Source organism: Leucobacter sp. (assembly GCF_053528595.1).
Window position 1 is genome coordinate 1 of record NZ_JAIVPF010000052.1, and the last position, 56,190, is coordinate 56,190.

Consider the following 56,190-nt stretch of genomic DNA (forward strand, 5'->3'; position numbering starts at 1 on the left):
GGATCGCGAAGCCGTGCGACACAACTCCGAGATCTACCTCGAGTACACGCGGCACCACCGGGACGCGACGCGCGGCTGAACCGCCGATGTGCGAACGGGCGCCGCTCATGCACTATGATCGGTGAGGTGCCACGGCACACCCGAGCTGTTCGCAGCGCGGGGCTGTAGCTCAATGGTAGAGCCCCAGTCTTCCAAACTGGTTACGCGGGTTCGATTCCCGTCAGCCCCTCCACTTCGACAGGCCCCGGCTTCGCCCGGGGCCTGTTCTCGTTCCGGGGCATCCGGCTCTACTCTGCGAGCAGGCGCGCGACCTCGTCGTCTTGCACCTGGGTGAAGTCGTCGTAGAACTGGCCGACGGCCATGAAGCCGGGTGGCGCCGCGAGGCAGACGACCTCGTCGGCCGCCTCGAACGCGGCCAGCACGTCCGGCGCCGCGACGGGAACCGCCAGGACCACCCGCTCCGCGCCGCCGGCCCGGGCGATCCGGCACCCCACGGCGGCGGTCGCGCCGGTCGCCATCCCGTCGTCGACGACGATCGCCGTGCGCCCGGCGAGCGCCACCGGCGGGCGTCCCGCCCGGAACCGCGCGACGCGCTGCGCGACCTCGGCGCGCTCCCTCGCCTCGCTGCGGCGCAGCTCCCGTTCGGGAATGCGGGCCGACGCGATGACGTCCCGGTTCAGCACGATGGCGTCGCCCTCCCCGACGGCGCCCATCGCCACCTCCTCGTGCCCGGGCACCCCGAGCTTGCGCACCACCAGCACGTCGAGCGGCGCGCCGATGGCGCGCGCGACCTGCGAGGCCACGGGAACGCCGCCGCGGGGGAGTCCGAGCACCACGGGCCGGTCGAACGGAGGCGCGCCCGCCAGGCGCTCGCCCAGCAGCCGGCCCGCCTCGACTCTGTTCTGAAAGCTCCGCATCATTCTTCCGCCTCTCCTTCCCGGTCTAGCCGCCCGGGGGCGCCTCGTCAAGGGGTGCGGCGCCCGTCTCCACCCGCCTCAGTCCGCGCGCTCGGATCCGATCCGCTTCCGGGCGCTGCGTCCGGGCCGCGCTCTCGCGCTCTGCTTCCGTATTCTGCTTCCGCCACGCGCTTCGCGCTCTGCTTCCGCCATGCGCTTCCGCCCGGCCGCGCCCCGTGGGATCATCGAGGCCGGAACTCCATGCACGGGACCGGGATCGGAGGACGACGATGGGATCGTTGATCTACTCCATGCTGCTGTCCGCGGACGGCTACGCCGTCGACGCGGAGGGCGACTTCAGCTGGGGCGCCGTGGACGAGGAGCTGCACCGCTTCGCGGCCGAGCTCGGAGAATCGGTCGGCACCTATCTCTACGGCCGACGGATGTACGAGACCATGGTCTACTGGGAGACCGCCGACGCGGAGCCCGGGCAGCCGGAGTTCATCGCCGACTACGCCCGCGAGTGGCGCGAACGCGACAAGATCGTCTTCTCGACGACGCTGGATCGCCCGCGGAGCGCACGCACGACGATCCGGCGCGCGTTCGATCCGGACGAGATACTCGCCCTGAAGCGCGACCTCGATCACGATCTCACCGTGGACGGCCCGACCCTGGCCTCCCAGGCCCTGCGCGCCGGGCTGGTCGACGAGATCCATCTGCTGATGGCGCCGGTGATCGTGGGCGGCGGCCTGCGGTTCTTCCCCGACGGACTCCGAGCCGAGCTCGAGCTGCTCGAGCAGCGCGCCTTCGGCGGCGGAACCGCCTTCCTCCGCTACCGCGTCGGGGGCCGCCCGGGCTGAGCCGTGCCCGGGGAGGGGCGCCGCGCGGGTGCATCTTTCCGGGGAGTTTCGGCTAGACTTGCTCGGGTTGCGCGCTTCCGCGCGCGCCGACTGCGAAACCTGCGGGTTCCGGGGCGTAGCTCAGCTTGGCTAGAGCGCCCGCTTTGGGAGCGGGAGGTCGCAGGTTCGAATCCTGTCGCCCCGACCAGGGCCATCCGGTCCGATACGCAGCACGACACTCCGACGATGAGAGGCCAAATTGCCCAAGACGACCGCTGAGAAGCTCACTCCGACCCGCGCCAAGCTGAGCGTCGAGGTCACGCTCGACGAACTGGAGCCCTACCTCAAGCAGGCGTACCAGACGATCGCCGATCAGGTCTCGATCCCCGGCTTCCGCAAGGGCAAGGTCCCGGCCCCGATCATCGACCAGAGGATCGGCCGCGAGGCCGTCATCCAGGAGGCGGTCAACGCCTCGCTCGACGACTTCTACCAGTCGGCGCTCGAAGAGGCCGAGGAGCGCCCGATGGGCCGCCCGACCGCCGATGTCGAGCAGTGGCCCGACGCCAAGGATCCGAAGAGCGCCCTCGTGCTGGCCTTCGAGGTCGAGGTGCGCCCCGAGTTCGAGCTGCCCAAGTACGACGGGCTCAAGCTCACCGTCGACAACGTGCAGATCGACGAGGACGCGGTCGAGGCCGAGCTCACCAAGCTGCGCGAGCGCTTCGGCACCCTGGTGACCGTCGAGCGCCCCGCCAAGCACGGCGACTTCGTCGAGCTCGACCTCGTCGCCAAGATCGATGGCAACGAGGTGGATCAGGCCAGCGGCGTCTCCTACGAGATCGGCGCGGGCAACCTGCTCGAGGGCACCGACGAGGCGATCGAGACCCTCACCGCCGGTGAGTCGACCACCTTCACCTCGCAGCTGCTCGGCGGCGAGCACGAGGGTCAGGACGCGGAGGTCGAGGTCACCCTCACCGCGGTCAAGGAGCGCGAGCTGCCCGAGGCGGACGACGAGTTCGCCCAGCTGGCCAGCGAGTTCGACACCATCGCGGAGCTGCGCGACAGCCTCAAGGATCAGGTCGCCCGCGCCTCGGTCTTCGCCCAGGGCCAGCAGGCCCGGGATCTCTTCACCGAGACCCTCATCGAGCAGGCCGGCATTCCCGTCTCGGAGGAGCTCGTCGAGGACGAGGTGCACCGGCACCTCGAGGGCGAGGGGCGCCTCGAGGACGACGAGCACCGCGCCGAGGTGCGCAAGTCGGCCGAGCAGCAGATCCAGCTGCAGCTGCTCCTCGACGCGATCGTCGAGGCCGAGGGCGTGACCCCGACCCAGAACGAGCTCTCGCAGTACATCTTCCAGTCGGCCCAGCAGTACGGCATGGAGCCCACGCAGTTCCTCCAGGCGATCAGCCAGGGCAACCAGATGGGCGTCATCCTGGGTGAGGTCACCCGCAACAAGGCGCTCGCGATCGCGCTCGCCAAGGCCGAGGTGGTGGACCAGGACGGCAACTCGGTCGACCTGAGCGAGTTCACCGCGGTCGACAGCGAGGACGAGGCGGAGGCCGAGGTCGTCGAGGAGGCCGAGGAGATCGTCGAGGAGGCCGAGGCCGCAGAGGCAGCCGAGACGTCCGCCGAGGATGCCGAGGCCGCGAAGAAGGCCGCCCGCTCCGCCGCCGCGAAGAAGGCCGCCGCGACCCGCGCCGCCAAGAAGGCCGAGGCCGAGGCCCGGTCCGCCGAGTAGTCGCGCCGCCGCAGGCACGCGCGGCGTCTCCCGCGAGGATCCCCCCGCCCCGAGTCGATCGGGCCGGGGGGATCCTGCTGTCCGCGCCCCGCTCCGCTGCAACGCCGTGGGCGAACACGGCGGTTTCGGGACCGGCGAGTCGATACCCTCGAATCAAGCAACAACGAATGGAGCGCCGAATGGCAGAACAGACGCCACCGAACAGCGTGTTCGATCGCCTGCTGAAGGACCGGATCATCTGGCTCGGTTCCGAGGTGCGCGACGAGAACGCGAACGAGATCTGCGCGAAGATCCTGCTGCTCGCAGCCGAGGATCCCGAGGCCGATATCTACCTCTACATCAACTCGCCCGGCGGCTCGATCACCGCGGGCATGGCCATCTACGACACCATGTCGTTCGTGCCCAACGACATCGTCACGGTGGGCATCGGCATGGCGGCGTCGATGGGGCAGTTCCTGCTCACCGCCGGCACCCGGGGCAAGCGCTACATCACCCCGAACGCCCGCGTGCTGCTGCACCAGCCGCACGGCGGCTTCGGCGGCACCGCGAGCGACATCCAGACGCAGGCCGAGCTCATCGTCTCGATGAAGAACCGCCTCGCCGAGATCACGGCGGCGCAGACCGGCAAGACGGTCGAGCAGATCAACGAGGACGGCGACCGCGACCGGTGGTTCTCGGCCGAGGAGGCGCTCGAGTACGGATTCGTCGACTTCATCCGCGACTCCGCGAGCGACGTGGTCGGCGGCGGCGGTACGAGCAAGTAGGCGAGAGAGAGTGGATCGAGTTCCGATGAACATTGCAATGCCCAGCGCCCGTTACGTGCTGCCCTCCTTCGAGGAGCGCACCGCGTACGGCTACAAGCGCCAGGATCCCTACGCCAAGCTCTTCGAGGATCGCATCATCTTCCTCGGCGTGCAGGTGGACGACGCCTCGGCCGACGACGTGATGGCCCAGCTGCTGGTGCTCGAGAGCCAGGATCCCGAGCGCGACATCACCATGTACATCAATTCGCCGGGCGGCTCGTTCACCGCGATGACGGCGATCTACGACACGATGCAGTACATCCGCCCGCACGTGCAGACGGTGTGCCTCGGGCAGGCGGCGTCCGCCGCTGCCGTGCTGCTGGCCGGCGGCACCCCGGGCAAGCGCCTCGCGCTGCCGAACGCGCGCGTGCTGATCCACCAGCCCTCCACGGGGCAGGCCGGGCACGGGCAGGCGTCCGACATCGAGATCCAGGCCCGCGAGATCCTGCGCATGCGCGAGTGGCTCGAGGAGACGCTCTCGAAGCACTCCAAGCGCACGGTCGAGGAGGTCAACCGCGACATCGATCGCGACAAGATCCTCAGCGCGCAGGAGGCCCTCGAGTACGGTCTCGTCGACCAGGTGCTGACCAGCCGCAAGAACCCCCAGCCGGTGCTGCCGCAGTAGCGCATCGGGCCCCGACGGTACGCCGTCGGGGCCCGCGGCGTGCCGCCGGTGATTGTCAGTGGCGCCCGCTAGTCTCGTAGAGAGTCGTATTCCGTACGAGTGTGAAGGAGCCTCCGCATGGCGAAGATCGGCGAAAGCAGCGAGCTGCTCAAGTGCTCCTTCTGCGGCAAGTCGCAGAAGCAGGTGCAGCAGCTCATCGCCGGCCCTCAGATCTACATCTGCGACGAGTGCGTGGCGCTCTGCAACGAGATCATCGAGGAGCGCCTGTCCGAGCATCAGACCAGCGAGTCATCGGACTTCACCCTGCACAAGCCTCGCGAGATCGCCGATTTCCTCGACCAGTACGTGATCGGTCAGGATCGAGCCAAGCAGTCGCTCGCGGTCGCCGTGTACAACCACTACAAGCGGGTGCGGGCCGCATCCGTCCTCACCAGCGCCGATGTCGCGTCGGAGCAGGTGGAGATCGCCAAGTCCAACATCCTGCTCATCGGTCCCACCGGTTGCGGCAAGACCTATCTGGCGCAGTCCCTCGCCCGTCAGCTCGGCGTGCCCTTCGCGGTCGCCGACGCCACGGCCCTCACCGAGGCCGGCTACGTGGGCGAGGACGTCGAGAACATCCTGCTCAAGCTGCTGCAGGCCGCCGACTTCGATGTGCAGCGCGCCGAGACCGGCATCATCTACATCGACGAGATCGACAAGATCTCCCGGAAGGCCGAGAACCCCTCGATCACCCGCGATGTCTCGGGCGAGGGCGTGCAGCAGGCGCTGCTCAAGATCCTCGAGGGCACCGTGGCGTCGATCCCGCCCCAGGGCGGCCGGAAGCACCCGAACCAGGAGTTCATCCAGCTCGACACCACCAACATCCTCTTCATCGTCGCCGGCGCATTCGCGGGCCTCGAGGAGATCATCGGATCCCGCCTGGGCAAGGGCGGGATCGGCTTCGGCTCGCCGGTCGCGAGCAAGCGCAACGACGAGGAGCTGTTCGCCGCGGTGCAGCCCGAGGATCTGCACAAGTTCGGTCTCATCCCCGAGTTCATCGGCCGGCTCCCGGTGGTCGCGACGGTCGACCCCCTCGACGTCGAAGCGCTGACGCGCATCCTCACCGAGCCGCGCAACGCGCTCGTCAAGCAGTACCAGCGCATGTTCGAGCTCGACGGCGTCGGCCTCGAGTTCGAGGCGGCGGCGCTCGAGGCGATCGCGGAGCAGGCGGTGGCACGGAAGACGGGCGCCCGCGGCCTGCGCGCGATCCTCGAGAACCTGCTCGGCCCCGTCATGTTCGAGGTGCCCTCGGCCGGTGACGTCGCGAAGGTCGTGGTCACCCGCGAGTCGGTGCTGGGGGAGTCGGCCCCGCTCGTGCTCGAGTCGCGTCGCGGGGAGCGCGAGAGCGCCTGACGGGCTCGGGCGGATGAGCCCGCGCACCAATCTTTGCTCGAGGTGGCGAAAGGAGATAAGCTTTTCAGGGGTGGGATTTACATGGGTTAAGCAGAACCTGTGAAGTTCACATCTTTTTTAGTCATCTCGCTTGTTTCAGTATTCTCATTTCTGCCAGCGAGCACCTCGCAAACTCTCGCTCCCCAAATATGGCCTTCCGGGGACGCTCATGTGGTGACTGTGATCGGGAGCGAGACTATTGACGTCTCTCGGAAGCAGGCCGGAGCTCCCTCGCTCGTTGTACCTTATCTCAGCACCGAAAGCCATATGCAGTGCATGGTATGGGGAACTCGAAATGGAAACTTGCGACCTATAAGGTCAAGGACCATGGCGCATTCAGCGGCAACGTGAAGCTTCTTTGCGGTACGAGTAAGGGGTCAGGCTATCGTCACATCAACTACCGTCACAAGAAGGACTGGTTCAAGAAACTCAACTGGAAGAAGAACGAGACTGAGGCCAACTGGGATCTGTTCATGAAGAGTTCTGTGAAGGCCATCCTGAGGGCCCCTCTGAGCGTCTACACGCAGAAGGACAGCAAGCGTTGCTATCAGTCGACGGTCACGCAGAAGTACATCAAGAAGGGAAAGTGGTGGATCAGCGCACCTGGAAGGCTGCCGTAGTGCTTTCCAAGAACCACAAGACAATCATTACTGCGTACCCGGGGAGTTGTGGCCGATGAGCGACTCACCCGCAGAGCGCACTGCCGCCATCACCTTCGCATCCGACTACGGAGCTTTCCCGCTGTGGTGCTATGACAGCGATGGCGACGTCGTAGATTTCGATGAGCGGCTAGTCACAGGAGAACTTCTTCAGCGAATCAACGCCTGGAACGATGTCTTTCAGACTCAGTACGACCCGGAGCAGGGATGGTCGGGTGTTGAGAGATGCCGCCAGCAGTACGTGTCGGGGTCGGAGATATTCAGCGCATTGCAGGAAGAAGTGGCGCCCCATGTCTCGGTGAGCTACGACTTCTGGGAAACAGCGGTCAACGGCACGGACTATGATCTAGAGGCAATCGCAGGGAAGAAGGACAGCTAGCCCGTCCGCTCGATGTCGTAGCTGAGCAGCACGCTGCCGTCGGACTGCGGCAGCGTCAGCGCGTCGACCACGAGGCGCTGATTGCTCAGCGTCGCCGACACCCCGCCCTCGGGGGTGGCGGCCGAGTCCGCGACGCTGAAGCCGTTCGAGCTGATCACGGTCTGCCACCGGGTATCGGCCTCGCGCGCGTCGGCGGCGCGCAGCACGAGGAACCAGCCGCCCGAGGCCCGCTCGCCGACGTCGTCGATCACGGCTCCCGAGCCGATGACGAAGTCCCCGCTCGGGAACGACGACGGGATCTCGGTGTGCTTGGGAGTGCCGCCCTCCGGCTCCCGCTCCGGCCAGCTGTCCTCACCCGTCGCGTCGCTCGCCGCGCGCGGCTTCCCCTCGCCCGAGGCCGAAGCGCCCGCACCGCTCTCGCTGCTCCCGGTTCCGTCGGCGCCCGCCGAGCTCGCCGAATCGGCGCCGGCCGCCGTGGAGGAGCCGTTCTGGGACGTCGGGGTCGGAGTCGCGTCGCCCCCGCCATCGGTCTCGGGCGCGCACCCGGTCGCGCCGAGCGCGCATCCCAGCAGCAGTGCCGCGCCGATGGCCGCCCGCTGCGCGGCTCGCTCGCCGAATCGGATCCCGTGCGCCATATCGTCCCCTTCGAATCGCCGCGGTCAGCTCAGCCAGTCGTCCTCATCGGTATCGTCCTCGTCGGTAGCGGGATCTCCGGTACCGGGATCCCCGTCCGCCGGGATGGCCTCGACCACCACACTACCCGTCCCGTCCGCGGTCACGAGCGCGACGGGCTCGAGACCCGCTCCGCCGAGCAGGCAGCGCGGCCGGCCCTCCAGCCAGGTGAGCGTCCAGGAGTCCGCCTCCGGGTGAGCGGCCTCCTGCGCGGCGATCGCCGGGTGCAGCTCCGGGGGCACGCCGCGGTGCGGGGGAGTCCCCGCCGCCCAGCGCGCCCCCAGCTGCATCTCAGGCCTCCGTCTGCTCGAGACGGATCTCGGCGACGGTCACCGCGTCGACGTCGGCGGCCTCGATGCGCAGTTCGGCGATGCGGCCCACGGCCGCGAGGTCGTCGGCCGCCAGGGCGATCCGGTCGCGCACCGCGGCGGGCGCGTGCACCACGGCCAGCTCGACCGGGGTGCGCTGCGACGCCTTGGCGGCCGTCTTCGCGCCGCGCACGCCGATGAGGGCGCCGCCGACGAGACCCAGCAGGCCCGCGTCGGCCTCGGCGCCGGCGAGATCCGCCGCCTCGGCGGCCACCGGCCACGCGGCGCGGTGCACCGAGCCTTCGCCGAACCACGACCACACCTCTTCGGTCGCGTAGGGCAGGAACGGCGCGAGCAGCCGCACGAAGGCCGAGAGCGCGGTGCGCAGGGCCGTCACGGCGGAGGCCTGCGGCTGCCCCGCGGCATTGTGCGCGCGCTCCTTCACGAGCTCCAGGTAGTCGTCGCAGAAGGTCCAGAAGAACGACTCGGTGATCTCGAGTGCACGCTGGTGGTCGTAGGCGTCGAAGGCGCGCGTGGCGTCCTCGATCACCTGCGCGAGCGAGGCGAGCATCGAGCGGTCGAGCGCCTCGGTCACGGCGCCGGCGCCCGAGGCGTCGAACGACAGCGTGAACTTGGCGGCGTTGAGCAGCTTGATGGCCAGGCGCCGGCCGATCTTGATCTGCGTCGGGTTCTGCGGGTCGAAGGCCGCGTCGGTGCCGAGCTTGGCGGAGGCAGCCCAGTAGCGCACCGCATCGGAGCCGTGCTGCGCGAGGAGGCCCGCGGGGGTGACGACGTTGCCCTTCGACTTCGACATCTTCTTCCGGTCGGGGTCGAGGATCCAGCCCGAGATGCCCGCATTCCGCCACGGCAGTCGACCGGACTCGAGCTCGGAGCGCAGCAGCGTCGAGAACAGCCAGGTGCGGATGATGTCCTGCCCCTGCGGGCGCAGGCTGTACGGGTAGACCAGATCGAAGAGCTCGGGATCGCGCTCCCAGCCGCCCGCGAGCTGGGGGGTGAGCGACGAGGTGGCCCAGGTGTCCATCACGTCGACCTCGCCCTGGAAGCCGCCGGGCACGCCGCGCTGATCCTCGACGTAGCCCGCGGGCACGTCGCTCGACGGGTCGACGGGCAGCTGGTCCTCGGCGGGGAGGATCGGCCGGTCGAACACCGGGTTGCCCTCGGCGTCGAGCGGATACCAGACGGGGATCGGCACGCCGAAGAAGCGCTGGCGCGAGATGAGCCAGTCGCCCGAGAGCCCCTCGACCCAGTTCTCGTAGCGCACCCGCATGAAGTCGGGATGCCAGTCGAGCTCGCGACCGTGCGCGAGGAGGCGCTCGCGCAGCTCCTCATCCCGTGCGCCGTTCGTGATGTACCACTGACGGGTCGAGACGATCTCGAGCGGCTTGTCGCCCTTCTCGAAGAACTTCACGGGGTGACTGATCTTGCGGATCTCGCCCACGAGCTCGCCCGAGGCCTGCAGAGCCTCGACCACGGTCTGCTTCGCGCTGAACACCGTCTTGCCGGCGATCTGCGCGTACGCGTCGCGGCCCCGCTCGGAGACGATCGCCTCGGGGGACTCGGCGATGACGCGACCGTCGAAGCCGAGGATCGCGCGGTTGGGGAGGTCGAGCTCGCGCCACCAGATCACGTCGGTGACGTCGCCGAAGGTGCAGATCATCGCGATGCCGGTGCCCTTGTCCTGCTGCGCGAGGTGGTGGGCCACGATCGGCACCTCCACGTCGAAGAGGGGGGTGCGCACGGTGGTGCCGAAGAGCGGCCGGTAGCGCTCGTCGTCCGGATGCGCGACGAGCGCCACGCACGCCGCGAGCAGTTCGGGGCGGGTGGTGTCGATGAGGATGTCGCCCGAGCCGTCGCTCTTGTGGAAGGCGAGGGTGTGATATGCGCTGGGCTGCTCGCGGTCCTCGAGCTCGGCCTGGGCCACCGCGGTGCGGAAGGTCACGTCCCACAGCGTGGGGGCCTGCGCCTGGTACGCCTCGCCGCGCTCGACGTTGCGGATGAACGCGAGCTGCGAGGCGCGCAGCGACTCCTCGCCGATCGTGCGGTAGGTCTGCTTCCAGTCGACCGAGAGTCCCAGCGTGCGCCACAGATCCTCGAACTGCTTCTCGTCCTCGACCGTCAGGCGCTCGCACAGCTCGATGAAGTTGCGGCGCGAGATGGGCTGCTGGTCCGCGGCCTTGATGCTCTTGCCGTCACCGCCCTCGTGCGGGGGCACGAAGCCGTCGACGTAGGGGAGCGAGGGATCGCAGCGCACACCGTAGTAGTTCTGCACGCGGCGCTCGGTGGGCAGCCCGTTGTCGTCCCAGCCCATGGGGTAGAAGACCCGCTTGCCCCGCATGCGCTGATAGCGGGCCACGGTGTCGGTGTGCGTGTAGGAGAAGACGTGGCCCACGTGCAGCGATCCCGAGGCCGTGGGTGGCGGGGTGTCGATGCTGTAGACCTCGTCGGCCGTCGCGCCCTCACGCGGGAAGGCGTAGGTGCCCGTCTCCTCCCAGATCGCTCCCCACTTCGCTTCGAGACCCTCGAGGGCCGGCTTGTCGGGGATCGCGCTCATGGTGGGACTCCGTTTTCGCTATGGGCGGCACCGCGTGGTCGAGCCTGCGGGACTCTGCCGAGCCCGCGGGGTTCTGGTGCCTGATGGTCAACCCGCCCAGTCTATCGTCCTTCCCGCTCCGCCCCCTCCGGCAGCACGACCGTTTCCCAGCCCGCGAGATCGCGCAGCATGCCGCGGTCGTGCGTGGACACGACGACCGCGGCGGGCGAGTGGACGAGCGCCTCCGTGAGCTCGTCGATCAGGGGGATCGAGAGGTGGTTGGTGGGCTCGTCGAGGATGAGCACGTCCGGCTGCGCGAGCAGCGCGAGAGCGAGATCCAGCCTCCGCTGCTGTCCGATCGAGAGCTCCCGCACCGGTCTCGCGCGCTCCGCGGCGTCGAGCAGGCCGAGCGAGGAGAGCGGGGCGATGCGCGACTCCCGCAGCTCGCCGCGCGCGACGAGCCGGTCGGCCCGCCTGCGATAGAGGCCCGCGGCGGTGGCGGACCCGGAATCCCGGAAGCCCGACTCCTGGGCGAGCGCCGCGATCCGCGCCCCGTCCCGGCGCAGCACACGGCCCGCGGACGGCTCCAGCGCGCCCGAGAGGACGCCCAGCAGCGTGGACTTGCCCGCGCCGTTCGGGCCCCGCACCAGCAGGCGATCGCCCGCTCCGAGCGCGCAGCCGACGGAGATGATCAGCCGAGGTGCGAGCGAGACGCGCTCCGCCGCGAGCAGCACGCCCCGCAGCGCGACCCGGTACTCGGGCGCCGCGAGCCGCAGCGGCGGCTCCGGCACCTCGAGGGCGTGCGCCTCGAGGTCGGCCTGGCGGCGCTTCACGCTCTGCACCGCGCTCGGGGCCCGGGTCGCCCGCTGGTGCTTCCCCGTACCCTTGGGAGGCCTCCAGCCGCTCACCAGTCGCTGCTGCTGCGCGAGGAGATCGTCGCGCAGGCGGGCCTCCGTGTCGCGCTGCTCGGCGAAGGCCTGCTCCCAGCGCGCCCGATCGGCGCGCTTGCCCGAGACCCAGCCGTCGTACCCGCCGCCGTGCACGCGCGGCGAGCCGTCGATGCTCGGGTCGAGGTCGACGAAGGTCTCGGCGATGTCCCGCAGCAGTCCGCGGTCGTGGCTCACCAGGGCGAAGCCGCCGGGACGGCCGCGCAGTCCGGCGGTGAGGAAGTCGAGGGCCGCCGCGTCGAGGTGATTGGTCGGCTCGTCGAGCAGCAGCAGCTCGGCGTCGCCCCCGAGCAGGCAGGCGAGGCGCACGCGGTAGCGCTGGCCGACGGAGAGCTCGCGCAGCGGCCGGGCACGATCGGTCTCGGCGTCGAGCGCCTCGAGGGCGACGGTGATGCGGCGCTCTGCGTCCCACGCGTCGAGGCGGGTGGCGACGTCGAGCACGGTCGCGTAGGCGTGCTCGGCCTGTGCGGCCTGCGCGGCGCCTCCGCCGGCCGCCAGCGCGATGGCGGCGGCGTCGAGCGCCGCCAGCGCGTCGAGCGAGTCCCGGATGGCGAAGGCGACGGCCTCGCCGACCGTGCGCTCGTCGTCGGCGGGCATCTCCTGCTCGGCGACCTCGATCCGGCCGTGCCGGGTCAGGGCCCCGGCCGAGGGTCCGAGGAGGCCGGCGAGCGCGGCGAGCAGCGTGGACTTGCCGCGTCCGTTCTCGCCCACGACGGCGATGCGCGATCCCTCGCGCACGGTCAGGTTCAGGTCGCGGATCACGGGGCGACCGCCCCGTTCGATGGTCAGGTCGCGCGCGGTGATCTGGGCGCGCGGGTGTCGCGAGGACGAGTGGTGCATGACGTTCTCTCTGCATCTGGCACCGGGTGCGGCGGATCGCCGCACGGCAGCGGTGCGTTGAACGGGTCTCGGGTCGAGGGCCGTTCTCAGATGTAGAAGTAATGCGTATGCACGCCTTCACGATACCAGGTCGCGGGGGCCTGGCCGGGGAGACGGCGAGGCCCCCGCCGAGTCGGCGGGGGCCTCGCGTGGGGCGCGGAGCGGAGGACCGGGCGTCAGGCGGTCAGCGACGCGACGTACTCCTGGTTCTCGGCGGCCCACTCGGCGACGATCTCCTCGTACTTCGAGGGGTCGGTGTTCTCGTTGAACATCTCGTTCTCCAGCGAGTGCAGCAGCTCCGAGTCCATCGTGAACGCCTGCAGCCACGCGGCGACCTCGGGGAAGTCCTCCGCGAAGGTCGCGCTGCCGTAGCTGTAGAGGCTCTCGGCGTCCCCCAGCGTGCCCTCCGGATCCTCGAGGTCCTTGATGGGGAAGGCGTCGTAGGCCCAGTGCGGGCGCCACAGGGTGACCGCGACGTTCTCGCCCGCCTCGGTCGCCGCCTGCAGCTCGGCGAGCATGGCGGGGGTCGAGGAGGTCGTGTACTCCAGGCCCTCGAGGCCGTAGGCGGGGATCACGGCCTCGGTCGTGGCCTCGGTGAGGCCCGCCCCCGGCTCGATGCCGACGAGCCGGTCGCCGAACAGGTCCGCTTTGTCGGCGAGCTCGTCCAGCGAGTCGATCGGCGCGTCCTCGTTCACCGCGATGGTGAGCTTCGCCTCGTCGTTCCAGGCCCCGAGCTCGGTGATGCGGTCGCCGAACTCCTCGAGGTAGGAGCGGTGGGTGAGCGGCAGCCACACGTCGAAGGTCACGTCGTAGTCGCCCTCGGCGACCCCGAGGAAGACGGCGCCCGGATCGGCCTCGTTGAGATTGACCTCGTACCCCTCATCCTCGAGCACGTGCTTCCACAGGTGGCTGACGGCGATGGCCTCGTCCCAGTTGAAGAGGCCGACCTCGATCGTCCCCTTCGAGTCGGGGGCATCGCCCGAGGTGCAACCCGTCAGTGCCAGGGCCGCGGCCGCTCCGGCGGCGATGGCGCCGGTCAGAAAGCGCTTGTTCATGGTGTTCCCTTCCTCGTGTTTCTCTACTGGGTCTTCTGCGGGCTCTTCGCCCGGGTCCTCTGCGGGCGCTTCGCCGTCCCCGGCCTCCGCGCCTTGCCGAAGGCGCCGGTCACGCGGTCCAGGATCATGGCGAGGATCACGACCGAGAGGCCCGCCTCGAAACCGAGGCCGACGTTGATCGTCTGCAGGCTCTTCACGACGTCCCCGCCGAGGCCGCCGGCCCCGACCATGCCGGCGATGACCACCATCGACAGCGAGAGCATGATGACCTGGTTGACGCCCGCCATGATGCTCGGCATCGCGAGCGGGAGCTGGATCTGGCGCAGGATCCGGCCCGGCTTCGCGCCGAAGGCCTGGCCCGCCTCGATCACCTCGCGATCCACGCCGCGGATCCCGAGCTCCGTGAGGCGCACGCCCGGGGCGAGCGCGAACAGGATGGTCGCGACGATGCCGGGGGCGACCCCGAGGCGGAACAGCATGAGCGCGGGGATCAGGTAGACGAAGGCGGGCATGGTCTGCAGGAAGTCGAGGACCGGGCGGATGATCTTCGAGGCGGTGTCGTTGCGGGCCGCGAGGATGCCCAGCGGGATCGCGATCGCGAGCGCGATGAGCGTCGCGAGGATCACGAGCGCGAGGCTGTCCATGGCGTTCTCCCACTGGTTCACGCCGAAGATCACGAGCAGGCCGAGGGCGCTGCCGACGGCGAGCCTCCAGCCCTTCGCGAACCAGGCGATCACGGCGATGACGACGATGACGGCCCAGAACGGCGGGGCGCCGAGCACGAGATCGAGGGCCTCGTACATGCCGCGCAGGATCGCGCGCAGCACCGAGAACAGGCCGGAGAACGAGGAGGTGAGCCAGTCGACGAAGACGTCGGTCCACTGCCCCAGGGGGATGCGGAAGTCGTTCATGCGCGCGCCTCCTCGGACTCGGCGAGCATCGCCGTGATCGTGGCCGCCGGCACCGTGGGCGTGGGCTCGATGACCGGGATCTCGGTGGTCGCGGCGGGCAGGTCCGTGAGCGCGGCGAGCAGTGTGACGCGGGGGACGACCCCGATGAGGCGATCCTGCGCGTCCACCACGGCGACCGGCAGCGGGCTCTCGACGGCGAGCTCGAAGAGCTCGGAGATGTACTGGTCGGGTGTGACGATCGACGGGGTCGGGCGCAGCAGCTGCGTGAGGTCCGTGCCGCCCTCGCGCACCTGGCGCAGCACGTCGCGATCGCGCACCACTCCGAGCAGGCGGCGGGCACCGGTGGTGACGAAGCACGCGGAGGTCTGCAGGTCGCGCATCGTGCGCAGGGCGGTGCGGGGGCCCGCCGACGCCGGCACGACGGCGCGCGGCGGTTCCATGACGTCGCCGGCGGTGAGCACCCGGGCCCGGTCGACGTCCTGCACGAACTGGGCGACGTAGTCGTTGGCGGGGTCGGTGAGGATGTCGTTGGGGGTGCCGACCTGCACGATGCGGCCGTCGCGCATCACGGCGATGCGGTCGCCCAGGAACATGGCCTCGTTGAGGTCGTGCGTGATGAACACGATGGTCTTGTGCAGCTCCTGCTGCAGCTCGATCAGCTGCTCCTGCATCTCCCGCCGGATGAGGGGGTCGAGCGCGGAGAACGCCTCGTCCATGAGCAGCACGTCGGTGTCGGCGGCGAAGGCGCGCGCGATCCCGACCCGCTGCTGCATGCCGCCGGAGAGCTCGCTCGGCAGCCGATCCTCCCAGCCGCCGAGTCCGACGCGTTCGAGCCAGTGCCGAGCCCGCTCGCGGCGTTCGTCGGGCGCGACGCCCTGGATCTCGAGCCCGTAGGCCACGTTGTCGAGCACCGTGCGGTGGGGGAGCAGCGCGAAGTGCTGGAACACCATCGACATGCGGTCCCGGCGCAGGGCGCGCAGCTCGGCGGCGCCGAGACCCGCGACCTCGGTGCCGAAGACGCTGATCGAGCCGTCGGTGGTGTCGTTCAAGCCGTTGAGCATGCGGATCAGGGTCGACTTGCCCGAGCCGCTGAGCCCCATCACGACGAAGATCTCTCCGCTGCGGACCGCGAAGCTCGCGTCGATCACCGCGGCCGTGCCGTGCGACCGCACCTCGTCTCGCGACGCGCCGGCCTTGAGCTGCTTCACCACCTCCCGCGGGCGACGCCCGAAGACCTTGTACGCGCGGCGCACCTCGATGGCGGGCGCGCCGGTGGCGGGGATCCCGGTCGGATCCCCGTCGGACTGTTCAGTTGTTCTGCTCAATTCTCAACTCCTCTGGCGTCGGGAGCGCGGGTTCCGGGCATGCCGAATCGACGCCGCGCGGCCCGTGCGGGCGCGGCCGTCCCCCGCGGCCCCGACGGGCCGGACATCGTATTGCGGAGCCGGTACCGGTCGTCGGTCGTCGCACCCGCGCCCGGCTCACCGGATCTCAGTGATTTCGTTCCGAGCGGCGCGACGAGCGACACGGTGGATATGCGCTCAACGCTTCTTCGACGCTAACAACGTCGTCGAGCGACGTGCAAAGCGAGGGGAGTGGTTTCCCGAGCGATATCTGCCGAATCTCTTGCCCTGACCAGGGGTTTCACAAAAGGGGTATCGTTACCCGGTCGTTATACTCGGCCGGATTCGAATCCCGATCCGAGAGAGCCGAGGCCTCAGCCTCCCGCTCGGCGGGTGCGATAGACTGATGCGCAACGACCGCGAACCGGCCATCACCGGGGAGTCTTCGGAAGAACGGCGGGAGCCGCTCGGCAACGAGACGGATCCCGGCTCAGTAGAACCGAACGGGTACGGCCCGTCACAGCCGAACGAAGTGGCCGTGCACCCCGCCGAAGGCGGAGCGCGCGGCAAGCGGGGTGGTACCGCGGGACCGGGATCCTGGATCTCCGATCTCGTCCCGGCACGAGAGCGATCACGACGGCGACCGTGAATGTCGGCGGTCGTCGGCAACATGGATCGCAGCACGTCAGTAGCCGGAATCGAGAAGGATCCCATGCCGTACCCCCAGCAGCACACCCCGGGCGCCCCGTCGTCCGCGGACGGGCCGTCGCAGGCCGCCGGAGTCAGCCCCTCGCCGAAGTTCCCGGAGATCGAGCAGCGCGTGCTCGCGTTCTGGCGGCAGGACGACACCTTCCGCGAATCGATCCGCAGCCGCGAGGGCGCCGAGGAGTGGGTCTTCAACGACGGCCCCCCGTTCGCCAACGGCCTGCCGCACTACGGGCATCTGCTGACCGGCTACGCCAAGGACGTGTTCCCCCGGTTCCAGACCATGCGCGGGCGCAGGGTCGAGCGCCGCTTCGGCTGGGACACCCACGGCCTTCCCGCCGAGCTCGAGGCGATGAAGCAGCTCGGAATCACGGAGAAGTCCGAGATCGAGGAGATGGGCGTCGCGACGTTCAACGAGAAGGCCCGCGCCTCGGTGCTCCAGTACACCCGCGAGTGGGAGGACTACGTCACCCGCCAGGCGCGATGGGTCGACTTCGAGAACGACTACAAGACGCTCAACCTGGGCTACATGGAGAGCGTCATCTGGGCCTTCAAGCAGCTCTACGACAAGGGCCTCGCCTACGAGGGATCCCGCATCCTGCCCTACTGCTGGCGCGACGAGACCCCGCTCTCGAACCACGAGCTGCGCATGGACGACGACGTCTACCAGATGCGGCAGGACCCCTCGGTGACCGTCACCTTCCCGCTGACAGGCGCCCGCGCGTCCGAGCTCGGGCTCGAGGATGTGCGCGCGCTCGCGTGGACGACGACGCCCTGGACCCTGCCCACCAACCTCGCGCTCGCGGTCGGCCCCGGCATCTCCTACGCGGTCGTTCCCGCCGGTCCGGAGGGCGCAGCGGACGGAGCCGCGGCGGGGGAGCGCAGCTACCTGCTCGCGTCCGAGCTGGTCGCGAACCACGCGAAGGAGCTCGGCTACGAGTCCGCCGACGCGGCCCGGACGGCCGTCGAGCGCACGGTGCTCGGCTCCGAGCTCTCGGGGGTGCGCTACGAGCGGCTCTTCGACTACTACGCCGATGCCGAGGCCTGGGGCACGGAGCACGCCTGGCAGATCCTCGTCGACGACTACGTCTCGACGGCCGACGGCACGGGCATCGTGCACCAGGCGCCGGCGTACGGCGAGGACGACATGCGCATCTGCGCCGTCGCGAACATCCCCGTCATCGTGAGCGTGGACGACAGCGGCCGCTTCCTGAAGTCCGTGCCCGACGTCGCGGGCGAGCTCTGGGCCGACGCGAACCGCCCGCTCATCCGTATGCTCAAGCAGCGGGGCCGACTGCTGCGCGAGGCGAGCTACGAGCACTCCTACCCGCACTGCTGGCGCTGCCGCAATCCGCTCATCTACAAGGCCGTCTCGAGCTGGTTCGTGCGGGTCACCGAGATCAAGGACCGCATGCTCGAGGTCAACGAGCAGATCACCTGGGTGCCCGAGAACGTCAAGCACGGCCAGTTCGGCAAGTGGCTCGAGGGCGCCCGCGACTGGTCGATCAGCCGCAACCGCTACTGGGGATCGCCCATCCCCGTCTGGAAGAGCGACGACCCCGATCACCCGCGCGTCGACGTCTACGGCTCCGTGGCCGAGCTCGAGGCCGACTTCGGCGAGCTGCCGCGCAACGCGGCCGGCGAGATCGATCTGCACCGGCCCTACATCGACGAGCTGACCCGCCCGAACCCCGACGATCCGACCGGGCGCTCCACGATGCGCCGCATCGAGGACGTCATGGACGTGTGGTTCGACTCGGGTTCGATGCCGTTCGCCCAGGCGCACTACCCGTTCGAGAACCAGGAGTGGTTCGACACGCACCAGCCGGCCGACTTCATCGTCGAGTACATCGGCCAGACGCGCGGCTGGTTCTACGTGCAGCACGTGCTCGCCACCGCGCTCTTCGACCGCCCCGCCTTCACGAACGTCATCAGCCACGGCATCGTGCTCGGCAGCGACGGCAACAAGATGTCGAAGTCGCTGCGCAACTACCCCGACGTCAACGAGGTCTTCGACCGCGACGGCTCGGACGCGATGCGGTGGTTCCTCATGGCGTCGCCCGTGGTGCGCGGAGGCAACCTCGTCGTCACCGAGGAGGGCATCCGCGAGGGCGTGCGGCAGTTCATCCTGCCGCTGTGGAACAGCTGGTACTTCTTCAGCCTCTACGCCAACGCGGACGGCGTCGAGGCCGTGCGCCGCACCGACTCGAGCGATCCGCTCGACCGGTACATCCTCGCGAAGACCGGCCAGCTGATCCGCGACGTCGAGGGGCACCTCGAGGGACTCGACACGACCTCCGCAGCCGAGGCGCTGCGGGGCTACGCCGAGGTACTCACCAACTGGTACGTGCGGCGCTCGCGCGATCGCTTCTGGGAGGGGACAGCCGGCCAGAACGGCAAGGCGGAGAACCGCCGGGCGTTCGACACGCTGTACACGGTGCTCGAGACCGTGGCGCGCGTCGCCGCGCCCCTGGCGCCGCTCGTGACGGAGGAGCTGTGGCGCGGCCTCGGCTACACGGCGGGGCGCAGCGCCGGCCGCTCGGTGCATCTCGAGGACTGGCCGGACGCAGCCGAGTTCCCCGACGATCCCGAACTCGTCGCCGCGATGGACGAGGTGCGGCAGATCACCTCGCAGGCGCTCGCGCTGCGCAAGGCGCGCCGCCTCCGCGTGCGGCTCCCGCTCGCCGAGCTCACCGTCGTCACCTCGCGTCCGCAGGCGCTCGAGCCCTTCGCGGGCATCCTGCGCGAGGAGCTCAACGTGAAGTCGGTGCGTCTCGTGCAGCAGACCGAGTCGAGCGCCGAGGAGCACGGCGTCGTGCAGACGCTCGCGGTGAACGCGCGCGCGGCCGGGCCGCGCCTCGGCAAGCAGGTGCAGCAGGCCATCAAGGCGGCGAAGTCGGGCGATTGGAGCGAGCAGGACGGCGTCGTGGTGGCGGGCGGCATCCCGCTCGAGCCGCAGGAGTACGAGCTCACCCTGCGCGCCGGTGCGGCCGACGGGTCCGACGAGGGCCCGGCCCTCGCGCTGATCCCCGGCGGCGGCTTCGTGCTGCTCGCCACGGAGACGACGCCCGAGCTCGAGTCCGAGGGCGTCGCGCGCGACGCGATCCGCGCGGTGCAGGAGGCGCGCAAGAACGCGGGGCTCGACGTGAGCGACCGCATCGTGCTCGCGCTGAACGCCGCACCGGAGCACGCCGAGGCGCTCGAGGCGCACGGTGCGCTGATCGCGGCGGAGACGCTGGCCGTCGGCTTCGCGGCCCAGGCGCTGCCCGCCGAGGAGTTCACCGGCCTGCTGCAGCGGCTGCCCGAGACCGGGCCGGGCGTGTTCATGTCGAGCGCGCAGGCCCTCGGCTCCGCCAAGGACCCGCTGGTCGTCACCATCGACGCCACCGATCACTGGAAGACGGGGGCCGCGGAGTGAGCGCCGCAGCGGACCGCGTCTACGCCGAGCTGCTCGAGCGTGTCGGCGAGGCGAACCCGCGCCCCCGCATCGAGCCGGTGCGGCGCCTCGCGGAACTCGCGGGGTCGCCGCAGCTCTCCTACCCGGTGCTCCAGGTCGCGGGCACGAACGGCAAGACCTCTACCAGCCGGGCCATCGAGTCGCTCCTGCGCGCGCACGGGCTCCGCACGGGGCTGTTCACCAGCCCCCACCTGGTCGATTTCACCGAGCGCTTCCAGATCGACGGCGCACCGATCGACGGCGCGGTGCTCGCCGCGGCGTGGGAGGAGCTGCGGCTGCCCCTCGAGATCGTCGACGCCGAGCTCCAGGCCGCGCAGCAGGGGCCGATCACGTTCTTCGAGGCGCTCGCGGTGCTCGCCTTCACGGCGTTCGCGGACGCGCCCGTCGAGGCGGCGGTCGTCGAGGTCGGTATGGGCGGGGAGTGGGACGCCACCAACATCGTCGACGCCCGCGTCGCCGTGTTCACCCCGATCGACCTCGATCACACCGCGATCCTCGGCCCCGACATCGAGACGATCGCGCGCACGAAGGCCGGCATCGTGAAGCCGGGCAGCACCGTCGTCACCGCCGAGCAGGATCCGGCGGCCCTCGCGGAGCTCGAGGAGGCGGCCGAGCGCAACGGATCGCGGTTCGTCGTGCAGGGGCGCGACTTCCGCCTGGTGGAGGACCGCCTCGCCGTCGGCGGTCGCCAGATCGACGTCATCGGTCTGACCGGCCGGCCCTACGACCCCGCGTTCGTGCCGCTCTTCGGCCGCCACCAGGCGGAGAACACGGTGCTCGCCATCGCGGCCGTCGAGGCGTTCTTCGGGTCGGAGCGACCGGTGCCCGAGGAGGTGCTCGACGAGGGGCTCGCGCAGCTCACCTCGCCGGGACGCCTGCAGCTCATCGGGACCGATCCGGCCGTCTACGTCGACGCGGCCCACAACCCGCACGGCGCCGAAGCGCTCGTGCGCGCCGTCGCCGAGTCGTTCGTCTTCGAGGAGCTGGCGCTCGTGATCGGGGTGCTCGCGGAGAAGGACGCGTTCGGGGTGCTGGAAGCCCTCGCCCCGATCGCCCACCGGGTCACGCTGACGCCCGTGGACTCGCCGCGCAGCACCGAGGCGGCCGAGCTGCGGGGGATCGCCGAGGACGCGATCCCCGACACCCCGATCGAGGTCGCCGATTCGCTGCCCGAGGCCCTCGACGAGGCCCGGGCCTGGGCCGAGCGCGCCGAGGGGCGCGCCGTGCTCGTGGTGGGATCGGTGCTGCTGGCGGGGGAGGCCATCGCGCACTCCCGCTCCGAGGGATGGGGGATCGCATGAGCCGGGAGCGCACGGGGCCGCTCCCCGAGCCGTCCGAGGGGGGCCAACCGGCCGAGGAGCTGCGGCTCTCGCCGTCCGAGACGATGGCGCACAACTCGGCGATGCGGATCTCCGGCGCTCGCCGGGGCCCGCAATCGACCCAGAAGGCGCTCGCATCGGTGGTGCTCGGCTTCGAGCTCATCATCGTGGTGCTCATCGGCCTCACCATCTTCGGCCTGAGTGTGCTCGAGCCCCGCGAGCTCGGACTCTACATCGGCGGCGGGCTCGCGATCGCGATCATCGCGGGTCTCGCCACGGTGCGCGTCGGCCGCGTCGGCATCGTCATCGGGTGGGCGGTGCACGCGCTCATGCTGGCGACCGCGATCCTGCTGCCCCCGGCGCTGATCGTGGGGCTGCTCTTCACCGCGCTCTGGATCTACTGCATGGTCAAGGGCGCCCAGATCGATCGGGACCGACAGGACTGGCTGGCCGCTCAGGGCGGCTAAGCTGGGGGATCGGGGCGGTTTCCCGCCCCGTCGATTTCCCGTGTGACGAAGGAGCGTGCATGTCCGTAGAAGCAACCCTGATCCTCGTGAAGCCGGACGGCGTGGCGCGCGGCCTGACCGGCGAGATCCTCCGTCGTATCGAGGCCAAGGGCTACCGGCTCGCCGACATCGCGTTCGTGCACGCCGGCCGCGAACTGCTCGCGGCCCACTACGCCGAGCACGAGGGCAAGCCCTTCTACGAGCCGCTCATCGAGTTCATGAGCTCCGGCCCGATCGTCGCGATCCGCGCCGAGGGCGAGCGCGTGATCGAGGGCTTCCGCTCGCTCGCCGGCACGACCGACCCCACGACCGCGGCACCCGGCACCATCCGCGGCGATCTGGGCCGCGACTGGGGTCTCAAGGTGCAGCAGAACCTCGTGCACGGCTCCGATTCGACGGAGTCGGCCGAGCGCGAACTCTCGCTCTGGTTCGGGTAGCCCCGCGGCCTTCCTCCGACTGTCCGCGGCGATGCCGGGTCGGAAGCACGATGTCGGGGGCGGGCGATAGCGTGTTCGCATGACTTCTCCAGCACCGGCCTCGCTGAGCGCCGCCGAGGCGCGCCGCACCGCTCTGGCGGCCCAGGGGTTCGCGAACCGTCCCCGGCTGCGCAAGCGCCGGCCGTTCGATCCCGCGCTCGAGCGTCTGCACGTGCTGCAGATCGACTCGGTCAACGTCTTCGCGCGCAGCCACTACCTGCCGCTCTTCTCCCGGCACGGGGGGTACGATCCGCTCGCGCTCGACCGGTACCTGTGGCAGAGCGGCGAGTACACGGAGTACTGGGCGCACGAGGCCGCCTTCGTGCCGGTGAGCGACCGTGCGCTCTTCGGCTGGCGCATGGAGGAGTACCGCGAACGCTACGCCGCGGACGGCCGGGCCGAGGGGCTGGCGGCCAGTGTGGCGCGGGTGCGCGAGATGCTCGGCGACGGCGAACCGCGGCTCGTGCGGGAGCTGGAGGACGGACCCCGTGAAAGGCGCGGGCCCTGGTGGGACTGGAGCGACACCAAGCGCGCGGTCGAGGTGCTCTTCGCCCAGGGCGACGTGGTCTCGGCGGGTCGGGAGAACTTCCAGCGCCGATACGCGCTCGCCGAGCACGCGCTTCCCGCGGCCGCGCTGCGACCGGTGCCCCGTCGCGAAGCGCAGCGCATCCTCCTGGAGCGCGCCGCCCGGTCCCTGGGCGTCGCCACCCTCGCCGACCTCGCCGACTACCACCGGCTGAAGACGGCGGACGCCCGCACGGCCGCGCAGGATCTGGAGGACGAGGGCCTCCTGCTCCCGGTGCGCGTCGCCGGATGGACGAACGGCTCGGGTGCCCCGGAACGCGCCTGGATGCACCGCGACAGCCGGGTGCCCTCGCGGCTCGCCCCCGACGCGCTGCTCACGCCGTTCGATCCCGTGGTGTGGTTCCGGCCGCGCGCCGAGCGCCTGTTCGACTTCCACTACCGCATCGAGATCTACACCCCGAAGGAGCAGCGGCAGTACGGGTACTACTGCCTTCCGCTCATGGTCGGAGGCCGGCTCGCAGGGCGTATCGATCTCAAAGCGGATCGGGCGGACCGGGCCCTGCTCGTGCAGGCGGCGTGGCAGGAGGAGCGCTCACCGCAGCGCACCGCCGAGGCCGCCGTCGACCTGCTCGCCCGTGCCGCGGCCTGGCAGGGGCTGCAGGAGGTGCGGGTGAGCGGCGTGGGCAACCTCCGGCTGCCCGGCCGCTTCGACGCGGAGTGAGCCGTCGGGCGCTCAGCCCGCGGGCAGCACCTCGAGCAGCGCATCGAAGACGGCTGCGGGAAGATCCGGATCCTCGCCCGTGCCGTTGATGAGGATCCCCGCGACTCGCGCCGACTCCGGGTCGTACATCACGAGGCTCTGGAAGCCGAGGCCATTGCCGGTGTGCCCGATCCACCCGTGCAGCTCGCCCAGCGCGAAGCCGTAGCGATCGTAGCGGGGGCTCGCGTCGTCGTCCGTGATCGGGCCGAGCCGATCGATCCGCTCGCGCTGCGTCGCGTCGTCGAGGAGGCTGCCGTCGCCGAGCGCGCGGCCCCAGGCGGCGAGATCCGCGACATCGCCCGTCAGCCCACCCGCAGCCCCGAACCACCCGGCGGCGACGACGGGCAGCTCCTCGATCACCTCGCCGCGGCTCAGCTGGTGTCCCGCCGCATCGAGCTCCGGGTCTCCGAAGCCGTAGGCCAGCGTGTCGAGCTGCAGCGGGCGGGCGATGCGCTGGTCGACCGCGAGCTGCCACGGGTCGCCGGTCACCCGCTCGATGATCTCGCCGAGCAGCAGCGTGTTCGTGTTCGAGTACTCGTACGCCGCATCCGGCTCGAACTCCGGCGAGGCCGGGTACGCGAGCGCCAGCAGCTCCGAGACCGCGGGCTCTCGCGCGGGATCCGCCGACCGCAGCTCGCCGAGGCCGGGTTGCGCGGAGTAGTTGGCGAGCCCCGAGCGCATCGTGCCGAGCTGTCGGACCGTGATGGCCTCCCCGCCGGGGACCCCGTCGACGTAGTCCGCCACCGGAGCATCGAGATCCACCCGGCCCTCCTCCACGAGCTGCAGGATCACCGTGCCGACGAGCGACTTCGTGATGCTGCGGTAGGCGAAGCGGGTCGGCTCCTCCACGGGCCGGCCCGCCGAGGCGTCGCCGAACGCGACCAGCGTCCGGGCGCCGTCGTCCGAGGTGACGATCACCGCTCCGCCCGGAACACCGGTGCCGTCGAGGGACTCCTCGACGGCACCGCGCAGTTCCGACGCCCCCGGGAGCTGCGCGCCCGCCGGGACCGTCTCGGACATCGATGGACCCGCGCACCCGGCCGCGAGGGCCGCGGCGACGAGGGCGAGGACGGCGGCGGCGCGCTTCGCGACGAGGGGCATGCCCTCATGCTAGCGGGCGCACGGGGTCGTGCGGCGGACGGGGAGCCGAGTGCAATCGCGCGCCGCGATCAGGAGGCTGCGGAAGCTGCGGAAGCTGCGTCCCCGAGGTCGAGCTGCCGGCGCACCGCCTCGAGCAGCCCTCGGGGGGCGTCGGCCCAGAATCGCAGCAGCTCGACCTCGTGGGTGCCGCCCCGGGGCGGGAGACCGGGCAGCCGCACGGGGGCGGGGCCCTCCAGTTCGATCTCGAGGTTGGTCTCCGCGCCGACCCAGATCGCGCACACGCGCCGACCGTCGTGCACGAACACGCGCCCCGGCTTCTCGGTGCTCGTGGGGTCGATGCTCTCGGCGGCCACCGCGTGCAGGCGGATCGAGGCGAAGTCGTCCCACCGCACGGGGATGTCGAGCTCGAGCCCCTCCCGCACCCGGATGCCCTGCGGGCCGACCGTGTGCGGGCGGCTGAGGTACGCGCAGAGCAGTCCGAGCATCCACGTCAGTCCCCAGATCCCGATGACGAGCACGCCGATGCGCACCGGAGTCCAGCGGTGCACGATCAGGTCGAGGATCGGGATCTCGACCGCCGAGAGCACGATGAAGATGATGAGGACGGTGAGCACGGGCCGGTGGTAGCGGAATCCGAGCGCCGCCGGTGCGATCCTCGGGCGGCGCGCGATCACCCGCCACAGGCTCTCGTAGATGCGCAGCTCGACGCGCAGGGCGCGCACCGCGAGGCTGCGCAGTCGCGCGAGGCGCGTCGGGCGGTTCTCCGTCACGCTGCTCGGCGCGGTCACGGCCGCACCTCGGTCGCGGCGCCGCCCGTGCCCCCGGGCTCGACGTCGCCGTAGTGCACCGACTCGTCGCGCACGAGCGCGGTCAGCCGCCAGAAGACGGCGTCGACCCCGCGCGCGAACGCGTCCCGGTCCGCCTCGTCGACGGCGCCGAGCAGATCCGCGGCCAGCTCCCGGTGCTCGTCCTGCATCCGCTCCATCAGCCGTTCCGCCGGGGGCGTCAGCGTCACGAGCACGGCGCGACGGTCCCCGGGGTGCGGGCGGCGCTCGAGGTATCCCGACGACTCGAGCCCGTCCACCAGGGCGGAGACGCTGCGGGGCGTGACGCCGAGCGCCCGGGCGAGCGTCTGCTGCGTCGAGGGTCCCGCGTGCTGCAGCACCCAGAGCGCGTGCACGCGGGACTCCGTGAGCGAGGTGCCCGCGAAGGCGCGGTGCACGTCGCGCTGGAAGAGCGAGCCGATGGCCAGGAGACGGTCGAGGATCGTCGGTTCCATACTGCTTACAGTATCACTTAATTACATATTGTAACTAGTTGTCGAGCGGCCTCCGGTGCGCCGACCGCGAACCGCGGGGCCGAATGTCGGAGGCCCCGAGTAGTCTCGGAAGCATGGAACCCACGCGCAGCGTCCGCCCCTTCGAAGTGGTCAGCGAGTACGAGCCGAGCGGCGATCAGCCGAAGGCGATCGACGAGCTCGCGCGCCGCATCAACGCCGGCGAGACCGACGTCGTGCTGCTCGGCGCGACCGGAACGGGCAAGTCCGCGACCACCGCCTGGCTCATCGAGGCCGTGCAGCGCCCCACGCTCGTCCTGGCCCACAACAAGACCCTCGCGGCCCAGCTGGCGAGCGAGTTCAGGCAGCTCCTGCCCAACAACGCGGTCGAGTACTTCGTCAGCTACTACGACTACTACCAGCCCGAGGCCTACGTGCCGCAGACCGACACCTTCATCGAGAAGGACTCTTCGGTCAACGCCGAGGTGGAGCGGCTGCGCCACTCCACCACCAACGCGCTGCTCTCCCGCCGCGACACGATCGTCGTCTCCACCGTCTCGTGCATCTACGGCCTGGGCAAGCCCGAGGAGTACTACGAGGCCATGGTGCCGCTCGCGGTGGGCGATGTGCTGGATCGGGACGTGCTGCTGCGCCGCTTCGTCGACATGCAGTACCAGCGCAACGACATCGAGTTCGTGCGGGGCAACTTCCGCGTGCGCGGCGACACCGTCGAGATCATCCCCATGTACGAGGAGCTGGCGATCCGAGTCGAGTTCTTCGGAGACGAGATCGAGGCCCTCTACTACCTGCACCCCGTGACGGGAGACGTGATCAAGCAGGTGGAGACCGTGTCGGTGTTCCCAGGCTCGCACTACGTCGCCAGCCGCACCGTGATGAACCGCGCCATGGGCACCATCGCCGAGGAGCTCGACTGGCGCAGCCGGGAGCTGAAGCAGCAGAACAAGCTCGTCGAGGAGCAGCGGCTGCGCATGCGCACCACCTTCGACCTCGAGATGATGGAGCAGATCGGCTTCTGCTCGGGCATCGAGAACTACTCGCGCCACATCGACGGGCGGCAGCCGGGGGAGGCGCCGCACTGCCTGCTCGACTACTTCCCCGACGACTTCCTCGTGGTGATCGACGAGTCGCACGTCACCGTGCCGCAGATCGGTGCGATGTACGAGGGTGACGCATCGCGCAAGCGCACGCTGGTCGACCACGGATTCCGGCTGCCGAGCGCGCTCGACAACCGGCCGCTCAAGTTCGGCGAGTTCAAGGAGCGCGTCGGCCAGACCGTGTACCTCTCGGCCACGCCGGGCAAGTACGAGATGGAGCTGGCGGACGGCGTCGTGGAGCAGATCATCCGCCCCACCGGCCTCGTCGATCCCGAGATCGTGGTGAAGCCGTCGCAGGGCCAGATCGACGACCTCCTCGAGGAGGTGCGCGTGCGCGCCGAGCGCGACGAGCGCGTACTGGTGACCACCCTCACCAAGAAGATGGCGGAGCAGCTGACCACCTTCATGGAGGAGGCGGGGATCCGGGTGCGCTACCTGCACTCCGATGTCGACACGCTGCGCCGCGTCGAGCTCCTCACCGAGCTGCGCGCCGGCGTCTACGACGTGCTCGTCGGCATCAACCTGCTGCGCGAGGGACTCGACCTGCCCGAGGTCTCGCTCGTCTCGATCCTCGACGCCGACAAGGAGGGCTTCCTGCGCTCCTCGACCTCCCTCATCCAGACCATCGGCCGTGCGGCCCGCAACGTCTCGGGCCAGGTGCACATGTACGCCGACACCGTCACGCGCTCCATGCGCGAGGCGATCGACGAGACGAACCGGCGCCGCGAGATCCAGGTCGCCTACAACACCGAGCGCGGCATCGATCCGCAGCCGCTGCGCAAGAAGATCGGCGACATCACCGAGATGCTCGCGCGCGAGGCGGCCGACACCGAGGACGTGCTCTCGCGCACCGGCGCCCACGCGCAGCGCAAGGGCGGTTCGCCCCAGCGCGCGAAGGGCAAGGCCGCGGCGCGCGCCGGGGCGATCGCGAGCGAGGGGGCGGCCAAGCTCGAGGAGCTCATCGCGGACCTCACCGAGCAGATGCTCTCGGCCGCAGAGGAGCTCAAGTTCGAGCTCGCGGCACGGCTGCGCGACGAGGTGGCGGAGCTCAAGCGCGAGCTGCGCAGCATGGACGCGGCGGGGCACCTGTAGGCGACGGATCGGCAGCACCCCGTGTACCGCGAGACCGTCATCCCCGGCCTGGGGACCCTCTGGGTCTCCAGCCCGGGCGGCGCGGCGGCGCGGATCCCGGCCGACGGCTGCGCGGACATCATCCTGCGCGATGACGAGCTGATCGTAGCCGGTCCGTCGACGCGCTGGCTGCTGGCGCGCGGGAGCGCGGAGCTGCCCACCGTGGGTCTGCGGTTCGCGCCGGGTCTGGCCGGCGCGCGGCTCGCCATCGACCCCTCCGCGGCGCGGGACCGCATCGTCCCCGCCCGTGAGCTCCTGGCCCCGGCCGTCGCCGAGCGGGGGCACCGAGCGCTGCGTTCGGTGCTCACGGAACGGTGTCCGGCGCATGCCGAGTCACCCACGGAGCGGACGCTTCGGGAGGCGGCACGCGCGCTTCCGCTCGTGCTCGGCGCCGAGCCCACGCCGGCGGAGCAGCGGTGGAGTGCGACGGTGCGGGCGGCGGCGCGGCGGGAGGAACCGCTCGCCCGGCTCGCCGATCGGCTGGGGTACTCGGAGCGCCAGGTCCGGCGCCGCATGCTCCTGAGCTTCGGCTTCGGGTACGCGGCGCTGCGGCGGGTGCTGCGCGCCGAGGACGCCGGCCGGCTGATCCGCGCGGGAGCCGCACCCGCTGAAGCGGCGGGGCTCGCGGGCTACGCCGACCAGTCGCACCTGACCAGGGAGTTCCAGCGCGTGAGCGGGCTCACGCCGGCTCAGCTGGCCGCCGCCGCGGCCAGCGGCGCGTACAGGTCGATCGAGTTGCCGTCGGGGTCGAGCACGGTGGCGTAGCGCTGGCCCCAGGGCGCGTCCCACGGCTCCGTATGCGCCGCAGCCGGGTACTGCCGCACGATCTCGGCGTAGGCACTGTCCACGCCCGCGGGGCTCTCGGCCCGGAACGCGAATCCGATGCGGTTCTCACCGGTGGGGAGCTCGAAGTCCGGCATGAAGCTCCGGATGGTCGACACGGGATCCCAGGCGAGGGTCATGCCGCCGGGCAGCGTCGCCTCAGCGTGCGGGGCGTCGTCCTGCCCCGGCGGCACGTCCACCCCCAGCGCACGATAGAACGCGAGCGAAGCCCCGAGGTCTCGGGTGACGATGCCGATGAAGTCGAATTGGAGTGCCATGTCCGCCAGCGTAGGGGCAGGCGGGAACGCGCGCTAGAACGAAACGGACGTGCCGGAGTGCTGCGCGCCGCGGTGCGCGACGGCGCCGCACCGCGCACCGCGGTTAGCATGGCGGTGTGAGGGCTTCTTCCGGCGACTCGAGCGCGGTCCGATGGCATCGGATCACCCGGGGCGCGGCCGCGTGGCTCGGGATCCTGCTCGCCATCGGCACCGTGCAGGTCGTCCGCGAGCAGTGGTTCGACGCGCTCGTGTTCGCCGGCGCTGCCCTCGCGCTCGCTCTCGCGGCGGTGCTCGGTCCCGGCGGAGGGGTCGCGGCCCCGGCCTCGAGGGCCGTCGCGCTCTGCGCCGCCGCCCTCGGTCTCGCCGTCGGCCTCGTCCTGCTCCTCGCCCCGCGGTACTCGACGTCCACGCAGCTCGCGGTGTGCGCCGCGGGCGCTCTCGCGATCGTTCTCGCGTGGCCGCAGCGGGCGATGGTCGACGGCGCGCGGACGCCGGGACAACGCCGTCTCGCGGTCGCGTGGGCGATCGTCATCGTCATCGGCTGCCTGTGGGAGCTCGCGCAGTTCATCGTCGGCCGGATGCACCCCGAGCGGCCCGCCTTCGCGCTGAGCGAGCTCCTCGATCCGCTCATGCAGGGGGCTCCGGGTCGGGTGCTGTTCGCCGTGGCCTGGCTGGCGCTCGGAGCGCTGCTCGTGCTCAGGGGGCGGTGCCGATGATCCTCAGCATCACGATCTTCGGACTCTGCGCGATCGCGCTCGTCGTGACCGCGCTGGTGGAGCGCCGCAGGGATCCCGAGGCGACCGCGGGCGACCTGTTCGACCGTCTGCTGGCGGACCGCACCGCGCGACTCGCGATGGTGGTGATCTGGTGGTGGCTCGGCTGGCACTTCCTCGCGGGCCAGACGCTGTGAGCGCGGGCGGCCTCCCGCTCCGGCGCCCCGACGGGCGGCGGCGAGCTAGGCGACGACCGGCTGGCGCAGGATCGTGCGCTGCTTCTCGGGGGCGACCCGGCGGAAGTCGCTGAGATAGATCTCGTGGTGCGCGCCGGCGAGACGCAGCCCGCGCCCGGGGATGATCTCGTGGTGCAGGCGATCGAGCACCGCGGTCTCGTCGTCGAAGGACCCGACGTGCAGCGTCTGCAGGCAGCGCCCCTCGGAGAGCTCGTCGATGCGCACCTCGTCCAAGCGGGGTGCGCCGCCCTTCGCCCGCACCTGCTCGACCGCCGCGGCGAACGCCTCCTCGCCGAGCCACTCGGGCACCATGAGCATGAGGGTCCAGTCCCACGCCGACTTGTCGCGCGCCGAGGTGAACGCCGCCATGTCATCGGCCCACCACAGCCCCTCGAGGGGCGGGACGACGTAGTCGCGGCCGAGCTCCCGCTTGCTGCCGAACTTCATCGCGTAGGCGAGGGGGTAGAGCGACTCGATCGCCTGCGCGAACCCGGGGGAGCTGTTGGGATCGCCGTGCCCGTCGATCATCAGGTATCGCGTCGGGGGCATCTCGATGAGGCGGAACTCGCCCCGCTCAGCGCGGTAGGCGTCGAGCTCCCTCTTGAAATCGACCTTGGTTCCCGCTGCGCCGCTCACGCGGCCAGTGTAGCCGGGAGTACCGCGGAGACGACTCGCCGGCGTCTACAGCAGCAGGTATCCGTACCGCTCGGCGATGGCGTCGATCACCCCGGTGAGCTCCTCGCGATCGAGCCCGAGCAGGGCGAGGGGGTGCCTGGGGAGCGCGTCGGCCGCGGGGGACCACAGCGCCGCGACCCGGGCCGAGGGCACCACCGACGAGGATGCGACCACGCCGTCGAGATCGGGGTAGACCGCGCGGATCGCGCGAGCCCACTCGCGGGACCGCTCGCGGTCGCCCGAGGCGATCGCGGCATTGCCCCCCGCCACCGCGATCCAGTCGCTGTCGCTCAGGTCGAGCAGGCGGAGCGGCCGCTCGACCTCGAACGCGGCGAGGGTCGGCGAACCGGCGCGGCGGCGGATGATGCGGTGCTGCTGGAACACCTCGAGCAGGCACGCCGCGAGAGCCGTCTCGACCGCCGAGCCGTCCTCCGCGCCCGCCCGCGGTCCCTCGAGCACGGTGTACATGACCCCGGAGCCGGGGTGCTCGCCGGTCGGCTCGGGATGCGGATCGAAGCGCGCGTCGAGCGGGCCGAACTCGCGGAACTCGAACCACTCGACCGCGTGGGCCCCGCCCGCGCGGAAGATCCGGGCGAACAGGCTTCCGGCACCGGTCTCCCGCACCCAGTCCGGATCCGCCTCGAGATCGGGGAAGCGCGCCGGGTCGGGCGCGGGCAGCACCTCGCTCACGGCAGGCGGTTGAGCGCGTCGTCGACCGCGGCCGCCGCGGTCGCGGGATCCCCGCCCTGCGCCAGCCACTCGAGCGGGGCGAGCGACTCGTCGTCGACCCGCAGGCGCGGCGCCGGAGAGGTGAGCACCCGCTCCGTCAGCAGCAGCGGCGTGCCCGGCGGGATCGACTGCGCCACCGCGGACCAGCCGTGCGGCTCGCGCCCGTCGGGGAACTGGAAGCGCGGCAGCCGCCAGCCGTCGCTGCGGCGCTGCGCGAGCAGCGTGCCCGCGGCGCAGCGCTGCCGCACCCGGGCCGCCGTCACCCCCAGCATCTCGGCGGCCTCGGAGACGGTGCAGGACTGCTGCTCCGCCTGCCGCTCCCACAGTCGGCCCCGCGTCGTCGCGGGCAGCGCCGTCGGCGCCTGCAGCGCGGCCTCGCCCGCTCCGAGGCGCTCGAGCACGGACACCTCGGCGCCCGTGAGGCCGCGGGTATCGGCGCGCTGATGCGCCACGATCTCCGCCAGCATCTCCTCGGCCACGTCGAGGCCGTCGCCCTCGATCTGCGTGACGAGCGCGAGCAGGCGGTCTCGGGCGGCCCGGTCCCGGGTGACGCGGGGGGCCCGGCCGCCACCGGCGGGCAGCTGTGCGATCGACATCTCGGCCCCTTTCGACTCCTTGCATCAATAATACCCGAAAGCGCGAATCCCGGGAAGTGCGCCCACCGCGAAATTCATCGTAGATATGTTCGAATACCCGGCCCGTGCGACGTAGGATGGGGGAGTGACTTCCACGCCCGCTCACCCCAGTCCCACCCCCATCCGCTCATCCGCCTCCCACGCGCACATCAGCGTCCGCGGAGCCCGCGTCCACAACCTCCAGGACGTCGATCTGAGCATCCCCCGCGACTCCATGGTGGTGTTCACGGGACTCTCGGGCAGCGGCAAGTCGAGCCTCGCCTTCGACACGATCTTCGCCGAGGGGCAGCGCCGGTACGTGGAGAGCCTGAGCGCCTACGCCCGGCAGTTCCTCGGCCAGGTCGACCGGCCCGACGTCGACTTCATCGAGGGGCTCAGCCCGGCGGTCTCGATCGACCAGAAGTCCACCAACCGCAATCCGCGAAGCACGGTGGGCACGATCACCGAGATCTACGACTACATGCGCCTGCTGTGGGCCCGCGTCGGCATCCCGCACTGCGCCGTGTGCGGGGAGCGCATCGAGTCGCAGACCGTGCAGCAGATCGCCGACCGCCTCATGGAGCTCCCCGAACGCACCCGCTATCAGGTGCTCGCCCCGATCGTGAGCAAGAAGAAGGGCGAGTTCGTCGATCTCTTCCAGGATCTCGCGGCGAGCGGCTACTCGCGCGCGCTCGTGGACGGCGAGATGGTGCAGCTCTCCGACCCCCCGAAGCTCAAGAAGCAGATCAAGCACGACATCTCGGTGGTCGTGGACCGGCTCGTCGCCGGGCCCGACGTGCTCGGCCGGCTCACCGACTCGCTGGAGACCGCGCTGCGGCTCGCGGGCGGCATCGTCGGGATCGACTTCGTGGACCTCGACCCGAAGGCGGAGGACCGCACCCGGCTGTTCTCGGAGAACCTGAGCTGTCCCAACCAGCACCCCGTCCAGCTGACCGAGATCGAGCCGCGGACATTCTCCTTCAACGCGCCCTTCGGCGCCTGCCCGACCTGCTCCGGCCTCGGCACGAGCATGTCGGTCGACGAGGATCTCGTGCTCGGCGATCCGGAGCTCTCCATCGCCGAGGGCGTCATCGTGCCCTGGACCAGCCAGGGCAAGAGCCTCTACCAGTACTACGAGAAGCTGCTCACCGGCCTCGCGAACGACCTCGACTTCTCGCTCGACACCCCCTGGGAGCGGCTGGCGGAGGACGTGCAGCAGGCCGTGCTGTACGGCAACAACTTCAAGGTCAACGTGCGCTGGAAGAACCGCTTCGGCCGCGAGGTCAAGTACTCCAGCGGCTTCGAGGGCGTGATCCCGTTCATCGAGCGCCAGTACGCCGAGGCCGAGAGCGATGCCAAGCGGGATCGCTGGCAGGAGTTCCTGCGCGAGGTGCCCTGCCACACCTGCCACGGCCGGCGGCTCAAGCCCGAGGTGCTCGCGGTCACCGTGAACGGGGAGTCGATCGCGGGCGTCACCGCGTTCAGCCTCACCGACGCCAAGCGCTTCTTCGACGAGGTCGAGCTCACCGAGCGCGAGGCGAGGATCGCGGCCCAGGTGCTGCGCGAGATCCGCCTGCGCTTCGACTTCCTCATCGAGGTCGGCCTCGGATACCTCACGCTCGCGCGCGCCGCCGGCACGCTGAGCGGTGGCGAGGCGCAGCGGATCCGGCTCGCCACCCAGATCGGATCGGGCCTCACGGGGGTGCTCTACGTGCTCGACGAACCGAGCATCGGCCTGCACCAGCGCGACAACCGGCGTCTGATCGAGACCCTGCTGAAGCTGCGGGATCTCGGCAACACCCTGATCGTCGTGGAGCACGACGAGGAGACGATCGAGGCGGCCGACTGGATCGTCGACATCGGCCCCGGCGCCGGCGTCGAGGGCGGCACCGTCGTGCACTCCGGGGAGTACGGCGGACTGCTCGAGAACCGGCGCTCGATCACCGGGGACTACCTCGCGGGGCGGCGCAGCATCGACACGCCGAAGAAGCGTCGCAAGCGCGATCGCAAGCGAGAACTCAAAGTGGTGGGCGCGCGCTCCAACAACCTCAAGAACGTCGACGCGGTCTTCCCGCTCGGGGTGATGACCGCCGTCACCGGCGTTTCGGGATCGGGCAAGTCCACGCTCGTCAACGACATCCTCTACCGGGTGCTCGCCAACCAGCTCAACGGCGCCCGGCTCGTCCCCGGCAAGCACACCCGCATCACCGGCCTCGAGCACCTCGACAAGGTCGTGCACGTCGACCAGGCGCCGATCGGACGCACGCCCAGGTCGAACCCGGCCACCTATACCGGCGTCTTCGACAAGATCCGCACGCTCTTCGCGGAGACCCCCGAGGCGAAGACCCGCGGCTACCTGCCGGGCCGCTTCAGCTTCAACGTCAAGGGCGGCCGGTGCGAGGCCTGCTCGGGCGACGGCACGCTGAAGATCGAGATGAACTTCCTGCCCGACGTCTACGTGGCCTGCGAGGCCTGCGGCGGCAAGCGGTACAACCGCGAGACGCTGCAGGTGCGCTACAAGGGCAAGAACATCTCCGAGGTGCTCGAGATGCCCATCGCCGAGGCGGAGGAGTTCTTCCGACCGATCTCCTCGATCCACCGGTACATGAAGACCCTCGTCGACGTGGGCCTCGGCTACGTTCGCCTGGGGCAGAGCGCCACCACGCTCTCGGGCGGCGAGGCGCAGCGCGTGAAGCTCGCCACCGAACTGCAGAAGCGCTCGAACGGCCGCAGCATCTACGTGCTGGACGAGCCCACCACCGGCCTGCACTTCGAGGACGTGCGCAAGCTGCTGCTCGTGCTGAACGGGCTGGTCGACAAGGGCAACACCGTGATCACGATCGAGCACAACCTCGATGTGATCCGCAGCGCCGACTGGATCATCGATCTCGGCCCCGAGGGCGGCTCGGGAGGCGGCACGATCCTCGCCGAGGGCACCCCCGAGCAGCTGGCGAAGCACCCCGAGAGCCACACGGGCCGCTTCCTCGGGGAAGTGCTCGAGGGATGGGCCGCGAAGTCGGCGCGGGCCGCCCGGCGGGAGCACGCGCAGCGGGAGTCGGCTTGACCCCAGACGACCACCGGCTCTCCTTCCGCCCCGCTCAGGGCGAGATCCCGACGAGCCCGGGGGTCTACCGCTTCAGCGATCGGCACGGGCGCGTGCTGTACATCGGCAAGGCGAAGAACCTGCGAGCCAGGCTGGCCAACTACTTCCAGCCGATGCACTCGCTCATGCCGCGCACCCGCACCATGCTGTCGCTCGCGGCCCAGCTCGACTGGACGGTGGTGGCGACCGACACCGAGTCGCTCGTGCTCGAGCACACCTGGATCACCGAGTTCAAGCCGCCCTTCAACGTGCAGTTCAAGGACGACAAGACCTACCCCTACCTCGCGGTGACCCTGCGCGAGGAGGCTCCCCGCCTCGTCATCACGCGCAACGAGAGGATCCGCGGCGCCAAGTACTTCGGCCCCTACCCCAAGGTCTGGGCCCTGCGCGAGACCACCGCGCTGCTGCAGCAGGCGTTCCCGATCCGCACGTGCAACGACGCCGACTACAAGCGCGCCATGCAGAGCGGACGCCCCTGCCTCGCCGGCCAGATCGGGCGCTGCAGCGGCCCCTGCTCGCAGCGGCTCACCGTCGCGGAGCACCGCGAGCGCGTCGACGAGCTGGTCTCCTTCCTCAGCGGCGGCGACCGCTCGCACCTGAAGAAGCTGCAGCGCGCCATGCGCGACGCCGCGGCCGCGCAGCGCTACGAGGAGGCGGCCAGGCTGCGCGATCAGGCGCAGGCGGTCGAGCACGTGATGGAGAAGAACGCCGTGGTGCTCGGCCTCGACGTCAACCTCGACGTGTTCGGGTTGCGCGCCGACGAGCTGGCCGCGGCCGCGCACCAGTTCATCATCCGCGGAGGCCGGATCCGGGGCGAGCGCAGCTGGATCGTCGACGTCGAGCTCGACGACTCGCCCGGCACGCTGCTGGAGCAGGTCATCCAGTCCGCCTACGAGGGGGAGCGGGAGCCGCCGCCGGAGATCCTCGTACCGCAGCTGCCCGAGAACGCGCCGGAGCTCGAGGAGGCCCTGAGCGCGCACCGGCCCCGCCGCGGGCGCGTCCGCCTGCGGGTACCGGAGCGGGGGGACAAGGTGCAGCTCATGGAGCGGGCCGTGCTCAACGCCGGCGAACAGCTCGTCCGGCACAAGCTCAAGCGCGCGGCCGACCTGACCGCCCGCACCGATGCGCTCGCCGAGCTGCAGCGCGCCCTCGGCATGGACGAGCCGCCGCTGCGGATCGAGTGCATCGACGTCTCGCACCTGCAGGGCACGGGCGTCGTCGCATCGCTCGTCGTCTTCGAGGACGGCCTCCCCGCGAAGGGGGCCTACCGCAAGTACCGGATCGAGCAGACGCGCGACGACACGGACTCGATCCACCAGGTGGTGTCGCGCCGCGCCGCGCAGCTCAACCAGGCGCGCGAGAGCGGCGAGGCTCCGAGCGGGATCTATCGCGACCGGCCCCAGCTCATCATCGTCGACGGCGGGGAGCCGCAGGTGCGGGCGGCGGCGCGGGCGCTCGACGAGGCCGGCATCACCGATGTGGCCCTGTGCGGCATCGCGAAGCGCCTCGAGGAGATCTGGCTGCCCGGCGATCCGTTCCCGGTGATCCTGCCGCGCACGAGCGAGGCGCTGTTCCTCGTGCAGCGCGTGCGCGACGAGGCGCACCGCTTCGCCATCGCCTTCCAGCGCCAGCGCCGCAGCACGTCGATCGCGAGCCGGCTCTCGGAGATCCCCGGGCTGGGGCCGAAGCGCGTGCAGGGCCTGCTCAAGCACTTCGGATCGGTCGCGCGGCTGCGCGCGGCCTCGCACGAGGAGCTGTCGGCCGCGCCCGGCCTGGGCCCGAAGCTCGCGGAGCAGGTGCTCGCGCACCTCGGCCCCGAACCCGGGGCCGAGGCTGCGGCTAAGCTTGAGGCATCAGCTGAATCGACGCCGGACGGGGAGGGCCGCGAATGAACGAGCAGGTATCCGGGCAGGAGATCCTCATCGTCACCGGCATGTCCGGAGCCGGTCGCAGCACGGTGGCGAACACCCTCGAGGATCTCGGGTGGTACGTGGTCGACAACCTGCCGCTGTCGATGCTCAAGACGCTGGCCGACATGGCGGATCGGTCCGGGGGAGCGCTGCCGCGGATCGTCGCGGTCGTGGACGTGCGGGGCCGCGACCTGTTCGGCGAGATCCAGGAGACGGTGGTCGAGCTGCGCGAGAACGCGACGGTGCGCATCGTCTTCCTCGATGCGACCGACGAGATCCTCGTGCGCCGCTACGAGTCCGTGCGCCGGCCGCACCCGCTGCAGGGCGAGGCCGGCAGCCTGCTCGAGGGCATCCGCCTCGAGCGGGAGCGGCTGCAGGAGCTGCGCGCCTCCAGCGACGTCGTGATCGACACCTCGCGCTACAACGTGCACGACCTGTCGACCGCGACGCGCGATCTCTTCTCGGACGACAACACGCCCGGGCTGCAGCTGTCGGTGGTCAGCTTCGGCTTCAAGTACGGCACTCCGACCGACGTCGACCTCATGGTCGACATGCGCTTCCTGCCCAATCCGTTCTGGATCCCCGAGTTACGACCCCTGACCGGGGTCGATCCCGAGGTGAAGGACTACGTGCTGAGCCGCGACGGCGCGGCCGACTTCATCGACCACTACGTCGCCGCGCTCACCCCCGTGCTCGCCGGCTTCCAGCGGGAGAACAAACGGCACGCCTCGCTCGCGGTAGGATGCACCGGCGGCAAACACCGCTCGGTCGCGACCGCCCGCGAGCTCGCAGACCGTCTCGCCGGACTCCCCGGCGTCAGCGTCAGCCTGCGTCACCGCGACCTCGGTCGCGAGTGACCCGCGCGTCGCCGACGACTGCTTTTTCGCGCTTTCACGCCATACTCCGAAAGGATCCCATTCGTGCTGTCGACCCCCGAGGTGAAGAGTGAGCTCGTCCGTTTCCCGGTGCAGCGCACCGGCGAACGGATCGCCGAGGTCGCGACGATCCTGCGTCTCGCCGGCGGACTGCACACCATCTCGGGCCGCATCGCCCTCGAGGCCGAGCTGCACACCCCGCAGATCGTGCAGCGCGTCCGCAAGGACCTCGCCGAGCTCTACGGCGTGCGCTCGGAGGCCAAGCAGCTGCCGCCGTCGAGCACGCGTCCCGGCGCACCGCAGTTCCTGGTCCGCGTGCTGGACGGGGAGACCCTCGCGCGCCAGCTCGGGCTGCTCGATCAGCGCCGCCGGCAGATCCGGGGCCTGCCGAACCGGCTCACGACGGGCGCGCAGGCCGAGCTCGCCGCCATCTGGCGGGGGGCGTTCCTCGCGCGGGGCGGCATCACCGCGCCCGGCCGCTCGGCGGGTCTCGAGCTCGTCTGCCCCACGAGCGAAGTGGCCATGGCCCTCGTGGGCGCCGCGAACCGCCTCGGCATCGAGGCCAAGAGCCGAGAGATCCGCGGCCAGAACAAGGTCATGATCCGCGACAGCGAGGCGATCGGCGAGATGCTGGGCGCCATGGGCGCCCAGCAGGCGCGCACCAGCTGGGAGGAGCTGCGCCGCGCGCGCGAGACCCGGGCCACCGCGAACCGCCTCGTGAACTTCGACGACGCCAACCTGCGGCGCTCCGCCCAGGCCTCCGTCGCCGCGTGCGCCCGCGTCGAGCGCGCGCTCGAGATCCTCGGCGACGAGGTGCCCGAGCACCTGCAGTACGCGGGACGCCTGCGCCTGGAGCACCGCGAGGCGAGCCTCGACGACCTCGGCGCGCGCGCCGAGCCGCCCCTCACGAAGGACGCGATCGCCGGGCGCATCCGCCGCCTGCTCGCCATGGCCGACAAGGAGGCCGAATCGCGGGGGATCCCGGGCACCGAGGCGAGCCTGCCGGAGGAGCTCGACTCGCTGTAGCCCACGCGGCACCCGCCGTCAAGGCCCGTCATTCTCCCACGCGGAGACCCCCGGAGTCATAGACTGGATCCGACAACTGTTGAACCAGAGATTGGAGCGCCGCATGGCTGCCTACTCACTTCCCGAGCTTCCCTATGATTACGCTGCCCTCGAGCCGCACATCAGCGGCAAGATCATGCAGTTGCACCACGACAAGCACCACCAGGCCTACGTGACCGGTGCCAACACCGCGCTCGAGCAGCTCGCCGAGGCCCGCGATTCCGGCAACCTCGCCGCTGTGAACAAGCTGGAGAAGGATCTCGCCTTCAACGTGGGCGGCCACGTCAACCACACCATCTTCTGGAACAACCTCTCTCCCGAGGGCGGGGAGCGCCCCGAGGGCGAGCTCGCAGCGGCGATCGACGAGTACTTCGGGGACTTCGAGAAGTTCCAGGCGCACTTCACCGCGACCGCGCTCGGCGTGCAGGGCTCCGGCTGGGCGGTGCTCGCCTGGGACGCGCTCGGACAGCGCGCGAACATCGTCCAGCTCTTCGACCAGCAGGGCAACCTTCCCGCGGGCACCGTCCCGCTGCTGATGCTCGACGTCTGGGAGCACGCCTACTACCTCGACTACCTCAACGTGCGCGCGGACTACGTCAAGGCGTTCTGGAACATCGCGAACTGGCAGGACGTGGCGAAGCGCCTCGAGAACGCCCGCTCGCAGACGCCCGGCCTGATCTGACCCGAGTACCCGAGGAGCCCGCCCCACCCATGCGCACCATCGAATCCCTGGGATCACTGCGCTCTCGGACGGTCATCGTCCGCTGCGATCTCAACGTCCCGCTCGCCGACGGCGTCATCACCGACGACGGCCGCATCAGGGCATCGCTCACCACCATCCGCGAGCTGCGCGAAGCGGGCGCGCGGGTGGTGCTGATCAGCCACCTGGGGCGCCCGAAGGGCGCTCCGGAGGAGCGGTACTCGCTGCGGCCGGTGGCGGTGCGCATGGGGGAGCTGCTCGGGGCTCCCGTCGGCTTCGTCGACGAGACCGTCGGGGCCGACGCCTCGGCGGCCGTCGGCGCGCTCGCCGAGGGCGAGGTCCTGCTGCTCGAGAACCTCCGCTTCAACCCGGGCGAGACGAGCAAGGACGAGCAGGAGCGCCGCGCGTTCGTGCAGCGTCTCGCAGACCTCGGCGACGCGTTCGTCTCCGACGGCTTCGGGGTGGTGCACCGGCGCCAGGCCAGCGTGTACGAGCTCGCGCAGCTGCTGCCGAGCGCCGCAGGGCGCCTGGTCGCCGCCGAGCTCGAGGTGCTGCAGCGGCTCACCGACCGCCCCGAGCGCCCCTACACGGTGGTGCTCGGCGGTTCGAAGGTCTCCGACAAGCTCGGCGTGATCTCGCACCTGATCGAGCGCGTGGACACCCTCCTCATCGGGGGCGGCATGCTCTTCACCTTCCTCGCCGCCCAGGGGCACGGCGTCGCCGCCAGCCTGCTGGAGGCGGATCAGCTCGACACCGTGCGGGGCTACCTCGCCGACGCGGAGCGGCGCGGCGTGCGCATCGTGCTGCCGAGCGACGTGGTCGTGGCCGAGGCCTTCGCCGCGGACGCCGCGCACGAGGTGGTCGCCGCCGATGCGATCGAGTCGTCCCGCTTCGGCGCGGAGGGCATCGGCCTCGACATCGGCCCCGAATCCGCGCGGGCCTTCGCCGAGGCGATCTCGGAGTCGGCGACCGTGTTCTGGAATGGCCCCATGGGCGTGTTCGAGATGGAGGCCTTCGCGAACGGCACCCGCGCGGTCGCGCGTGCGCTCACCGAGACCGACGGCTTCACCGTCGTCGGCGGCGGCGACTCCGCCGCTGCCGTGCGCGCGCTCGGCTTCGCAGACGATCAGTTCGGACACATTTCGACGGGCGGCGGCGCCAGCCTCGAGTTCCTCGAGGGCAAGCAGCTTCCCGGACTGGAGGTACTCGCGTGAACGACCAGGCCCCGCAGACCTCCGAGGGGGCCGCGGCCCCGGAGATCCGCGAACCCCTGCCGCAGGCGGATCGCACCCCGCTCATCGCGGGCAACTGGAAGATGAACCTGGACCATCTGCAGGCGATCGCCCTCGTGCAGAAGCTCTCCTGGAGCCTGAAGGACGTGCGGCACGACTACCAGCAGGCCGAGGTGGCGGTCTTCCCGCCGTTCACCGACCTGCGCTCGGTGCAGACGCTGCTCGCGGCCGACAAGCTGTCGCTCGCGCTCGGCGCGCAAGACGTCTCCCCGCACGAGTCCGGCGCCTACACCGGCGACGTCTCGGCGGCGATGCTGGCCAAGCTCGACGTGGCCTACGTGCTGGTGGGGCACTCCGAGCGCCGCCACGGCCACGACGAGAGCGACCGGACGGTGGGCCTCAAGGCGCTCGCGGTCCACCGCGCCGGGATGGTGCCGATGATCTGCGTCGGCGAGACGGCGGAGGACCTCGAGGAGCACGGCGCGGCGGCGATCCCGCTCGCGCAGCTCACCGCGGCGCTCGCCGAGCTTCCCGCGGACGCCGAGTTCATCGTCGCCTACGAACCCGTCTGGGCCATCGGCAGCGGTCAGGCGGCGACGCCCGAGCAGGCGGAAGAGGTGGCTCGGGCGCTGCGCGAGGCACTCCGCGATCTGCGCGACGACGCGCGCGCCGCTGCGACCCGCATACTCTACGGCGGCTCGGTGTCGAGCCAGAACGTCGCGAGCTTCCTCCGGCAGCCGAACGTCGACGGCGCGCTCGTCGGCGGCGCCAGCCTGAAGGCCGACGAGTTCTCCCGCATCGTCCAGTTCCAGAAGCACGTCACCGCCGCTTAACCACGGGGCCGGCGCCCCTCGGTTCCCGGGAAGCACGGAGAGCCGGAGCGGGCGCCCAGGCCCGCCCGATATACTGGACGTTGGTTTTCCACGCCCTCGACCCCTGAAAGGTGAACCGCGTGCTCATCCTCAAGATCGCACTGATCGTCATCCTCGTGATCACGAGCCTGCTGCTCACCCTCTTCATCCTGCTCCACAAGGGTCGCGGCGGCGGCCTCTCCGACATGTTCGGCGGCGGCGTGACCTCGAGCCTGGGCTCTTCGGGCGTGGCGGAGCGCAACCTCAACCGCATCACCGTCGTGGTGTCGCTGGTGTGGGTCGCCTCGATCGTGGGCCTCGGGCTCCTCGCCCGGTTCTCGGTCGTCTGACCCTCCGCCCAGTCCACCACCATCGCGCTCGCGGGCCACTCCCGCGGGCGCAGCAGTCTCGTCAGAAAGGTATCCATGGCCGGCAGCAACGCCATCCGTGGTGCGCGCGTCGGATCCGGCCCCATGGGGGAGAAGGATCACGGAGCTCGCGCCGACCGCATTCAGATCTCGTACTGGGACGCCCTGGGCAACGAGACGGTCCGCTACTTCGCGGCCGACGTCGCCGCGGAGGAGATCCCCGAGCAGATCGATTCCCCGACCACCGGCCTGCCCGCGGGCCGCGATCGTGAGAACCCGCCCCTGCTCCCGAAGAACGAGCCGTACAAGACGCACCTCGCCTACGTGAAGGAGCGCCGCACGCCGGAGGAGGCCGACGAGCTGCTGGAGGCCGCGTTGCAGAAGCTGCGCGAGCGTCGCGGCACCGCCCGCAAGTCCGCATAGCGGCTCGCCGCCGGAGCAGCGAGGGCCGGGACCCCGAACGGGATCCCGGCCCTTCTGCGTGCTCGTGACGGAGTGCGCACCCGTCGTTCGCGAGCGGTGAGTACCGTCGTGCGCGGGAGCGGGGAAGGCCCGCCCCCGCGCACCCGCCTACAGTGCGGCGAGGAGCTCGTCGAGGGCGGAGTCGCCGCTGCCGGACAGCGGGAGCACGAGCACCGGCCGGCCGCGCTCCCGGAGCACCTCGCGGTCGCCGCGCACCTGCGCCGCGATGAGCGCGCCGAAGCTGCTCTCGGCTCCGGGGATCATGAGGTCGCGGTCGGCCACCTCGACGACCTGCAGGAACGCGCCGAGCGCCGGCCCGCCCTTGTGCAGCTGCCCCACCGAGTGCAGGTACGAGGGGCCGAAGCCGAGCGCCACCGGGAGCCCGAGCGCCGTGGCGAGACGCTGCCGCAGGCGGCTCAGCGCCGCGGCGTAGCGGCCCGCGGGATCGACGTAGGCCTGCACGGCCAGATAACCGCCCTCGGGCACGGCGTCGCGGAGCTCCGCGGCGAGCCGCTCGGCGTCCGGCGTCTCGGGTGCCTCTCCGGCGCGCGACGAGGCGGCTCCGAGCGCGGCGCGCGCGGCCACCTTCGCGGCCTCGACATCGGGCTGATCGAACGGATCGATGCCCATGAGCCGTCCGAGCGCCGCGGTGGCGACCTCCCACATCAGCATCTGCGCGCCGAGCGAGCCGGAGGCCGCGAGATCCCAGTCGCCCTCGGCATCGGGAAGCTCCGACCCCGTGCGCACGCGCACAGTGTTCGCGGGCGGAGCGGTGAACTCCGGAGCCGACGCGGGCAGAGCGATCGGCAGTACCCCGTGGCGATCCTTGCCCGTCGACTCGGCGACGAGCTGCTCGATCCAGGCGCCGAATCCCCACTCGGCCCCCGACGGCTCGGCCACGGCGAGCACGAAGCGCTCGGGCAGACCGGCCGCGATCGCCGCAGTGAGCCGCAGCGCAGGGTTCTCGGGGGAGTCGCTCGCGAGCGACTCGCGCACGCCCTGCGCATCGGCGACCAGGGTGCGCACATCGGCTCCGGCGAGGCCCGAGGGCACGAGCCCGAAGGCGGTGAGCGCGGAGAAGCGGCCGCCCACATGCGGATCCGCGTTGAACACGCGCCGGTTCGCCGCGCGGGATTCGCCGTCGAGCGGCGAGCCCGGATCCGTGACGATGACGATGCGCTCGGACGGTTCGATGCCGGCGGCGCGGAACGCGTGCGCGAACGCGGCCAGGTGACTGCGCGTCTCGATCGTGCTGCCGGACTTCGAGCTCACGACGACCGCCGTGCGCGGCAGCTCGTGCGCGTCGAGCACACGCCGCACCGCGTCGGGGTGCGTGGAGTCGATCATGGTCAGCTCGACCCCCGCCCAGCGGGTGATCACCGCGGGTGCGAGGCTCGATCCGCCCATGCCGCACAGCACGAAGCGATCGACGCCCAGGGACAGGAATTCGGCTCGCAGCGCCTCGACACGCGGGATCAGCTGCTCCGCGGTCCGGATGAAGTCCGTCCAGCCGAGCCGGATCGCGGCCTCGGGCTCCGCCGCGCGACCCCACAGCGCGGCATCCCGCTCGAAGATCCGGCCGGCCACCCGATCCGCGACCAGCCGGTGCAGCGGCTCCTCGAAGTCCGCGACACCCGCTCCGATGCTCAGCTGAACGCTCATGCCTAACCCGCCTTCCGCAGCTCCTGCTCCACCGTCCCGCAGAGCTCGTCCCAGGAGGCGTCGAACTTCTGCAGCCCCTCGAGCTCGAGCTTCTCGGTCACCTCGACGTAGTCGATGCCCTGCGCGGCGATGGCGTTGAGCAGCTGGTTCGACTCGAGATACTCGGAAGTGACCGTGTCACCGCGCACCTCGCCGTGATCTGCGAACGCCTGCAGCGTCGCCTCGGGCATGGTGTTGACGACACCGGGGGCGATGAGCTCGGCCACGTAGAGCGTGTCCGGCAGCGCGGGATCCTTGACGCCCGTCGAGGCCCACAGCGGGCGCTGCGGATTGGCTCCCAGATCGATCAGCAGGCGCGCCCGCTCCGTCGCGAACGACTGCTCGAAGACCTCGTAGGCGAGTCGGGCGTTGGCCACACCGGACTGGCCCTTCAGGGAGAGCGCCTCCTCGGTGCCGATCGCGTTCAGGCGGCCGTCGATCTCGCTGTCCACGCGGGACACGAAGAACGAGGCCACCGAGTGGATGGTCGACAGATCGATCCCGGCCGCGCGGGCCCGCTCGAGCCCGGTCAGGTAGGCGTTGATCACCTGGCGATAGCGTTCGAGGCTGAAGATGAGCGTCACGTTGACGCTGATCCCCGCCGCGATGGTCTCGGTGATGGCCTCGAGACCCTCCACCGTCGCCGGGATCTTGATCATCGCGTTGGTCCGGTCGACCTTCGCCCACAGCTCGCGCGCCTGCGCCACCGTGCCGGCGGTGTCGCGCGCGAGGCCCGGCTCGACCTCGATGGAGACGCGGCCGTCGCGCCCGGCCGTATCCGCGTACACCTCGGCGAACACGTCGCACGCGTCGGCGACGTCGGCAGTGGTGAGCTCGATGATGGTGTCCGAGACGCCGAGTCCGCGCGCCGCGCACGCGGCGATCCGCTCGCCGTAGCCCACGCCGCCCGCGATCGCACCCGCGAAGATGGTCGGGTTGGTGGTGACGCCCACCACATCGTGGCTGCCGATCAGCTCGCGCAACTCGCCGCTCTCGATGCGGCTGCGCGAGAGGTCGTCGAGCCAGATGCTGACTCCCGCGCGGCTCAGTCGCTGGGTCGATGCGCTCATCGTGCTGCCTCCACTGCTGCAATGCTCTCGTGCGCCGCGGCGACCACGGCGTCGGTGGTGATCCCGAACTCCCGGAAGAGGGTCTGGTAGTCGGCGGAGGCGCCGAAGTGCTCGATCGAGACCGAGCGGCCGCTGTCGCCCACGTAGCGCTCCCAGCCGAGCGCGAGCCCGGCCTCGACGCTCACGCGCGCCGCGACGCCGGCGGGCAGCACGCTCTCGCGGTACTCCTCGCCCTGCTCGGCGAACCACTCGAGGCAGGGGGCCGACACGACGCGCGCCCCGATGCCGTCGGCCGCGAGGCGCTCGCGCGCCTCGACCGCCAGCTGCACCTCGGACCCGGTCGCGATGAGCAGCACGTCGATGCTCCCGGTGGGGGAGTCGGCGAGCACGTAGGCGCCCTTGCGCACCCCCTCCGCCGAGGTGCCCTCGAGCACCGGCACGTTCTGGCGGGTGAGCGCGATGCCGGTGGGGCCGGCGTGGCGCGACAGCACCTCGTGCCACGCGGCCGAGACCTCGTTCGCGTCGGCGGGGCGCACCATCGCCAGGTTCGGGATCGCCCGCAGCGTGGCGAGCTGCTCGATCGGCTGGTGCGTGGGCCCGTCCTCGCCGAGGGCGACCGAGTCGTGCGTCCACACGAAGATGCTGGGCACGTTCATGAGCGCGGCGAGGCGGACCGCCGGGCGCATGTAGTCGCTGAAGATGAGGAAGGTGCCGCCGTAGGAGCGGGTCTTGCCGTGGAGCTGGATGCCGTTGAGGATCGCGCCCATCGCGTGCTCGCGGATGCCGAAGTGCAGCACCCGGCCGTAGGGGTCGCCGCTCCAGCTCGCCGTGGAGTGGTGGCCGGGGACGAAGGAGGGGACGCCCGGGATCGTGGTGTTGTTGGATCCCGCGAGATCGGCGGATCCGCCCCACAGCTCGGGCATGATCGGGCCGAGCGCCGCCAGCACCTTGCCGCTCGCCGAGCGGGTGGCGATGCTCTCGCCGGGCTCGAAGGCGGGAAGCGCCTCCAGCGCGCCCTCGGGCAGCTGCTGCGCCTCCACCCGGTCGAAGAGCGCCTTCCGCTCGGGATTGGCGGCCGCCCACGCGTCGAACGACCGCTGCCACTCGGCGCGCTTCTCGGCGCCGCGCTGCACGGCGCCGCGGGAGCGCTCGAGCACCTCGGGCGCGACGACGAAGTGCTGCTCCGGGTCGAAGCCGAGGGCGGTCTTCAGGCCGGCGAGCTCCTCGGCGCCGAGCTTCGCGCCGTGGATGCCGCCCGTGTTCTGCTTGCCGGGGGAGGGCCAGCCGATGATCGTCTTGAGGATGATGAGGCTGGGCTTCGCGGTCTCGGCCTGCGCCTCGGCGATCGCGCGGTGCAGCTCGACCAGATCCTCGACGTACTCGCCGGTCTTCTTCCAGTCGACCTCGAGCACCTGCCAGCCGTACGACTCGTAGCGCTTCGCGACGTCCTCGGAGAAGGAGATGTCGGTGTCGTCCTCGATGGAGATCTGGTTGGAGTCGTAGATCGCGATCAGGTTGCCGAGCTCCTGGTGGCCGGCGAGGCTCGAGGCCTCGGAGGTCACGCCCTCCTGCAGGTCGCCGTCGCCGGCGATCACGTAGATGAAGTGGTCGAACGGGCTCGTGCCGGGCGCCGCCTCGGGGTCGAAGAGGCCCCGCTCGTAGCGGGCGGCGTAGGCGAAGCCCACGGCCGAGGCGAGACCCTGGCCGAGCGGGCCCGTGGTGATCTCGACGCCGTCGGTGTGACCGTACTCCGGGTGCCCCGGGGTCTTCGAACCCCACGTGCGCAGCGACTGGAGGTCCTCGAGCTCGAGTCCGTAGCCGCCGAGGTACAGCTGCACGTACTGGGTGAGCGACGAGTGCCCGACCGAGAGGATGAAGCGGTCCCGGCCGATCCACCTCGGGTCGGCGGGATCGTGGCGCATGACCCGCTGATGCAGCAGATAGGAGACCGGGGCCAGGCTGATCGCCGTGCCCGGGTGTCCGTTGCCGACCTTCTCGACCGCGTCCGCGGCCAGCACGCGCGCGGTGTCCACCGCGAGGCCGTCGAGCTCATCCCACTGCAGTTCGTTTCCCAAGACTCACCTTTCCAAGGGCAGGAACGGGCGCGTTCGCGCTCGCCGGATCAATCCTAATGGCTGCTCCTGCGACAAGGGCGGGTAACATGGGAGACGATGTCCACGCAGATCCCCACCCAGTCCCGGCTCGCGGCGACCCCGCCGCGTCGCAGCTTCGGTCGCATCGTCAAGAACTACGTGGCGCTCACCAAGCCGCGCGTCATGGAGCTGCTGCTCGTGGTCACCGTGCCCGCCATGATCCTGGCGCAGGGCGGCCTGCCGGACCTCTGGCTGGTGGTGGCCACGCTGATCGGCGGCGCGATGAGCGCGGGATCCGCCGGATCGTTCAACTGCTACATCGACCGCGACATGGATCGCAAGATGAAGCGCACCGAGAACCGGCCGCTCGTCACGGGCGAGATCTCCGATCGCAATGCGCTCGTCTTCTCCTGGGTGCTCGGCGTGCTCTCAGTGGTGTGGCTGCTGATCACCACGAACTGGCTGGCCGCTGCGCTCTCCGCGGCCGCGATCTTCTTCTACGTCGTGATCTACACGCTGCTGCTCAAGCGGCACAGCGAGCAGAACATCATCTGGGGCGGCATCGCGGGCTGCTTCCCCGTGCTGATCGGCTGGGCCGCGGTCACCGGCGACCTCGGCTGGCCCGCGTGGATCTTCTTCCTCATCATCTTCCTGTGGACCCCGGCCCACTACTGGCCGCTCTCGATGCGCTACCGCGACGACTACGCCGCCGCCGGCGTGCCGATGCTCGGCGTCGTGCGGGGCCGAGTCACCGTGGGCCTGCAGGTCATCCTCTACACGTGGGCCACCGTCGCCTCGAGCCTGCTGCTGATCCCGGCGCCCGGCATCGGCTGGCTCTACACCGTCGTGGCCGTGCTCTCGGGCGGCTACTTCATCCTCCAGGCCCACCGCCTCTACGGCAGCGCGATCCGCGGCCAGGAGGGCAAGCCGATGCAGGTCTTCCACGGCTCGATCACCTACCTCTCGGTGATCTCGCTCGCCATCGCGATCGATCCGCTGCTGCCGTTCTGAGCCGGGCGGTCCGGCGGCTCGAGATCCGCGCGCCGAGGTGCGCGGCGGGCGATAGGGTGAGCGCATGGCCGATGCATACACACACGGACACCACGCGAGCGTGCTGCGCTCGCACACCTGGCGCACCGCCGAGAACTCCGCCGCCTACCTGCTCCCGCTGCTGAACCCCGGTACCCGCGTGCTCGACATCGGCTCGGGGCCCGGCACCATCACCGCGGACTTCGCGCGCCTCGTGGCGCCGGGACCGGTGCTGGGGGTCGACGCCTCGGACGAGGTCGTGCGGAAGGCCGCGGCCGACACGGCGCCGCTCGGCCTCGAGAACCTCCGCTTCGAGACCGCGGACGCCTATCGGCTCGACGTCGCCGACGGCGGCTTCGACGTCGTGCACGCGCATCAGGTGCTGCAGCACGTCGGCGATCCGGTCGCCATGCTCCGCGAGATGCGGCGCGTGACCGCCCCCGGCGGGGTCGTGGCCGCCCGCGACGTCGACTACGAGGGCGTCATCTGGGCGCCGGGCCACCCGGAGCTCGCCGAGTGGCTCGAGCTCTACCTCCAGGTGCACCGGGGCGTCAGCGGGGAGCCCGCCGCCGGGCGGCATCTCAAGGCGTGGGCCCGCAGGGCCGGCCTCGAGGACGTGGCCTGCTCCGCATCGCTCTGGCTGTTCGAGTCCGACGAGGACCGGGCCTGGTGGGGCGGCATGTGGGCCGAGCGCGCAGTCGCGTCGGCGTTCGCCGACAACGCCATCCGCCTCGGACTCGCCGATCGCGACCGCCTGGAGCGCATCTCGGCGGGCTGGGAGCGCTGGGCCGAGGATCCCGACGGGTGGCTGCTGATGCCCCACGCGGAGATCGTGGCAACCGTCGAGTGAATCCGCGTCGCACGCCGGCGGTACGCTGAGAGGATGACCAGCCACCCCCAGGAGCTCCACCCCAGTACCGCCGTCGTCGCCCTCGGGCGGCCCGATGCCGAACCCGACGGGCCGCTCAATCCGCCCATCGTGCTCAGCTCGACGTTCCGCGGGTCCGCGACGCCGGAGCCGGGGGAGCGGGTGTACGCGCGCTACTCCAATCCGAGCTGGGAGCCGCTGGAGTCGGCCATCGCGACGCTCGAGCGGAGCGAGACGCCCGGCCTCGCCTTCGCGTCCGGGATGGCGGCGGTCTCGGCCGCCCTGTCGCTCACCCCGATCGGGGGTGTGGCCGTGGTGCCGAGCGCGTCGTACAACGGCACGATCGGCCTGGCCCGCGAGCTCGGCGCGGAGGGCGCCCTGCGGTTGCGCGAGGTGGACCCGCTGAACGTCGACGCCACGGTGGCCGCGCTGAACGGCGCCGACCTGCTCTGGCTCGAGTCGCCCACGAACCCCATGCTCGACGTCGTGGACGTGCCCGCGCTGGCCGCGGCCGCCCGCGAGCGCGGTGTCACCGTCGTCGTCGACAACACCTTCAGCACGCCACTCCGGCAGCGACCGCTCGAGGTCGGCGCCGACGTCGTGGTGCACTCCGCCACGAAGTTCATCGCCGGCCACTCGGACGTGCTGCTGGGCATCGCCGTGACGCGGGATCCCGAGCTGCGCGCGAGGCTCGCGAAGCGGCGCACCCTCCAGGGCGGCGTTCCCGGCCCCTTCGAGGCCTGGCTCGCCCTGCGCGGCCTGCGCACGATGGCCCTGCGCCTCGACCGCGCCGAGGCGACCACGGGCGAGCTCGCGCGGCGTCTGGACGCGCACCCGGCGATCGCCCGGGTGCGGTATCCCGGGCTTCCGCAGGACCCCGGTCACGAGCTCGCGCGGGCGCAGCTCGACGGATTCGGCGCCGTGATGTCGATCGAGCTCGCGGGCGGGGCGGCCGCCGCGGAGGCGTTCGTCGACGCGCTGCGGCTGTTCACGCCGGCGACCAGCCTGGGCGGCGTCGAGTCCCTCGTCGAGCGCCGGCGCAGGCACCCCGCGGAACCCGTCGAGGTGCCCGAGGCGCTCGTGCGCCTGAGCGTCGGGATCGAGCACGTCGAGGATCTCTGGGCCGACCTGGAGCGGGGCCTGTCGGGCCTGAGCTAGCGGTACTCGGCTCGCTCGGCAGCTCGGTGACACGCGGCCGATCGCCGGTTCGCCCCCTGCTCCGCCGGTTCGCCCCCTGCTCCGGCGGTTCACCGCCTATGCTTCGGTGGTCCACTGCGGCGAGTGGCGGATAACGCGCCTGTTTCGGCGAAAACAGCCGCGTTATCCGCCGCTCGGTAGCGCCTGCACGCCCGCACAGGACCCCGGCTCCTTCGCTCACAGGATGGGCACACGTCGGTTCCATCATGAGGTCCGGCTCTCCCTGTGGAGAAGCCGCGCTCTGCACAGGCGACGTGCGGAGTATGGCGCCCATGGAACCGCGAGTGCAGGCCGACGCCGTCTTCTCCGACCGGGCCTTCCTGCTGCGGCAGGCGATGAGCCTCGGGTACGGCAGGGGCGCCTTGGCGCATCCCCGCTGGCATCGACCGTTCTCCGGGATGCGCTCGAAGCAGCCGAGCGCCCGAAGGCTGTACGGCCGGGCGCTGCAGTATCTCCCGCGGCTCCGCCCGGGCGAGCGCTTCAGCCACGCGACGGCACTCGCGGTGCTCGGCTGTCCGATCAGGGTTCCGAAGAACACGCCGGTCGACGTCTCCAGTCCAGCAGAGATCGGCCGGGTGACCTGCAGGGGCGTGCGGGGCCATCGGCACGTGCGCGAAACGGCGCCGTTCCTCTGCGCCGTGCCCGAGGGCGAGGAGTCCGTGCCGATCGTCCCGCCGCTGCGAGCCGTGCAGCAGGCGGCCGGTTCGCTGCCCTTCGTCGAGCTGGTCGTGGCGCTCGACCATCTGCTGCGCGAAGACGACCGCCGATTCGACCCGTTCACCCGCGTGCATCCCGACGAGCTGACCGCATTCGCGGCGACCACCACCGGGCGGGGCGCACGCCGGTTCCGGGAGGCCGCCGCGCTCGCGCGGATCGGCTCCGAGTCGCGCATGGAGACGCTCATGCGCCTCGCGGGGGTGCGCGTCGGGATGCCGGAGCTGCGGCTGCAGGTCGAGCTGTACGACGCCTCGGGCGGGTGGATCGGACGCTTCGACGCCGTCGACGACGAGACCCGCAGCATCTTCGAGTACGACGGCGAGCAGCACGTCACCTCTGCGCGGCAGCGTCGCCGGGATCCCCGTAAGCACCAGGCGGCGCGCGATTCGGGATGGAGGCTCCTGGTGTTCTTCCACGAGGATCTGCTCGAGAGCCTGGCCGACGCGGGGCGCCGGATGCTCGAGTTCAGCGGCCGCTCCGGGAGACCGGTTCGACCGAGCCTCTCGCGTCTGCTCGACGAGCGGTCGGGGGACGACACCGAGTCCGCCGTTCCGCGTCGGAATGCGCACCACGGTCCGGCCGGCGACTGACGAGGCGCTCACTCGCCCCGCCCCGCAACTGGATCTACCAGGCGCGAGTGGCGGATAACGCGGTTGTCTCCGCGCAAACAGCCGCGTTATCCGCCACTCGCCGATGCCGGCGGGACGTCGCCGCGCCGGGCGTGCAGCGGCCCGGCCAGCAACCCGAGCACCACCGCGACGAGTACCGCGCCCGCTCCGAGGGCGCTCACGAGGTAGAGCGGGAGCTCGAGCGCGAAGGCCGCATCGGCGTCCCAGTCGACGAACGTGTCGCCCACCGAATTGAGGTTGCCGAAGGATGCGAAGAAGTAGGCCGGTGCGCCGGCCGCGAGAATGCAGCCGAAGAGCAGGAGCAGCACCCATCCCGGCTGCTTCTCGCGGGAGAGCAGAGCCAGGGCGGCCCAGCCGAGCGCGAGCAGGATCCCGATCGTCGCGAACCCGATTCCGGCCCAGACCCCGTAGGGCTGGCCCGCGGCGTCCATCGCGGCGACCGCCTGCTCGAGCGGCACCCCGCTCGCAGCGGTGACCGCCCAGTCGCTCATGAGCAGCGCCCCGAGGATCGCATAGACGATCAGCCCGGCGACGCCGAGCGATACGAGGAGCGCGCGAGCGGTCATCTCGACACGGTGGTCAGGGAGTCGCGGCGGGCGCCGCGGAGACCGCGGCGCCGGGGCGCTTCAGGCGCAGCACCACGACGGTCATCGCCGCGGCGGTGAGCGACGCGAGCACCATGTGCACGCCCACCGCGAAGGGCGGCAGCCCGCTGCGGGCCTGGAAGACGCCGACGCCGATCTGCACGAGCAGCGCGGCGAGCAGCGCGACCGACCAGCGCAGCGGCCGCAGCCGCTTCGCCGCCGCCCAGCCCACGAGCACGAGCACGAGCGCCAGGGAGATGTAGCCCGGCCAGGCGTGCACGTGGCTGAGCAGCGTCGCGTCGAAGCCGTCGCGCACGATGCCGGCGTCGCCCGAGTGCGGCCCCGCGCCCGTGGTGAGCACGCCGAACAGCACGGTCAGCGCCATGAAGAGCGTGGTGACGTGGGTCAGGATCGCGAAGCCCTTCGGCACCGCTCGCTCGCGGGGCAGCGGCTCCTCGTACATGCGCACGAGATACGCGGCGGTCACGCACACGAGCACGAGGGAGACGGTGTAGTGGAAGCCCACCAGGTTCGCGTTGAGATGCAGCCACACGACGAAGGCGCCCACGAGCGCCTGCAGCACCACGAGCCCCAGCACCACCGACGAGATGACGAGGAGATCGCGGCGCCGGGCCCGGATGCGCCAGCTCAGCACCAGCACCAGGAGGGCGGCGATCAGCAGCGGACCCGAGATGGTGCGGTTGGTGAACTCGATGATGCCGTGGATCCCGAGTTCGGGCGTGGGCACGAGGGAGCCCGGAGTGCAGACGGGCCAGTCGGTGCAGCCGAGACCGGAGCCCGTGAGGCGCACGGTGCCGCCCGTCGCGATGATCGTGACGTTCAGCACGAACGAGGCCCAGGCCGCGATCCGCAGGAGGCGGGAGGGCGCGCGGTCGGCGCTGCGCCGGCGTTCGTCCGGGATCGCGGTTCCAGTCGGTGTGCTCGCGCTTGACAACGCGTCTCCTTTCGGCCCAGACCGAGCATCCCATTACTAAGGGTCGCCTACCCTGACAAGCGGCGTCCGAAGCTGTAGAATGGGAAGCTGTGGTTGCGTGCGGCGAACCAGCATCGGGTGCGAAGCACCGGATCAGCCGGTTCCGTCCGAAGCCCAGACTACTGCACCGCTGCAGGGCCAGGACTGTGTGCCCGATCGAATTCGCGTGCGCACGCGGGGCCGGCCCGGCGAGACGAAGAATGAGGGAGGGATCATGCCAGAGGTACTGATCGACCGACCCGAGCTGGAAGGCTTGGGCCAGTACGAATTCGGCTGGCACGACAGCGATGAGGCAGGCGCGATCGCCAAGCGCGGCCTCAACGAGCAGGTCGTGCGTGAAATCTCGGCTCTGAAGAACGAACCGGAGTGGATGCTGCAGCGACGTCTCAAGGCGCTGCAGATCTTCGGCCGGAAGCCGATGCCGTCGTGGGGCGCGGATCTCTCGGAGATCGACTTCGACAACATCAAGTACTTCGTGCGCTCGACCGAGAAGCAGGCGACGAGCTGGGAGGAGCTCCCCGAGGAGATCAAGGAGACCTACGAGCGGCTCGGCATCCCCGAGGCCGAGCGCCAGCGTCTCGTCGCCGGCGTCGCCGCCCAGTACGAGTCCGAGGTGGTCTACCACCAGATCCGCGAGGACCTCGAGGAGCAGGGTGTGCTCTTCCTCGACACCGACACCGCGCTGCGCGAGCACCCGGAGTTCTTCGAGGAGTACTTCGGCACCGTGATCCCGTCGGGCGACAACAAGTTCGCCGCGCTGAACACGGCCGTGTGGTCGGGCGGCTCGTTCGTGTACGTGCCGAAGGGCGTGCACGTGGAGATCCCGCTGCAGGCGTACTTCCGCATCAACACCGAGAACATGGGACAGTTCGAGCGCACGCTCATCATCGCCGACGAGGGCAGCTACGTGCACTACATCGAGGGCTGCACGGCGCCGATCTACAAGTCGGACTCGCTGCACTCCGCGGTGGTCGAGATCATCGTCAAGAAGAACGCGCGCGTGCGCTACACGACGATCCAGAACTGGTCGAACAACGTGTACAACCTCGTGACCAAGCGCGCTGTGGCCGAAGAGGGCGCCACCATGGAGTGGGTCGACGGCAACATCGGCTCGAAGGTCACCATGAAGTACCCGTCGATCTACCTGACCGGCGAGCACGCCAAGGGCGAGACCCTGTCGGTCGCCTTCGCCGGGCCGGGCCAGCACCAGGACACCGGCGCGAAGATGATCCACCTGGCTCCGCACACCAAGTCGTCGATCCTCGCGAAGTCGATCGCCCGCGGAGGCGGTCGCACGGGGTACCGCGGCGAGGTGCGGATCGAGCCGGGCGCGCGGCGCGCGGCGAACTCGGTGGTCTGCGACGCGCTGCTCGTCGACACGATCTCGCGCAGCGACACCTACCCGGCCATCGACATCCGCACCGACGACGCCGAGCTGGGCCACGAGGCCACGGTCTCGCGCGTCAGCGAGGAGCAGCTCTTCTACCTCATGAGCCGCGGCCTCGCCGAGGAGGAGGCGATGGCCATGATCGTGCGCGGCTTCATCGAGCCGATCGCGCGCGAGCTGCCCATGGAGTACGCCCTCGAACTGAACAAGCTCATCGAGATGGGCATGGAAGGATCCGTCGGATAATGACCGAAGCTGTTGCAACGAAGACTGCGCCCGCTCAGCACGGCCTGACCGCCCACTCCGACGGGGACTGGGCGAACCGGATCCCGGTGCAGACCCGCTCCGAGCGGCCGAAGTCCACCGATGTCGCCGATTTCGCACCGGTGACCGGCCGCGAAGCGGTCTGGAAGTACACGCCGGTCGCGAAGCTCGACGCGCTGCTGAACGGCGAGCTCGACGGCTCGCGCCTCCCGGTCTCGGTGGGCGACGCCGCGGGTGTCGCATCCGAGTGGATCGCCCGGGACGACGCCCGCATCGGGCGCGCGGGCACTCCCGAGGAGCGGGGCGCCGCCGCGGCGTGGACCGCCTTCGGCGAGGCCCACCTCGTCACCCTCTCCTCGGAGGAGAAGGTCACGACGGTCGTCACCCGCGACGCGCTGGACTCGGCGCCCCGGGCCGCCCACACGATCATCGAGGCGGCACCGCAGAGCCAGGGCCTCGTGATCCTCGAGAACACGGGCTCGGCGCAGCTCTCCGAGAACGTCGAGATCGTCGTGGGCGACGGGGCGAAGCTCACCGTCGTCAGCGTGCAGCAGTGGGACGGCGACGCGATCCACCTGGCGAGCCACTACGCCACCGTGGGCCGCGACGCGACGCTCACG

General features: G+C 70.8%; 51 protein-coding genes and 2 tRNA genes (1 of these 53 only partly in view). 33 read left to right on the top strand and 20 right to left on the bottom strand.

The features are described from left to right. Nucleotides 1-158: 158 nt before the first annotated feature. Nucleotides 159-232: transfer RNA gene (locus ACWKZU_RS10320), tRNA-Gly, on the top strand. 55 nt (nt 233-287) lie between these two features. On the opposite strand, the gene ACWKZU_RS10325 is transcribed toward ACWKZU_RS10320, so the two are convergent. Further along, entirely contained in the window at nt 288-920 is a 633-nt protein-coding gene (locus ACWKZU_RS10325; protein ID WP_449282239.1) for a phosphoribosyltransferase, read from the bottom strand. Between the two features lie 266 nt (nt 921-1,186). On the opposite strand from ACWKZU_RS10325, the gene ACWKZU_RS10330 reads away from it, so the two are divergent. The 8 genes from ACWKZU_RS10330 to ACWKZU_RS10365 all read left to right on the top strand — a co-directional run bounded on the left by ACWKZU_RS10330 (nt 1,187) and on the right by ACWKZU_RS10365 (nt 7,367). Continuing rightward, nucleotides 1,187-1,756: a dihydrofolate reductase family protein gene (locus tag ACWKZU_RS10330; protein ID WP_449282240.1), complete on the top strand. Its 570-nt coding sequence runs from the start codon at nt 1,187-1,189 to the stop codon at nt 1,754-1,756. Between the two features lie 109 nt (nt 1,757-1,865). Continuing rightward, a tRNA-Pro gene (locus tag ACWKZU_RS10335) sits at nt 1,866-1,943 on the top strand. 51 nt (nt 1,944-1,994) lie between these two features. Next, nucleotides 1,995-3,470: a trigger factor gene (tig, locus tag ACWKZU_RS10340; protein ID WP_449282241.1), complete on the top strand. Its 1,476-nt coding sequence runs from the start codon at nt 1,995-1,997 to the stop codon at nt 3,468-3,470. A gap of 167 nt (nt 3,471-3,637) precedes the next feature. Beyond that, nucleotides 3,638-4,234, top strand: coding sequence for an ATP-dependent Clp protease proteolytic subunit (locus ACWKZU_RS10345; RefSeq protein ID WP_449282242.1), 597 nt, complete (start codon nt 3,638-3,640; stop codon nt 4,232-4,234). 25 nt (nt 4,235-4,259) lie between these two features. Continuing rightward, nucleotides 4,260-4,898, top strand: a complete 639-nt coding sequence (locus tag ACWKZU_RS10350) for an ATP-dependent Clp protease proteolytic subunit (protein ID WP_053384023.1) — start codon at nt 4,260-4,262, stop codon at nt 4,896-4,898. Nucleotides 4,899-5,015: 117 nt separating this feature from the next. After that, nucleotides 5,016-6,290, top strand: coding sequence for an ATP-dependent Clp protease ATP-binding subunit ClpX (clpX, locus tag ACWKZU_RS10355; protein ID WP_449282243.1), 1,275 nt, complete (start codon nt 5,016-5,018; stop codon nt 6,288-6,290). 320 nt (nt 6,291-6,610) lie between these two features. Next, nucleotides 6,611-6,949, top strand: coding sequence for a hypothetical protein (locus tag ACWKZU_RS10360; RefSeq protein WP_449282244.1), 339 nt, complete (start codon nt 6,611-6,613; stop codon nt 6,947-6,949). A gap of 55 nt (nt 6,950-7,004) precedes the next feature. Further along, nucleotides 7,005-7,367 carry a hypothetical protein gene (locus ACWKZU_RS10365; RefSeq protein ID WP_449282245.1) on the top strand — a complete coding sequence of 121 codons (363 nt, stop codon included), beginning with the start codon at nt 7,005-7,007 and terminating at the stop codon, nt 7,365-7,367. On the opposite strand, the gene ACWKZU_RS10370 is transcribed toward ACWKZU_RS10365, so the two are convergent. The 7 genes from ACWKZU_RS10370 to ACWKZU_RS10400 all read right to left on the bottom strand — a co-directional run bounded on the left by ACWKZU_RS10370 (nt 7,364) and on the right by ACWKZU_RS10400 (nt 16,015). Beyond that, nucleotides 7,364-8,002 carry a hypothetical protein gene (locus ACWKZU_RS10370; RefSeq protein ID WP_449282246.1) on the bottom strand — a complete coding sequence of 213 codons (639 nt, stop codon included), beginning with the start codon at nt 8,000-8,002 and terminating at the stop codon, nt 7,364-7,366. The genes ACWKZU_RS10365 and ACWKZU_RS10370 overlap by 4 nt on opposite strands. 24 nt (nt 8,003-8,026) lie before the next feature. Next, a complete protein-coding gene (locus tag ACWKZU_RS10375; protein WP_449282247.1) occupies nt 8,027-8,329 on the bottom strand; it encodes a Fe-S oxidoreductase in 303 nt (100 codons plus the stop codon). Between the two features lies 1 nt (nt 8,330). Beyond that, complete coding sequence (gene valS, locus ACWKZU_RS10380; protein WP_449282248.1) at nt 8,331-10,919, bottom strand: valine--tRNA ligase; 2,589 nt, start codon at nt 10,917-10,919, stop codon at nt 8,331-8,333. Between the two features lie 101 nt (nt 10,920-11,020). After that, nucleotides 11,021-12,685 carry an ATP-binding cassette domain-containing protein gene (locus tag ACWKZU_RS10385; RefSeq protein WP_449282249.1) on the bottom strand — a complete coding sequence of 555 codons (1,665 nt, stop codon included), beginning with the start codon at nt 12,683-12,685 and terminating at the stop codon, nt 11,021-11,023. 215 nt (nt 12,686-12,900) lie between these two features. Then, the gene (locus ACWKZU_RS10390; protein WP_449282250.1) at nt 12,901-13,779 is read right to left on the bottom strand and encodes a glycine betaine ABC transporter substrate-binding protein; all 879 of its coding nucleotides are present in this window, start codon (nt 13,777-13,779) and stop codon (nt 12,901-12,903) included. A gap of 23 nt (nt 13,780-13,802) precedes the next feature. Continuing rightward, nucleotides 13,803-14,690, bottom strand: a complete 888-nt coding sequence (locus ACWKZU_RS10395) for an ABC transporter permease (RefSeq protein ID WP_449282251.1) — start codon at nt 14,688-14,690, stop codon at nt 13,803-13,805. Further along, complete coding sequence (locus ACWKZU_RS10400; RefSeq protein ID WP_449282252.1) at nt 14,687-16,015, bottom strand: quaternary amine ABC transporter ATP-binding protein; 1,329 nt, start codon at nt 16,013-16,015, stop codon at nt 14,687-14,689. Before ACWKZU_RS10400 ends, ACWKZU_RS10395 begins: the two co-directional genes overlap by 4 nt. Before the next feature lie 730 nt (nt 16,016-16,745). On the opposite strand from ACWKZU_RS10400, the gene ileS reads away from it, so the two are divergent. The 5 genes from ileS to ACWKZU_RS10425 all read left to right on the top strand — a co-directional run bounded on the left by ileS (nt 16,746) and on the right by ACWKZU_RS10425 (nt 23,742). After that, nucleotides 16,746-20,156 carry an isoleucine--tRNA ligase gene (ileS, locus tag ACWKZU_RS10405; protein WP_449282304.1) on the top strand — a complete coding sequence of 1,137 codons (3,411 nt, stop codon included), beginning with the start codon at nt 16,746-16,748 and terminating at the stop codon, nt 20,154-20,156. Beyond that, nucleotides 20,153-21,496 (top strand): bifunctional folylpolyglutamate synthase/dihydrofolate synthase, encoded by a 1,344-nt coding sequence (locus tag ACWKZU_RS10410; protein ID WP_449282253.1) that lies wholly within the window; start codon nt 20,153-20,155, stop codon nt 21,494-21,496. Before ileS ends, ACWKZU_RS10410 begins: the two co-directional genes overlap by 4 nt. Further along, the gene (locus ACWKZU_RS10415) at nt 21,493-21,981 is read left to right on the top strand and encodes a DUF4233 domain-containing protein (RefSeq protein WP_449282254.1); all 489 of its coding nucleotides are present in this window, start codon (nt 21,493-21,495) and stop codon (nt 21,979-21,981) included. Before ACWKZU_RS10410 ends, ACWKZU_RS10415 begins: the two co-directional genes overlap by 4 nt. Nucleotides 21,982-22,040: 59 nt before the next feature. Further along, nucleotides 22,041-22,457, top strand: coding sequence for a nucleoside-diphosphate kinase (gene ndk / locus ACWKZU_RS10420; RefSeq protein WP_449282255.1), 417 nt, complete (start codon nt 22,041-22,043; stop codon nt 22,455-22,457). A 79-nt stretch (nt 22,458-22,536) separates the two neighbouring features. Then, nucleotides 22,537-23,742 (top strand): winged helix-turn-helix domain-containing protein, encoded by a 1,206-nt coding sequence (locus ACWKZU_RS10425; RefSeq protein ID WP_449282256.1) that lies wholly within the window; start codon nt 22,537-22,539, stop codon nt 23,740-23,742. Between the two features lie 12 nt (nt 23,743-23,754). On the opposite strand, the gene ACWKZU_RS10430 is transcribed toward ACWKZU_RS10425, so the two are convergent. From ACWKZU_RS10430 to ACWKZU_RS10440, 3 genes are all read right to left on the bottom strand, one after another. Then, on the bottom strand, nt 23,755-24,882 hold the full coding sequence (locus ACWKZU_RS10430) for a serine hydrolase domain-containing protein (RefSeq protein WP_449282257.1): 1,128 nt from the start codon (nt 24,880-24,882) through the stop codon (nt 23,755-23,757). A gap of 68 nt (nt 24,883-24,950) precedes the next feature. Next, a complete protein-coding gene (locus ACWKZU_RS10435; RefSeq protein ID WP_449282258.1) occupies nt 24,951-25,670 on the bottom strand; it encodes a hypothetical protein in 720 nt (239 codons plus the stop codon). Then, a complete protein-coding gene (locus ACWKZU_RS10440) occupies nt 25,667-26,161 on the bottom strand; it encodes a MarR family winged helix-turn-helix transcriptional regulator (RefSeq protein ID WP_449282259.1) in 495 nt (164 codons plus the stop codon). The genes ACWKZU_RS10435 and ACWKZU_RS10440 overlap by 4 nt, the downstream gene beginning before the upstream one ends. Before the next feature lie 113 nt (nt 26,162-26,274). On the opposite strand from ACWKZU_RS10440, the gene uvrB reads away from it, so the two are divergent. Both uvrB and ACWKZU_RS10450 read left to right on the top strand, forming a co-directional pair. Beyond that, nucleotides 26,275-28,365 (top strand): excinuclease ABC subunit UvrB, encoded by a 2,091-nt coding sequence (gene uvrB, locus ACWKZU_RS10445; protein ID WP_449282260.1) that lies wholly within the window; start codon nt 26,275-26,277, stop codon nt 28,363-28,365. Nucleotides 28,366-28,386: 21 nt separating this feature from the next. Continuing rightward, nucleotides 28,387-29,169 (top strand): helix-turn-helix domain-containing protein, encoded by a 783-nt coding sequence (locus ACWKZU_RS10450; protein ID WP_449282261.1) that lies wholly within the window; start codon nt 28,387-28,389, stop codon nt 29,167-29,169. Here ACWKZU_RS10450 and ACWKZU_RS10455 read toward each other — a convergent pair. After that, on the bottom strand, nt 29,094-29,504 hold the full coding sequence (locus ACWKZU_RS10455) for a VOC family protein (protein ID WP_449282262.1): 411 nt from the start codon (nt 29,502-29,504) through the stop codon (nt 29,094-29,096). The genes ACWKZU_RS10450 and ACWKZU_RS10455 overlap by 76 nt on opposite strands. Before the next feature lie 116 nt (nt 29,505-29,620). On the opposite strand from ACWKZU_RS10455, the gene ACWKZU_RS10460 reads away from it, so the two are divergent. Both ACWKZU_RS10460 and ACWKZU_RS10465 read left to right on the top strand, forming a co-directional pair. Beyond that, nucleotides 29,621-30,220, top strand: a complete 600-nt coding sequence (locus ACWKZU_RS10460) for a hypothetical protein (RefSeq protein ID WP_449282263.1) — start codon at nt 29,621-29,623, stop codon at nt 30,218-30,220. Beyond that, complete coding sequence (locus ACWKZU_RS10465) at nt 30,217-30,414, top strand: DUF6186 family protein (RefSeq protein ID WP_449282264.1); 198 nt, start codon at nt 30,217-30,219, stop codon at nt 30,412-30,414. The genes ACWKZU_RS10460 and ACWKZU_RS10465 overlap by 4 nt, the downstream gene beginning before the upstream one ends. Before the next feature lie 45 nt (nt 30,415-30,459). Here the strand turns inward: ACWKZU_RS10465 and ACWKZU_RS10470 are convergent, their stop codons facing one another. Genes ACWKZU_RS10470 through ACWKZU_RS10480 form a run of 3 tightly spaced genes read right to left on the bottom strand, consistent with a single transcriptional unit; the run spans nt 30,460 to nt 32,453 of the window. Beyond that, entirely contained in the window at nt 30,460-31,089 is a 630-nt protein-coding gene (locus ACWKZU_RS10470; protein WP_449282265.1) for a GyrI-like domain-containing protein, read from the bottom strand. A gap of 45 nt (nt 31,090-31,134) precedes the next feature. Continuing rightward, nucleotides 31,135-31,818: a hypothetical protein gene (locus ACWKZU_RS10475; RefSeq protein WP_449282266.1), complete on the bottom strand. Its 684-nt coding sequence runs from the start codon at nt 31,816-31,818 to the stop codon at nt 31,135-31,137. Further along, nucleotides 31,815-32,453: a helix-turn-helix domain-containing protein gene (locus ACWKZU_RS10480; protein WP_449282267.1), complete on the bottom strand. Its 639-nt coding sequence runs from the start codon at nt 32,451-32,453 to the stop codon at nt 31,815-31,817. The genes ACWKZU_RS10475 and ACWKZU_RS10480 overlap by 4 nt, the downstream gene beginning before the upstream one ends. Nucleotides 32,454-32,613: 160 nt before the next feature. Between ACWKZU_RS10480 and uvrA the strand changes: the two genes are divergently transcribed. The 9 genes from uvrA (at nt 32,614) to ACWKZU_RS10525 (ending at nt 42,998) form a co-directional block, all read left to right on the top strand. Then, a complete protein-coding gene (uvrA, locus tag ACWKZU_RS10485) occupies nt 32,614-35,535 on the top strand; it encodes an excinuclease ABC subunit UvrA (RefSeq protein WP_449282305.1) in 2,922 nt (973 codons plus the stop codon). After that, nucleotides 35,532-37,466: an excinuclease ABC subunit UvrC gene (uvrC, locus tag ACWKZU_RS10490; protein WP_449282268.1), complete on the top strand. Its 1,935-nt coding sequence runs from the start codon at nt 35,532-35,534 to the stop codon at nt 37,464-37,466. The genes uvrA and uvrC overlap by 4 nt, the downstream gene beginning before the upstream one ends. Continuing rightward, complete coding sequence (gene rapZ / locus ACWKZU_RS10495) at nt 37,463-38,341, top strand: RNase adapter RapZ (protein WP_449282269.1); 879 nt, start codon at nt 37,463-37,465, stop codon at nt 38,339-38,341. The genes uvrC and rapZ overlap by 4 nt, the downstream gene beginning before the upstream one ends. A 63-nt stretch (nt 38,342-38,404) precedes the next feature. Continuing rightward, nucleotides 38,405-39,385 (top strand): DNA-binding protein WhiA, encoded by a 981-nt coding sequence (gene whiA, locus ACWKZU_RS10500; RefSeq protein ID WP_449282270.1) that lies wholly within the window; start codon nt 38,405-38,407, stop codon nt 39,383-39,385. Between the two features lie 103 nt (nt 39,386-39,488). Then, on the top strand, nt 39,489-40,106 hold the full coding sequence (locus ACWKZU_RS10505; protein ID WP_449282271.1) for a superoxide dismutase: 618 nt from the start codon (nt 39,489-39,491) through the stop codon (nt 40,104-40,106). Between the two features lie 29 nt (nt 40,107-40,135). Next, complete coding sequence (locus ACWKZU_RS10510) at nt 40,136-41,338, top strand: phosphoglycerate kinase (protein WP_449282272.1); 1,203 nt, start codon at nt 40,136-40,138, stop codon at nt 41,336-41,338. Between the two features lie 56 nt (nt 41,339-41,394). Continuing rightward, nucleotides 41,395-42,189, top strand: a complete 795-nt coding sequence (tpiA, locus tag ACWKZU_RS10515; protein ID WP_449282306.1) for a triose-phosphate isomerase — start codon at nt 41,395-41,397, stop codon at nt 42,187-42,189. A 119-nt stretch (nt 42,190-42,308) separates the two neighbouring features. Continuing rightward, a complete protein-coding gene (secG, locus tag ACWKZU_RS10520; RefSeq protein WP_024355871.1) occupies nt 42,309-42,557 on the top strand; it encodes a preprotein translocase subunit SecG in 249 nt (82 codons plus the stop codon). A 75-nt stretch (nt 42,558-42,632) separates the two neighbouring features. Continuing rightward, nucleotides 42,633-42,998 (top strand): RNA polymerase-binding protein RbpA, encoded by a 366-nt coding sequence (locus tag ACWKZU_RS10525; protein ID WP_449282273.1) that lies wholly within the window; start codon nt 42,633-42,635, stop codon nt 42,996-42,998. 147 nt (nt 42,999-43,145) lie between these two features. On the opposite strand, the gene ACWKZU_RS10530 is transcribed toward ACWKZU_RS10525, so the two are convergent. Genes ACWKZU_RS10530 through tkt form a run of 3 tightly spaced genes read right to left on the bottom strand, consistent with a single transcriptional unit; the run spans nt 43,146 to nt 47,883 of the window. Then, complete coding sequence (locus ACWKZU_RS10530) at nt 43,146-44,699, bottom strand: glucose-6-phosphate isomerase (protein ID WP_449282274.1); 1,554 nt, start codon at nt 44,697-44,699, stop codon at nt 43,146-43,148. 2 nt (nt 44,700-44,701) lie between these two features. Beyond that, nucleotides 44,702-45,808: a transaldolase gene (tal, locus tag ACWKZU_RS10535; RefSeq protein WP_449282275.1), complete on the bottom strand. Its 1,107-nt coding sequence runs from the start codon at nt 45,806-45,808 to the stop codon at nt 44,702-44,704. Then, complete coding sequence (gene tkt, locus ACWKZU_RS10540; protein ID WP_449282276.1) at nt 45,805-47,883, bottom strand: transketolase; 2,079 nt, start codon at nt 47,881-47,883, stop codon at nt 45,805-45,807. The genes tal and tkt overlap by 4 nt, the downstream gene beginning before the upstream one ends. Before the next feature lie 96 nt (nt 47,884-47,979). On the opposite strand from tkt, the gene ACWKZU_RS10545 reads away from it, so the two are divergent. The 4 genes from ACWKZU_RS10545 to ACWKZU_RS10560 all read left to right on the top strand — a co-directional run bounded on the left by ACWKZU_RS10545 (nt 47,980) and on the right by ACWKZU_RS10560 (nt 52,302). Next, nucleotides 47,980-48,912, top strand: a complete 933-nt coding sequence (locus tag ACWKZU_RS10545; RefSeq protein WP_449282277.1) for a heme o synthase — start codon at nt 47,980-47,982, stop codon at nt 48,910-48,912. A 64-nt stretch (nt 48,913-48,976) separates the two neighbouring features. Next, nucleotides 48,977-49,780: a methyltransferase domain-containing protein gene (locus ACWKZU_RS10550; protein ID WP_449282278.1), complete on the top strand. Its 804-nt coding sequence runs from the start codon at nt 48,977-48,979 to the stop codon at nt 49,778-49,780. Between the two features lie 33 nt (nt 49,781-49,813). Further along, the gene (locus tag ACWKZU_RS10555) at nt 49,814-50,956 is read left to right on the top strand and encodes a trans-sulfuration enzyme family protein (protein ID WP_449282279.1); all 1,143 of its coding nucleotides are present in this window, start codon (nt 49,814-49,816) and stop codon (nt 50,954-50,956) included. Between the two features lie 311 nt (nt 50,957-51,267). After that, nucleotides 51,268-52,302, top strand: coding sequence for a hypothetical protein (locus ACWKZU_RS10560; RefSeq protein ID WP_449282280.1), 1,035 nt, complete (start codon nt 51,268-51,270; stop codon nt 52,300-52,302). An 86-nt stretch (nt 52,303-52,388) separates the two neighbouring features. Here the strand turns inward: ACWKZU_RS10560 and ACWKZU_RS10565 are convergent, their stop codons facing one another. Next, a complete protein-coding gene (locus ACWKZU_RS10565; protein ID WP_449282281.1) occupies nt 52,389-52,907 on the bottom strand; it encodes a hypothetical protein in 519 nt (172 codons plus the stop codon). Between the two features lie 13 nt (nt 52,908-52,920). Next, nucleotides 52,921-53,880 carry a COX15/CtaA family protein gene (locus ACWKZU_RS10570; protein WP_449282282.1) on the bottom strand — a complete coding sequence of 320 codons (960 nt, stop codon included), beginning with the start codon at nt 53,878-53,880 and terminating at the stop codon, nt 52,921-52,923. A 253-nt stretch (nt 53,881-54,133) separates the two neighbouring features. Here ACWKZU_RS10570 and sufB point away from each other — a divergent pair, with 253 nt between their 5' ends. Both sufB and sufD read left to right on the top strand, forming a co-directional pair. Further along, entirely contained in the window at nt 54,134-55,552 is a 1,419-nt protein-coding gene (gene sufB, locus ACWKZU_RS10575) for a Fe-S cluster assembly protein SufB (protein WP_449282283.1), read from the top strand. After that, nucleotides 55,552-56,190, top strand: the 5' portion of a protein-coding gene (gene sufD / locus ACWKZU_RS10580) for a Fe-S cluster assembly protein SufD (protein WP_449282284.1). 585 nt of this gene lie beyond the right edge of the window; the window shows 639 of its 1,224 coding nt (coding positions 1-639); the start codon lies at nt 55,552-55,554; its stop codon lies off the right edge, out of view. The genes sufB and sufD overlap by 1 nt, the downstream gene beginning before the upstream one ends.

Excerpts from the sequence above, each read along its gene's own strand:
- ACWKZU_RS10545 (WP_449282277.1), top strand. The coding sequence starts at position 47,980 with ATGTCCACGCAGATCCCCACCCAGTCCCGGCTCGCGGCGACCCCGCCG.
- ACWKZU_RS10525 (WP_449282273.1), top strand. The coding sequence starts at position 42,633 with ATGGCCGGCAGCAACGCCATCCGTGGTGCGCGCGTCGGATCCGGCCCC.
- ileS (WP_449282304.1), top strand. The coding sequence starts at position 16,746 with ATGCCGTACCCCCAGCAGCACACCCCGGGCGCCCCGTCGTCCGCGGAC.
- ACWKZU_RS10465 (WP_449282264.1), top strand. The coding sequence starts at position 30,217 with ATGATCCTCAGCATCACGATCTTCGGACTCTGCGCGATCGCGCTCGTC.
- ACWKZU_RS10425 (WP_449282256.1), top strand. The coding sequence starts at position 22,537 with ATGACTTCTCCAGCACCGGCCTCGCTGAGCGCCGCCGAGGCGCGCCGC.
- sufB (WP_449282283.1), top strand. The coding sequence starts at position 54,134 with ATGCCAGAGGTACTGATCGACCGACCCGAGCTGGAAGGCTTGGGCCAG.
- uvrB (WP_449282260.1), top strand. The coding sequence starts at position 26,275 with ATGGAACCCACGCGCAGCGTCCGCCCCTTCGAAGTGGTCAGCGAGTAC.
- ACWKZU_RS10555 (WP_449282279.1), top strand. The coding sequence starts at position 49,814 with ATGACCAGCCACCCCCAGGAGCTCCACCCCAGTACCGCCGTCGTCGCC.
- ACWKZU_RS10560 (WP_449282280.1), top strand. The coding sequence starts at position 51,268 with ATGGAACCGCGAGTGCAGGCCGACGCCGTCTTCTCCGACCGGGCCTTC.
- ACWKZU_RS10505 (WP_449282271.1), top strand. The coding sequence starts at position 39,489 with ATGGCTGCCTACTCACTTCCCGAGCTTCCCTATGATTACGCTGCCCTC.
- ACWKZU_RS10440 (WP_449282259.1), bottom strand. The coding sequence starts at position 26,161 with ATGGAACCGACGATCCTCGACCGTCTCCTGGCCATCGGCTCGCTCTTC.
- clpX (WP_449282243.1), top strand. The coding sequence starts at position 5,016 with ATGGCGAAGATCGGCGAAAGCAGCGAGCTGCTCAAGTGCTCCTTCTGC.
- ACWKZU_RS10415 (WP_449282254.1), top strand. The coding sequence starts at position 21,493 with ATGAGCCGGGAGCGCACGGGGCCGCTCCCCGAGCCGTCCGAGGGGGGC.
- ndk (WP_449282255.1), top strand. The coding sequence starts at position 22,041 with ATGTCCGTAGAAGCAACCCTGATCCTCGTGAAGCCGGACGGCGTGGCG.
- ACWKZU_RS10385 (WP_449282249.1), bottom strand. The coding sequence starts at position 12,685 with ATGCACCACTCGTCCTCGCGACACCCGCGCGCCCAGATCACCGCGCGC.
- ACWKZU_RS10430 (WP_449282257.1), bottom strand. The coding sequence starts at position 24,882 with ATGCCCCTCGTCGCGAAGCGCGCCGCCGCCGTCCTCGCCCTCGTCGCC.
- valS (WP_449282248.1), bottom strand. The coding sequence starts at position 10,919 with ATGAGCGCGATCCCCGACAAGCCGGCCCTCGAGGGTCTCGAAGCGAAG.
- ACWKZU_RS10565 (WP_449282281.1), bottom strand. The coding sequence starts at position 52,907 with ATGACCGCTCGCGCGCTCCTCGTATCGCTCGGCGTCGCCGGGCTGATC.
- ACWKZU_RS10510 (WP_449282272.1), top strand. The coding sequence starts at position 40,136 with ATGCGCACCATCGAATCCCTGGGATCACTGCGCTCTCGGACGGTCATC.
- rapZ (WP_449282269.1), top strand. The coding sequence starts at position 37,463 with ATGAACGAGCAGGTATCCGGGCAGGAGATCCTCATCGTCACCGGCATG.
- ACWKZU_RS10550 (WP_449282278.1), top strand. The coding sequence starts at position 48,977 with ATGGCCGATGCATACACACACGGACACCACGCGAGCGTGCTGCGCTCG.
- ACWKZU_RS10375 (WP_449282247.1), bottom strand. The coding sequence starts at position 8,329 with ATGCAGCTGGGGGCGCGCTGGGCGGCGGGGACTCCCCCGCACCGCGGC.
- ACWKZU_RS10530 (WP_449282274.1), bottom strand. The coding sequence starts at position 44,699 with ATGAGCGTTCAGCTGAGCATCGGAGCGGGTGTCGCGGACTTCGAGGAG.
- ACWKZU_RS10480 (WP_449282267.1), bottom strand. The coding sequence starts at position 32,453 with ATGTCGATCGCACAGCTGCCCGCCGGTGGCGGCCGGGCCCCCCGCGTC.
- ACWKZU_RS10365 (WP_449282245.1), top strand. The coding sequence starts at position 7,005 with ATGAGCGACTCACCCGCAGAGCGCACTGCCGCCATCACCTTCGCATCC.
- ACWKZU_RS10330 (WP_449282240.1), top strand. The coding sequence starts at position 1,187 with ATGGGATCGTTGATCTACTCCATGCTGCTGTCCGCGGACGGCTACGCC.
- ACWKZU_RS10325 (WP_449282239.1), bottom strand. The coding sequence starts at position 920 with ATGATGCGGAGCTTTCAGAACAGAGTCGAGGCGGGCCGGCTGCTGGGC.
- ACWKZU_RS10455 (WP_449282262.1), bottom strand. The coding sequence starts at position 29,504 with ATGGCACTCCAATTCGACTTCATCGGCATCGTCACCCGAGACCTCGGG.
- ACWKZU_RS10360 (WP_449282244.1), top strand. The coding sequence starts at position 6,611 with ATGGGGAACTCGAAATGGAAACTTGCGACCTATAAGGTCAAGGACCAT.
- ACWKZU_RS10390 (WP_449282250.1), bottom strand. The coding sequence starts at position 13,779 with ATGAACAAGCGCTTTCTGACCGGCGCCATCGCCGCCGGAGCGGCCGCG.
- ACWKZU_RS10370 (WP_449282246.1), bottom strand. The coding sequence starts at position 8,002 with ATGGCGCACGGGATCCGATTCGGCGAGCGAGCCGCGCAGCGGGCGGCC.
- ACWKZU_RS10350 (WP_053384023.1), top strand. The coding sequence starts at position 4,260 with ATGAACATTGCAATGCCCAGCGCCCGTTACGTGCTGCCCTCCTTCGAG.
- tal (WP_449282275.1), bottom strand. The coding sequence starts at position 45,808 with ATGAGCGCATCGACCCAGCGACTGAGCCGCGCGGGAGTCAGCATCTGG.
- ACWKZU_RS10395 (WP_449282251.1), bottom strand. The coding sequence starts at position 14,690 with ATGAACGACTTCCGCATCCCCCTGGGGCAGTGGACCGACGTCTTCGTC.
- ACWKZU_RS10345 (WP_449282242.1), top strand. The coding sequence starts at position 3,638 with ATGGAGCGCCGAATGGCAGAACAGACGCCACCGAACAGCGTGTTCGAT.